The sequence below is a fragment of the Streptomyces sp. NPDC028711 genome (assembly GCF_055565415.1).
Window position 1 is genome coordinate 224964 of the sequence record NZ_JBVHUJ010000007.1, and the last position, 57671, is coordinate 282634.

Sequence of the window (57671 nt, forward strand, 5' to 3'; positions counted from 1 at the left end):
CGACTTCCCCGTCCTCGTCCTCGACGAGCCGGCCGAACACCTGGACCTGGCCACCGCCGACGCGCTCACCGACGACCTGCTCCGCGCCACCGAGGGCCGTACGACCCTCCTCATCACCCACCGTCTGCACGGTCTCGACGCCGTCGACGAGGTGCTCGTCCTGGACGAGGGCCGGACCGTGCAGCGCGGCCCGTACGCGGAACTGGCCGAGGCGGACGGGCCGCTGCGCCGGATGCTGGAGCGGGAACGGGAGACCGATCTGCTCGCCACCGCCGCGGCGGCCGGGACCGGGCGGCCGACTTTTCTCGCCAAATAGGACTTACTAGGCTCAAGCCCATGACCGACGCCTCGGACCCCCTGGAAGCCGCCGCCCAGGCCGCCCGCAGCCTCCAGGGGCTGTCCACCGAGCTCACCGCCCGCGTGCCGCAGCTTCTGGAGGCCATGCGCTCGGTCGGCACCGGGCTCGAACTCCACTCCACCCTCGACCGCATCTGCGAGACCGCCGCCGAACTCGCCGACGCCCGCTACGCCGCCATCGGCGTCGTCGACGAGGAGGGCGAAGGACTGTCGGACTTCGTCACCTTCGGCGTCGACGAGGACCTGGCCCGCCGGATCGGGCACCGCCCCGACGGCCACGCCGGACTGCTCGGCGCGCTGATCCGGGAGCCCGGGACGATCCGGCTCGCCGATCTGTCCACCGATCCCCGCTCGGCGGGGTTCCCCGCCGGACATCCTCCGATGGCGAGCTTCCTCGGCGTCCCCATCCGGGTCCAGGGCGAAGTCTTCGGCAATCTGTACCTCGCGGAGAAGCGCGGCGGCGGCGAGTTCAACGACTACGACGCGCACATGGTCCGGGTCCTCGCCACCGAGGCCGGCATCGCCATCGGCAACGCCCGGCTGTACGAGGCCGCCCGGCAGCGCGAGCGGTGGATCGACGGCTCCGTCGCCGTCACCACCGCCCTGCTCTCCGGCGGTGACGCGGACGACGCCCTCACGGTCGTCGCCGAGCAGGCCCGCCGGCTCGCCGAAGCGGACGCGGGGATCGTGCTGCTGCCCGCCGAGGACGGCGGCCTGGAGATCGTCGCCGTCTCCTCGCCGAGGCACACCACGTCCCTTGGCGAGGTGATCCCGCCGGAGAACGCCGTGGTGCGGCGGCTCCTGGACGGCGAGGCGGTCTTCGTGGCGGACGCGTCGAGGGACCCGCGCATGAGCAGCCGGCTGACCTCCCCGTACGGGCCGAGCATGATGCTGCCGCTGCAGAGCGGCGGCCGGGTGCTCGGCGCGCTCGCCACGCCCCGGGTGCGGGGGGCCCGCCCGTTCACGGAGGCGGAGCGGACGCTCGCCACCCAGTTCGCCTCGCAGGCGGCGCTCGCCCTGATGATGGCCGAGGCGCAGCGGGACCGGGAGCGCCTCGCCGTGTACGAGGACCGTGACCGGATCGCCCGTGACCTGCACGATCTGGTGATCCAGCGGCTCTTCGCCACCGGCATGATGCTGGAGAGCGCCCAGCGCAGGTCGATCGTGCCGGCCGTGCGCGACGGCGTCGGCAAGGCGGTCGACGAGCTCGACGTGACCATCCAGGAGATCCGTACGGCGATCTTCGCGCTCCAGCAGGGACCCGCCGAGGCGCCCTCGGGGCTGCGCACCCGTGTCCTGCGGGAGATCAACATGGCCGCCGTGCCGCTCGGCTTCAAGCCCGCGCACCGCTTCGTCGGCGCGATCGACTCGACGGTCGGCGACCTCACCGGCAAGAACCTCATCGCCGCGCTGCGCGAGGCGCTCTCCAACGCGTTCCGGCACGCGGAGGCGAGCCGGATCGAGGTCGTGGTCGACGCCGGTGTCACCCTGCCCGACGGCTCGGCGGGGGTACGGCTCTCGGTAGCGGACGACGGCGTCGGCATCCCGGCGGGCGGGCGCCGCAGCGGCCTGCGCAACCTGGCGCGACGGGCGGAGTCACTGGGCGGCGCGAGCTGGTGCGGACCGGGCGTCGGGGAGGGCGGGGGCGGGACCACGGTGGTCTGGGAGGCCCCGCTCTAGGGAGGCCCCGCTCTTGGGAGGCCCCGCTCTTGGGAGGCCCCGCTCTTGGGAGGCCCCGCTCTTGGGAGGCCCCGCTCTTGGCGCTGTGCGGAGGCGTCGCTCCTGGGCTGCCTCTAGCGGGGGTGCTCCCCTGCGTCTCGTACCTCGGTGAGCAGTTGTTCGATGACGGCGGCCACGCCGTCCTCGTTGTTGCCCGCCGTACGGCCGGAGGCGGCGGCGGTCACGTCGGGGTGGGCGTTGCCCATCGCGTACGAGCGGCCCGCCCAGCTCAGCATCTCGATGTCGTTGGGCATGTCGCCGAAGGCGACCACCTCGTCGGCCGTGATCCCGCGCTCGGCGCAGCACAGGGCGAGCGTCGAGGCCTTGGAGACGCCGAGCGCACTGATCTCGATGAGGGCGGTCGGGCTCGACCGGGTGAACGAGGCGCGCTCCCCCGCGGCCGCCCTCGCCGTCGCCAGGAACACGTCCGGGTCGAGCTCCGGGTGCTGGGCCAGCAGCTTGAGTACGGGGGCCGCGGCGCCGGGCGTCTCCTCGAAGAGCAGCTTCTCGGCGGTGGCGACCGTCGCGCCCGGGTCCAGGTAGAACGGCGGGTACTGCGGCTCGTAGTGGATGCCGGTGGTGAGCTCGACCGCGAAGGAGGTCCCGGGGGCGGCGGCGCGCAGCGCCCGGACGACGTCGAGGGCGATGGCCCGCTCCAGCGGATGGACCTCCAGGAAGGTGCCTCCCGCGTGGAGGTCGACGACGGCGGCGCCGTTGGCACAGATCGCGAGGCCGTGGCCGTGGACGTGGTCGCTGACGACGTCCATCCAGCGGGCCGGGCGGCCGGTGACGAAGAAGACCTCGATCCCGGCCTGCTCGGCCGCGGCGAGGGCGGCCACCGTGCGCTCGGAGACGGACTTGTCGTCGCGCAGCAGCGTGCCGTCGAGGTCGGTGGCGATCAGCCGGGGCACCGGGGCGGAAGTGCGCGGGGCACGGGGAGAGGTCACCGCACCATTCTTCCGCACCGAGCGCACGTGCGTGCGGGGAGCCGCACATATGAGTGCTTCGGTGCGGGCCGACGTGGCCGTAAACGTCCGTTCGTTTTCGGGGCGAGGGGGGAAGGTCCCTGAGAGCTGATGAGTCTCAGGGGGGCGGGGCATGGGCTCGGGCCGGCGTTGTGATGAGTGCGATTCCTGCGGCGCGCCGTACGCGGCGTGGGTCACGAGCCTCGGCATGGCCCTCTGCCCGGGGTGCGAGGGGACGGGAGCGGTGCGTCCCACCCGGGACCCGGTGCTGGTGGGCGACGTCCTCGCCGGGCTTGTCGACGCGGTGGCACTGGCGGTTCGGGGCGACGTTCTCGCCGGTCCGGTCGACGCGGCGACGCTCGCGGTCCGCCCCGGCCTGCTCGTACCGGACGCGCACCGGGCAGATCTCGTACCGGAGCCGCGCCGTCCAGGGCGCCTCGTGCCGGAGGTCGTGGCTCCCGGTCACGGGCTCCAGGGGTCAGCCCCAGATCATGTCGTCCGGTGCGGGGCCGCTGACGACGGCGGTGTCCGTGATGGCGCCGGAGGCGGCGAACGCCGGGGTCATGAGAGTGAGGGCCGTGAGGAGAACCGCAGCCCAGCGGGCGGAACGAAAGCGCAGCACCGGATGAATCCCTTCCGAAGTACGTGAGTTGTTCCTTCTGTGCGACAAAGCTTCGCCAAGCGGAAACACCTTCGGAAGAGAGATCCGGTGGACGGAACGGGCCCTGGACCGAAGAGGTCAGCGGGCCGCCTCTCAGTGTTCGGACCACAGCCCGTCGAGGCCGTACGGGGCAAGCAGCGGCGCCTCGGAACGACCGACCCGCCACCCCGGCAGCGGACCCGTCTCGGCCACCGCGCGTCCGCACAGTCTCGCCGCCGTCTCCTCCGCTTCGAAGAGACGGTCAGCGAGCAGGTAGACGCCCACGGTCACCCCGTGTTCCGGGTGGGGGTGGATGACCACATGTTCCACGCCGTCGCCGGGGTGCGCCAGGGCGCGCAGGAGATCCCCGAGGTTCTGAGGGATGCACAAGCCCGCCTTCCTGTTAAGGAGTTCGGTGTGAACGAGATACACGTGTCGCAGTTTCCCAAAAGGGCGAACACGGGAGAAGAGCACCAGAAGTCCCATTCCGGCAATGGCCGGTACCGTCCACGTCACCTTCTGTAGAAAACGAGCCACGCGTGTGATGATGTGGCTGCCTTTACTGCGAGAGCTCCGGGGGGAGACGCACCGTGCTCAAGTCGCTTGGTCTCGATTCCATTGCCGAGGCCGTATACCGGGGCCTTCTCGCACGACCGCGCGACGGTGTGGCGGAACTCGCCGAGCGACTGGGACTCGCACCCGAGCAGGTCCGCGGTGCTCTGGACACCCTCAGCGAACTGGCCCTCCTTCGCCCCTCCTACGACCGGGAGGGCGAGCTGTGGCCCGTATCGCCCGAGGTCGGCCTGCAGATGCTGATGGCACGGCAGCAGGCCGAACTCGCGGCGCACCAGAAACAGCTGGAGGACTCGCGGGCGGCCGCGGCCCGGCTGATCGCGGAGTACGCGGAGGCGCAGCCGGCCGACACCCGCTCGAACAGTGAGCGGCTGACCGGGATCGACCAGATCCGCGACCGGCTCGCGGCCCTCACCCGGGACACGCGGGAGGAGGTCATGACCTTCGCCCCGGACGGTCCCCAGCTGCCGGAGCACATCGAGGCCGCGAAGCCGCTCAACCGCGAGCTGCTCGAACGCGGTGTCCGGATGCGGACGGTCTACCTCAACAGCGCGAGCAACAGCCCGCACACCCTCCAGTACGTGAGCTGGCTGTCCAAGCTGGGCGGCGAGGTGCGGACCGTGCCGACGCTGCCGACCCGGATGATCGTCGTCGACCGCAAGGCCGCCGTCATCCCCGTGAACAGCGACAACAGCGCGGAGGGTGCCGTGGTGCTCACCGGGCACGGCACGCTGACCGCGCTCTGCGCGCTCTTCGACAGCGTGTGGAGCGGCGCGCGGCCGCTGAACGAGGAGAGCAGGGCCGACGACCAGGGGCTCACCGACCAGCAGTCCATGGTCGTCGTCCTGCTGGCCGAGGGCCACACCGACGAGACCATCGCCAAGCGCCTCGGGGTGTCGCCGCGTACCGCCCGGCGGCTGGCCTCCGAGCTGATGACCCGGCTCGGGGCGCGGAGCCGGTTCGAGGCGGGCGTGCGAGCCGTACAGAACGGCTGGCTCTCGGACAACCGCTGAGCCGTCTCGTACGCGCCTCCGCGTCCGGCCGCCCCACCTCTGGAAGACCGGCCGCCTCTGGAAGACCGGCCACCCCTTCGTAGGGCGGTCGTTTCGGCGTGCCTCCGCACCCCGTGACCCGCCCCCCGCCTTGGTGGAGCCGTACCGCGCCGTCCGATGTCCCCTTCTGTCCAGGGCCCCAACGGGCCAGCGGAGTCGTCTTCCCGCCGTGCCTCCGGTCCGGGAGATTGGCGCCGTACAGCCGGAGCGGACCGGGACCAGCGAAGACGGGGAGTCGACATGACGCGTGCCGGGATCTTCGTCCGGAACCAGCTCGCGCTCCTCGGCATCCGCCATCTGCTCGACGCGGAGGACGACATCCACGTCGCCTTCGCGACGGGCACCCCCTTCGCGGTGGCCGCCGGCACCGTCGACTGCCTGGTCCTCGACCGGGGCCTGCTCGACGAGCTGCCGGAGCCTCCGCACGGGACGGCCGGAGTGCCCGCGGCCCGGACGGTCCTGCTGACAGCCGAGAGGACGGTCGGCGGGATCGCTGTCGGACCGGCCGCGGATGCGCTTCCTGAACGGGTCGGCGAGACCCATCCGTTCGACGACGCGCCGCTGCTCCTCGTGGACGCCATCCGGCGCGTGGCCGGGCCGGGGCGGGCTCCTGCCAATGCCGGCCCCGCCGCGCGGCAGGGTGTCGCCACGCTCTCCCCGCGGGAGCGCGAGGTGCTCAGGCATCTCGTCGAGGGCTGCACCCACGACCAGGCGGCCCGGCGGATCGGCATCAGTCAGCACACGGTCGACACGTACGTGAAGCGCATCCGCTCCAAGCTCGGCGCGCACAACAAGGCACAGCTGGTCCGTGCCGCCCTGACCGCCCCGCGCGGCCCGTCCGCGCCCCTCGAATCCAGACAACGACAGCAGGTGGAGACATGACGTCCGAAGGCATCGGCACCCAGCTCGTGGTCCGCAATCACGAACTGCAGTACTCGCTCTGGCCCGCCGACCGCGAGCCGCCGGCCGGCTGGGAGCCGGACGGTTTCCGCGGCGACCGGCAGCAGTGCCTCGACCACATCGAGCAGGTGTGGACGGACATGAGGCCGCTCAGCGCCCGGTCCCCGGAGTCCGCGGCGGCCCCGCGCTGAAGGCGGCGGCCGAGGGACGGCTCCGGGAGTACGCGGTGAAGGCCGGTGCCCCGCCGCCGATCACCGCGACAGCGGCCGCGCAGCCCCCGCCCGCCTCCAGGTCGGCCAGGACGAAGTCCTCGGCCGGCCTGGCCGCAGGGCCGCCGACGAACAGCACCCGCGGCTCCTCGTCCGGCGCCGACACCCCGATCTCGGAAAGCGGCACCCGCAGCCCCAGACCCGTCGCCTTGAGCACCGCCTCCTTCCGGGTCCACATCCGGTGGAAGCCGCTCGCGGTGGCGTGGGCGGGGGTGCGGGGCTCCAGCGGCCCGATGACATGGGGGAGCAGTTCGGCGGGGGAGACCGAGGTGCTGATCTCCTCCACGTCGATCCCGACGGCACCGGCCCGGGTGACGGCGACGCCCACCCGGTCGCCCGAGTGGGACACCGACACCTGGAGCCCGCTGCCCGGCAGTTCGGGTTTGCCGTGGTTCCTCGAGCAGTCGGGGCAGCGGGCGACGACCTCGATGTGACGGGGCGACAGGCCGAGGTAGCCGGCCGCGGCGGTGCGGAGCAGGGCCCGTCCCGCGATGAACCGCCGGCGGTCCTCCGTCCTGCGCAGCTGGGGGATCCGCTCCCGTTCGACCCCGTCGAGCAGGGCGAGGCAGTCGTCGGTGACCGTGGCCGGATCGGTCCACCAGATGTGGCAGTCGGCGGGACCGAGCACCGGTACGGCCGGGGGCGCGTCAAGCAGCACGTGCGCTCCCCGTGACCGAGGGCAGGGCTTGCGTGACGCGCTCCACCATGGATCCGAACGAGGCGTCGACGGCCAGGTCGCTGCTTCTCACCTCGACGCCGAAGACGTCGGCGGCCCGTGCGGTGACCTGGACCGCGAGCAGGGAGCGGCCGCCGACGGCGAAGAAGTCCGTGCCGTCCTCGACGTGGTCCACGGCGAGGGCGCCGCACCAGATCTCCGCCAGCCTGCCACGTACGGCGTCGAGCCCGAGGTCATCCTGCACCGCATTGCCTTCCACTGCCGGACGGGGGAGTGACCGCATGTACCGGTCGGCCTCCCATGTTCGCGGCCGTGCGGTGCGAACACACGCCCCCGAAAGCCGTGACACCTATTTAGGGGACATTGCTTCTGTCCACCCCTTGGACGGAATTGCGCGCCCCCGCCATTGACCGGATCCGTCCAGGGCCCCGGTATTGTCCGCCGACTTGACGCCCGTCTACCGTCGCCGTCGTGATCGAAAGTCAGGGCCTCTCCTCACAAGGAATTCTCATGGCGAATACCTCCTTCAAAACCGCTCCCCTTTCCGATCACCACGGTCTGGTGATCGAGAGCGCGGATCTCCCCCTCGCCGAACTTCCGCACGACGAGATCGCCGAGCTCTTCAAGGAGCACGGCACGCTGATGTTCCGTGGTTTCGGGGCCACCGCCGACGATTTCCGCGCACTCGTGCAGAAGTTCTCCTCGAAGCTCTTCTTCCACCAGAACCCCAACCGCGAGACGATTTCCGACGACGGCGCCGTGCTCCTTGTCGACGCGCACCGGAATCCCATTCCGGCGCACTCCGAGATGAGCTACTGCCCGCTCCACCCGGGCCTCCAGTGGTTCTACTGCGTGCGGCCGGCCGACGAGGACGGTGAGACGACCGTCTACGACGGAGTCGAGGCGTACAAGCGGCTCGCCCCGGAGACCCGCGAGCTGTTCGACCGGCTCCGGCTGACCTGGCGCCTTCCCTTCCCGACCGCCCCCGAGCACCAGGAGCGGGTGTTCGGCACGGCCGACCGCGCCGAGCTCGAGGCACTGTTCGCCACGTTCGACGACTTCGCGTACGACTTCGACGAGGCCGGGAACCTCAACTGGAAGTGGACCGTTTCCGCGGTCCCGCAGGCGCCCTACGTGGACGCGCCCACGCTCTGCAACAGCTACCTGGGCTCCGGGGCGCTCGTGTCCTTCGAGGACGGGTCGACCATCCCGCAGCACGTCCGCTGGGACGCGCTCGACGCCACCGAGCAGGTGCGGGTCGACCTCCAGTGGGAGGCCGGGGACATCGTCATGATCGACAACAAGCGCGTGATGCACGGCCGGCGCGGCTTCGAGGACCCGGACCGCAAGGTCGCGGCGATGCTCTCGACGCCGAACTTCTGAGGACCGGCCGCACCCCCCTGCGCCGCACCCCCTGCGCCGCCCCCCCCTGCGCCGCGCCCCCCGGCCCCGCGCCTGAAGCGCCCCCGAAAAACCCGTCACCCCCCGCACTCCCCCACCCGTCGACCGCCGCTCTCACAGTTTGGACGCGACTCCATGACCCACGCCGTCGGTCTGCCCACGCTCTCCGCCCCGACCGCTCCGCTGTCGTCCTTCTACGAAAACGCCCTGCACTCCATGGAGCTCGGGGACCCGGCCCTGTACGGGCTGCTCGACGACGAGCTCCGCCGGCAGAGCGAGACCCTCGCCCTGGTCGCCTCGTGCAGCCCGGTGACGCCCGCGGCGCTGCTCGCCGAGGGCAGCTTCTTCGCGAACGTCACGGCCGAGGGCTACCCGGGCCGCAGGTTCCACGCCGGCTGTGTGAACGTCGACAAGGTCGAGGAGCTCGCGGTCGAGCGCGCCAAGCAGGCCTTCGGCGCCCGTTACGCCAACGTCCAGCCCCACTCGGCGAGCACCGCCAACCAGGTCGTCATGAACTCCCTGCTGAAGCCGGGCGACCCGATCCTGGGGCTCGACCTGGACGCGGGCGGCCACCTCAGCCACGGCGCCTCGGTCAACATCTCGGGCCGGATCTTCGACGCGCACAGCTACGGCCTCGGGGCCGACGGACTGATCGACTACGCGGAGGTCCGGGCCCAGGCCCTGCGGCACCGCCCGCGGCTGATCGTCGCGGGCACCACGGCCTATCCGCGCACGCTCGACTGGGCCGCGTTCCGCGCCATCGCCGACGAGGTGGGGGCGTATCTGCTCGCCGACATCACCCACATCGCCGGTCTGGTGGTGGCCGGCCTGCACCCGTCGCCGCTGGCCCACGCCCATGTGGTGACCACCTGCACGCACAAGCAGCTCTACGGTCCGCGCGGCGGTCTGATCCTGCTCGGCGACTCGGCCGACCTGGTCCTCCCCACCGGGCGCACGCTCCGGCAGACGCTGCAGAGCGGCCTCTTCCCGCTGATCCAGGGCGCGCCCGTGGTGAACAGCATCGCCGCCAAGGCGTACGCGCTCGGGGCGGCGACCACCCCGGAGTTCACGGCCAGGATCCACCGGGTGCGTGACCTCGCGGCGGGGCTCGCCGAGCAGCTCGCGGGCCGCGGGGTGCGGCTCATCTCGGGCGGCACCGACAACCACATCGTGGTGGCCGACGTCCTTGCGTCGTACGGCGTCACCGGTGTCAACGCCGAGAAGGCCCTCGAACAGTGCGGTGTCCTCGTCAACAAGAACCGGATCGTCGGCGACGCGCACTCCGCGATGGTGACGTCGGGCGTGCGTTTCGGCAGCAACAGCATGGCGGCCCGCGGTTTCGACGCGGGTGACGTCGCGGAGGTCGCGGGCCTCGTCCACGAGGTGCTGACCGCCACGGAGAACACGTCGAACACCACGTACGCGCTCGATCCCGCGCTGCGGGCACGCGTCCAGGAGCGGATCCGCGCGATCTGCCACCGCCGGCCGGTCGCCGGCTACTGACCGCGGTTCCCCGGCGGGCCGGCATCCCCACGCCGCCGGCCCGCCCCGCCGTATTCCCTCAGGCACCCCCGTCCGGGCCCCAGAACTCCAGCCGATGCGAGAACGGTCTATGTACGCAAACAATTCTGTCGTCGATGTCATCCGCCGCAATGTCTCCGAGCGCGGCGCCGGTCTCAGCTACGCCTTCCTCGCCGACGCCGGCGGCGTCGACACCGAACTCAGCATGATCGAGATCGACAGGCGTGCGCGGGCGATAGCCGTCTCGCTCCTCGAGCGGGCGAAACCGGGCGCGCGGGTCATGCTGCTGTATCCACCCGGTGAGCTCTTCGTCGTGGGATTCGTGGCCACGCTGTACGCCGGCATGGTCGCCGTCCCCGTCTACCCGCCGGACCCGATGCGGATCGCCCGTACGCTGCCCCGGCTGCGCGCGGTGGTGGAGAGCTCCCGTGCCGAGATCGTCCTCTCGGACAGCCTCGTCCAGGCCTTCACCCGTGAACTGTTCGAGCAGCAGGCGCCCGAGGTGGCCCGGCTGCCCTGGGTGGTGACCGAGGACGCGATGCTGGAGGGCGCCGACGACTGGCGCCGCCCGGACCTGACGCCCGGCTCGGTCGCCCTGCTCCAGTACACCTCCGGCTCGACCGGCACCCCCCGCGGTGTCGTGGTGACCCACGGGAACCTGCTGTCGAACGGCGCCGCGATCGCCGACGGCTTCGGCCTCGGCGAGGGCGACGTCGTCGCCTCGTGGCTGCCCTTCTACCACGACATGGGTCTGCTGGGCGGTGTGCTGCAGCCGATGCTGTCCGGCCTGTCCAACGTCCTGATGTCGCCCCTCGAGTTCATGCGCCGGCCCATGCGCTGGCTGGAGGCCATCGCCACGCGCGGCGCGACCGTCAGCGGCGGCCCGAACTTCGCCTTCGACCTCTGTGTCAACAAGAGCACCCCCGCCGAGCGGGAGGCCCTCGACCTGTCGTCCTGGCGGGTCGCCTTCTGCGGCGCCGAGCCGGTGCGCCACCGCACCCTGGAGCGTTTCGCCGAGGCGTTCGCCCCCAGCGGTTTCGACAGGTCCGCGCTGCTGCCCTGCTACGGCCTCGCCGAGGCGACCCTGTTCGTGGCGGGCAGCGGCCGCGGCAACGGCGCCCACACCACCCGTCTCGACCGCGCGGCCCTGGAGCAGGGACGTGCCGAAACGCGTGCGGACGGCGACCTCCTGGTCTCCTCGGGCCTGGTGGCGGCCGGACATGAACTGGCCGTCGTCGACCCGGAGTCCGGCGAGCGCGCCGCCCCCGGCACGGTGGGCGAGCTGTGGGTGCGCGGCACGTCCGTCGCCTCCGGCTACTGGGAGGACGAGGCCGCGACCGAGGCGTCCTTCGGCGCCCTGCTCGGCGACGACCCGAAGCCGTATCTGCGCACCGGCGACCTCGGGTTCGTCCTGGACGGCCAGATCCATGTCACCGGCCGCCTCAAGGAGATGATGGTCGTACGCGGCCGCAACCTCTACGCCCACGACCTGGAGGAGACGGCCGTCGCGGCGTCCTCGTGGGCCCGCCCCGGCTGTGGCGCGGCGTTCTCGGTGGAGACCGGGGACGGCGAGGAGTGCGTGGTCCTGCACGAGGTCGCCGTCGGCACGCCCGACGAGGAACTCCCCCGGATCGCCGACGCGATGGCCGCGGCCGTTCAGCACGAGCACGGCATCGTCCTGTTCGACGTGGTCCTGCTCGGCGCCCGCAGCCTGGCGAAGACGTCCAGCGGCAAGATCCAGCGCCTGGCCGGCCGGACGGCGTACACCGCGGGTCAGGTCGAGGGCGAGCTGTACCGCCGCTCCGCGTCCGCCCCGGCCCGCGGCGAGCGGCGGCAGCTCACGCTCCCCTCGCGCCCCGACCTGCTCGCCCTCTCCCACGAGGAGCGCGTCGACGCGATCGAGCGCGCCCTGAGCCTGTTCGGCCGGGGAGAGGGCGACGCGCCCGCCACCATGGTCGCCGAGCTCGACCTCGACTCCCTCGCCGCCGTCGACCTCGCCTTCCGGATCGAGGAGCGGCTCGGTGTCGTCACCGACCCGGGCCTGCTGCTCCAGCCGACGAGCCTGCGCGAGGTGGCCACGGCCGTCGAGGAGGCGGTACGCACCGCCCCCGAGGCGCCCGTACGGCAGGAGTCCGGGCCGCGCGGCGGCGCCGTACCGCTCTCCGCCGGTCAGCGGTCGCTGCTGTTCATGCGGGACCTGGAAGGCCCGGACTGCCGGCAGAACGTCTCGGTCGCGGTCCGGCTGCACGAGCCCGTCGACACCGGGGCGCTGTCCGCGGCCGTCCGTCACCTCGGCGCCCGCCACCCCGTCCTGACCTCCCGCTTCGACGTCGACGGCGGCCGGCGCGCGCAGCTGATCGACCCGGGTGTCCCGTTCGAGCTCGACGTCGTCGACCTGACGGGCGAGGCGGAGCCGGTGCTCCGGGACCGGGTCGACGCCTGCGCCCTCGCGCCCTTCGACATCGAGGGCGGGGACGTCGCCCGCGCGAAGCTGTTCACCGGCTGCGGCGCCCCGGTCCTGGTCCTGGCGCAGCACCACGCCATCACGGACTTCTGGTCGGTGGTGACCCTTCTCGACGAGCTGACCACGGTCTACGGCGATCTGCTGCGCGGGCGCGCGCCGGACCTTCCGGCGGCCGTCGGCTACGAGGAGTTCGTCCGCTGGCAGCAGGACTACGAGCGCTCTCCGCAGTGGCAGGCCGACGAGCGGTACTGGCTCGACCTGCTGTCCGGCGACGTCCAGGCGCCGACGCTTCCGGTACGGGAGCGTCCGCAGCCGGAGAAGGGCATCGCGAGCCACCGGGTGACGGTGGACGCCGAGCTGCTCGCCGACCTGGAGCGGCTCGCGGGTGACAGCGGCACGACGGTGTTCTCGGTCCTGATGGCGGCCTTCGAGGTCCTCGTCGCGGCGCACAGCGGCGCCCGTGACTTCGTCGTCGGCGCCACCACGGCAGGCCGTCCGCAGGCACGTTTCCGCAACACCCTGGGCTACTTCGCCAACACCCTTCCCGTACGCGCCGAGCCCGCCGCCCACGCGAGCGTCACGGAGCTGATCCGCAGCACCGGGCAGCAGCTGCGGCAGTCGCTCGGCCACCAGCACTTCCCGGTCAGCCGGCTCGTCGAACTGCTCCGCGCCCAGGGCAACACCTCGGCCGCGATCAACACGGCCGTCGTCTTCGAGCGGCCGCACAACGCGATCGCCGACGACGTCACCTCGGTGCTCTTCGGCGCCGGCCGCGACAGCGCGGTCCTCGGCGACCTGACGATCGAGCCGTTCCCGGCGGGCGAGCTCGCCACCCAGTTCGACATCACCCTGCACGCCGTTCCGGCCGACGGCGGTCTCCTCGCCCACATGCTGGTCCGGGCGGACCGCTTCGACGAGGCCCTCGCCGGACAGCTGGGACAGCAGTTCCTCGAACTGCTCCGGCAGATCGTCGTCCACCGTGACGCCCCGGTCTCCGCGCTGCGGCTCGTCGGCGCGACCGAGTCCCTCGCCCGCGCCGACGTCCCCGCCCGCACCCTGCCCGGCGTCACCTCCGCGCACGAGCTGTTCGAGGCGACCGCCGACCGCACCCCCGGCGCGGTCGCCCTCACGGCCGGCGCCCTTGAGCTGACGTACGCCCAGGTGGAGAGCGCGGCGAACCGGCTCGCGCACCGTCTCCGGCAGGACGGCCTCGGCACCGAGGACACCGTGGGACTCTGCCTGGAGCGCTCCCCCGAGCTGATCGTCGCGATGCTCGCGGTGATGAAGTCCGGGGCCGCGTTCGTCCCCCTTGACCCGACGCTGCCGCAGCCCCGTCTCGCCGACATGGTCGGCGACGCGCGCTGCGCCCGGATCCTCTGCCACGCCGCCACCGCGGAGCTCGCGGGCTCCCTCGGCACCGCGACCCGCGTCGACGAGGAGTCCGGCGCCGGCCTTCCCGATGACCGGCCCGCGCTCGCCGTATCCGGCGACAACCTGGCGTACGTCATCTTCACCTCGGGCTCGACCGGCCGCCCCAAGGGCGTGCAGATCGAGCACCGGTCGCTCCTGAGCTATCTGCTGTCCTTCCTCGACGCCTTCGACGTCGAGGAGGGCGACCGGGTGCTGCAGTTCGCGCCGCTCACCTTCGACCCCTGCCTGGAGGAGATCTTCTCCGCCTGGACCCGGGGCGCGGCGCTCGTGCTGCGCGACGAGTCGGTGCTGGGCTCGCCGGAGCGGTTCTGGGCCTGGTGCGAGGAGCAGCGGCTCACCCTCGTCGACATCCCCACGGCCTTCTTCCACGTCCTCGTCACCGCCCTGGAGACGGGTGTGCGGGTGCCGCCGGCGCTCCGCTCGATCCTCATCGGCGGTGAGGCCGCGCACCCCGACAAGCTCGCGCAGTGGTTCGCGGCCGACCGCGGCCACGTCGAGCTGTACAACCGCTGGGGCACGACCGAGACCACGGTGTGCTCGACCGTCGCCCACCTCGGCCCCGAGTCGGGCCAGGTCTCCCGCGCCCGTGACGTGTCCATCGGCGCCGACATGACGGACGCGGTGATCCACGTCCTCGACGCCGGACTGCGGCCCGTCGCCGACGGCGTCGTCGGGGAGGCGTACATCGGCGGCGCCGGTGTCGGACGCGGCTACGCGTCGGCGCCCCGCAAGACCGCCGAGCGGTTCGTCCCCGACCCGTTCGCGACCGTGCCGGGCCGGCGTCTGTACGCCACCGGGGACCTGGTGCGCCGGTCCGCCGACGGCGAGCTGCGCTACGTCGGCCGCGCCGACCAGCAGGTGAAGGTACGCGGCTACCGCATCGAGCTCGGCGAGGTCGACGTGGCCCTTCGGCGCCACCCCGAGGTCGCCGAGGCGGCCGTGGTCGCCTCCCGGGGCACGGGCGAGACGGAGCTGATCGCCGCCGTCACCGGCGAAGGCGTCGGCGTCGAGGGACTGCGCGACTGGCTCCACCGTGAGCTGCCCAGCTACATGGTCCCGAGCCGGCTGCTCGTCCTCGACCGGATCCCGCTCACCTCGAACGGCAAGGTGGACGCGCACGCGCTGCGCGAGCTCGCCCTCGACGCGTCCCGCTCGGCCGGGGCGGCCGGCATGACGCCCCTGGAGAGCAGGCTCGCGGCGATCTGGTGCGAGGTCCTCGAAGTCGCCGGGGTCGGTCCCGACGAGGACTTCTTCGCGCTCGGCGGGCACTCGCTGCGCGCGGCGGACCTCAACACCCGGGTGCGCAGGGAGTTCGGCGTCCAGCCGCCGCTGCGGATGTTCTTCGAGTCGGTGACCGTACGCGCCCAGGCGGCGCGGATCGCCGAACTCGTCGGCACGGAACCGGCGGACGCCGAGGCCGCGCGGATCGCCGAGCTCGTCGCCGCCGAACCGGCCGCCGCCGAGGCGGCCACCGTGCCGACCGAGGCCGGGCCGGCCCTGTCGCTCGGTCAGCGCCGCCTGTGGTTCCTGGAGAAGTTCGCCCCGGGCTCCCGCGCCTACGTCGTGCCGGGTGTCCTGCGGCTGTACGGGGAGCTCGACCAGGCCGTCCTGCGCGGCGCGCTCGACGCGATCGTCGAGCGGCACCCCGCGCTGCGCACCGGCTTCACGGACGAGGGCGGCAGGCCCGTGCCCTTCGTGCACACCGGCCTCACCTGCCCCTTCGAGGTCATCGACCGGAGCTCGGTCACCCCCGCGCGGCGCGAGGCGGAACTGGCCGGACTCGCGGCCGCTCACGCCCGGCAGCTCTTCGCGCTCGAACGGCCGCCGCTGATGCGCGCCGCCCTTGTCGCGTTCGGGCCCGACGAGCACGCCCTGCTCCTCGCCTTCCACCACATCGTCTCCGACGGCCGCTCCATGGAGATCATCGCCGGTGAGCTGGCCGGGCTGTACGCGCACGGCGCGGGCTCCGGTGACGGCTCCCGTGACGGCTCCGGTGACGGCTCCGGTGTCGGCGAACCGCCCGCCGTCGTCCACGAGTACGCCCGCTGGGCGTCCGACGAGAGCGCCCGCCTGGAGTCGGCGGAGGGCCGGCGCGGCCTGGAGTTCTGGACCGGGCACCTCGGTGGCGCTCCGCTCGCCCTCGACCTGCCCCTCGACCGGCCCCGGCCGGCGGTGCAGACCTTCGACGGCGAGCGCGTGCCGCTGACGCTGAGCCAGGCCGACTCCGACCTGCTGCGCGCGCTCGCCCGTGACCAGCGGGCCACGGTCTTCATGACGCTCGCCGCGTGCGTGTCCTCGGCGCTCTCCCGGCTGACCGGCCAGGACCGGGTGGTCCTCGGCGTGCCCGACGCCAACCGCACCGGGGACGGCGCGTACGACGACGTCGTCGGCTTCTTCGTGAACACCGTCCCGCTCTGCTTCGAGGCGCCGGCCGGTGCCACGGGCCGCGACCTCGTCGACCGTGTCCGGGCCACCGCCCTTGAGGCGATGCCGTACCACTGGGTCCCGTTCTCCGCGATCGTGGAGGCGAGCGGCCAGGACCGCGATCCGAGCCGCAGCCCGCTCTTCCAGGCGATCCTCGACGTCCGCAGCGGCGCGCTGCCCTCGCCGGCCCTACCCGGTCTGCGGGTCGAGACGGCGCCGCTGTACACCGGTACCGCCAAGACCGACCTGACCTTCGAGATCACCGACGACGGCGGCCCGCTGACGGGCTGGCTGGAGTTCAACGCGGACCTGTTCCGGCCGGAGACCGCGCGGCTCGTCGCCCGGCTGTTCGGCGAGACGGCCCGCGCGCTGGCCCGGCGGCCCGACGAGCGCGTCGAGACCCCCTCGGCGTCGTCGGCCCTGGACCGCTGGCCGGCCGAGGCGGAGGACGGGCAGCGTCCCGACACCTTCTGGGCGCAGTTCGAGCGGGTGGCCGAGAACCGCCCGGACGCCCTCGCCCTGGAGGGCGCCGACAGCGCGCTGACCTACGGCGAGCTGCGCACCCGGGTGGACCGGGTCGCCCGGGTGATCGCCCGGACGTTCGCCGTACGTCCCGGGGACGTCGTCGCCGTGGCGGTCGAGCCGTCCGTCGAGGCGGTCGTCGCCGTCCTCGCGGCGCAGCGCTGCGGAGCGGCGTACCTGCCGGTCGACCCCGCCTACCCGGCGGAGCGCAAGGAGTTCATGCTGGCCGACTCGGGGGCGCGCGGCCTGGTGACCCGCGACCTCGTGGAGGAGGCACTGCGCGAGACGCCCGCCGAAACGCCGGCCGAAACGCCTGCCGAGACCTTCGTACTCCCGCAGCCGCACCCCGACGCCCCCGCGTACCTCCTCTACACCTCCGGCTCCACCGGCCGCCCCAAGGGCGTGCTCGTCTCCCACCGCTCGCTCGCCAACCTCACGGCCACGCAGGCGCGGGTCTTCGGGATCGACGCCGGCTCGCGCATGCTCCAGTTCGCGAGCCTGAGCTTCGACGCCTCCGTCTGGGAGATCTTCTCCACGCTCGCCGCGGGCGGCACCCTGGTCGTCGCGAGCCGTGACCACGCCCTGGTCGGCGACGCCCTCGCCGACGTCCTCGCCGAGCGCGCGATCACCGTGTGCCTGCTGCCTCCGTCGGTCATCGCGTCCCTGCCCGTACGGGAACTGCCGCTGCTGACGACCCTGGTGTCGGGCGGTGAGGCCTGCCGCGCCGAGCTCGTCGAGCAGTGGCAGCCGGGCCGCCGCTTCGTCAACGCGTACGGCCCCACCGAGTGCACCGTCGTCATCACGGCCGCCGCCTGCGAGCCGGGACGCCCCGCCTCGCTCGGCGCGGTGCTGCCGGGCGGGACGGCGTACGTCCTGGACGCCGAGCTGCGGCCGGTGGTCGCCGGTGCGGTCGGCGAGCTGTACGTCGGCGGCGCGGGCCTGGCCGTCGGCTACCACGGCCGGCCGGGGCTGACCGCCGCCCACTTCCTGCCCGACCCGTTCTCCGCCGTCCCCGGCGCCCGGATGTACCGCACGGGCGACCTCGTCCGGCTGCGCGCCGACGGGACCCTGGACTACCGCGGCCGTCGCGACAGCCAGATCAAGCTGCGCGGCTACCGGATCGAGCCGGCCGAGATCGAGTCGGTGCTGCTGGCCCTCGACGGTGTGACCCAGGCCGTGGTGCGGGGCGTCGACGGGGTCCTCGTGGCCCATGTCGAGTCCGGTGACCCGGAGCTGACCCCGAGGACGCTCGCGAGGCTGTGCGCGGACGGGCTGCCGCCGCACATGGTCCCGGCCGCGTTCGTGGTCCGAGGCGAGCTGCCGCGGCTGCCCGGCGGCAAGATCGACCCGAACCGCCTCGGCCGGCCGCGCCGCGCCGACTTCGCGCACACCGACTTCGCCGAACCGGAGACGGAGACCGAGCGGACCGTCGCCCGGGTCTGGGCGCAGGTCCTCGGCGTCGACGTGGTCGGCGCGGGCGACGACTTCTTCACCGTCGGCGGCCACTCCCTGCTCGCGACCGTGATCACCTCGCAGGTGAGCGAGGAGCTGGGCCGCGAGGTCCCGCTGCGGGCCCTGTTCGAGGCGCCGGTCCTCCGCGACTACGCCGCGCTGTGCGAGGCGGCGGCCGCCCGGGACACCTCCGGCGGGATCGCGTCCCACGCCACCGGCGGCGCCGACGCGCCGCTGTCGGTGATGCAGGAGCGGCTGTGGCTCCTGGAGGAGATCGAGAACGGCTCCGGCCGCAGCACCTCCACGGGCCGCTACCACCTGGCCGGCGCGATCCGGCTCACCGGCGAGCTCGACGAGGCCGCCCTCCAGCGGGCCGTCACCCGTCTCGTGGACCGGCACACCACGCTGCGCACGGCGGTCGCCCACCACGAGGGCGCGCTGACGCAGACCGTCCGGGAGCACGCCGACGTCATCCTGTCGAGCACCGTGCTGACCGGCGTGACCGCCGAGGAGCGGGTCTCCGAGGCGCTCGCCCTGGTGGCGCGCGAGGCGGCGGAGCCGATGGACCTGGCGACCGGCCCGCTGCTTCGGGTCCGGCTGCTCCGGCTCGGCGACGACGACGCGGTCCTCGTCCTGACGCTGCACCACATCGTCGGCGACGGCTGGTCGATGGAGATCCTCAAGCGGGACCTCACCCACTTCTACGCCGAGGAGACCGGCCACGAGCCGGCCGCCCCGCTGCCCCCGCTGAAGGTCACCTACGAGCAGTTCTCCCGCTGGCAGCGCCATCAGCTCGACTCCGGCGGCCTCGACGCCTCCGTGGCGTACTGGTGCGAGCAGCTCGACGCGCTGCCCGCGCTCACCCTGCCGGTCTCGCGCGGCGCCTCCGAGCCCGCGGCCTCCCGGGGCCACCGGGTGCGGGCGACCGTCACGCCGGAGCTGCGCGAGGCGATGGAGCGGCTCGCCGCCGAGTCCGGGGCGACGCTGTTCATGGTGCTCGCGGCGACCCTCCAGCTCACCCTCGGGCGCCTCGCGGGCCAGCGGGACTTCGCGATCGGCGTGCCCATCGCGGGCCGCAGGCACCGCGAGGTGGAGGACCTCATCGGCTTCTTCATCAACTCGCTCGTGCTGCGGGCCGACCTGTCGGGCGACCCGACCTTCGCCGAGCTCCTCGACCGGGTCAGGACGACCACGCTCGACGCGTACGAGCACCAGGACGTGCCGTTCGAGACCCTGGTCGGAAAGCTCGCCCCCGAGCGGGACCTGAGCACCACACCGCTGTTCCAGGTGTATCTGAACCTGCTGAACATCCCGCCGCACCAGGCCGAGCTCCCGGGGCTCACGGTCGACACCTTCGCCGTCCCCGACCTGGGCGCCAAGTTCGACCTGACCTTCTACGTCGACCCCGCGCGGGACGGTCTCTCGCTGGACCTGATGTACGCCGCCGACCGCTTCGACGAGGCGACGGTGGACGAGCTGCTCGCCCAGTGGATCAGGGTCATCGAGCAGACGGTCGCGGACAGCGGAAGCCCGATCGACTCGCTGCGGCTCGACACGCCGCTGGCCCGCCGGGTGCTCCCCGACCCGGCCGCGCCGCTCGACACGACCTGGTACGGGTCGGTGGTCGAGCAGTTCGAGCGGTGGGCCGCCCGTGAGCCGGGGCGGATCGCGATCAGCGAGCCGGGCCAGGAGCTCACCTACGGCGACCTGGCCTGGGCGACGGCCGCCATGTCGGGGCTCCTGAACCAGCAGGGCGTCGCCAAGGGCGATGTGGTCGCCATCTACGGCGAGCGCAGTGCCTCCCTCGTCTGGGCGATCCTGTCCGTGCTGCGGGCCGGCGCCTCGTTCGCCATCCTCGACCCGAGCTATCCGGCGGACCGCATCGCCGACTGTCTCGCGGTGGCCCGCCCGAGCGCCTTCCTCCAGCTGGAGGGCGCGGGGGCCGTGCCGCTCGCGGTGGACACCGCGCTCCAGGAGGCGTCGCTCCGCTGCCGCTTCGAGCTGCCGTCGAGGCTCGCGGACGCCCGGCACCTGGTGCCGCGGGGCGCGGAGCCGGCCGCCGCGGTCGAGGTGGGTCCTGGGGACTGCGCGTACATCGCGTTCACCTCGGGTTCCACCGGGAAGCCGAAGGGCATCCGGGGCGGGCACGGGTCCCTGACCCACTTCGTGCCGTGGATGGTGGAGACGTTCGGGCTGCGCGAGACCGACCGCTACAGCCTGCTCTCCGGCATCAGCCACGACCCGCTGCACCGCGAGGTGTTCACGCCGCTGGTCACGGGCGCCATGATCTGTGTGCCCGACCGCCTCGACGTGGAGACCCCGGGCCGGCTCGCGCAGTGGTTCCGCACCGCGCAGGTGTCGGTCAGCCACATGACGCCCCCGATGGCGCGGCTCTTCGACCAGCTGTCGGTGGCTCCGGGAACGCTGCCGCTCCTGGAGCGGGTGTTCTTCCTCGGAGACACGCTGACCAGCCGTGACGTACGGGCCATCACCCGGATGGCGGGCTCGGCGACCTGCGTCAACCTGTACGGCTCGACCGAGACGCAGCGCGCGGTCGGCTACCACGTGGTGCCCGCGGCCGACGGTGTCGCCGACACCGACCCGGGGGTCACGTACCCCCTCGGGCGCGGCATGAAGGACGTCCAGCTCCTCGTCCTCGACGAGGCGGGCCGGCAGGCCGGTGTCGGCGAGCCGGGGGAGATCGTCATCCGCTCCCCGCACATCTCGCTGGGCTACGCCCACGACGAGAAGCTCACCGCCGCCAAGTTCGTGCGCAACCCGTTCGGCGACTCCGACGGCGACCGCATGTACCGCACCGGTGACCTCGGCCGCCATCTGCCCGACGGCTCCGTCACCCCGCTCGGCCGCGCCGACAACCAGGTCAAGATCCGTGGCTACCGCGTCGAGACCGATGAGGTGCAGCACGTGATCTGCGCCGCGCCGGACGTCCAGGACGCCCTGGTCATGGCACGTACGGACGCGAGCGGCGAGAACGCGCTCGTCGCGTACGTGGTGTCGCGGCCCGGCACCAGGGCCGCGGGCAACGAGGTGAAGGCCTTCGTCCGCGGGCAGCTCCCCGACTACATGGTCCCGGCGTTCGTCGTCGCCCTCGACGCCTTCCCGCTGACCCCGAACCGCAAGATCGACCGCGCGGCACTGCCGGAGCCCTCCTCGGCGAGCGGCTCCCACGAGGACGGACCGCGTACGCCTCTGACGCCCACCGAGGAACTGGTGGCCGGCCTGTGGCAGGACGTGCTCGGCGCGCCCAGGGTGGGCCCCGAGGACAACTTCTTCAACCTCGGCGGGCACTCCCTCATGGCCACCCAGGTCGTGTCGCGGATCCGCCGGGTGTTCGGCTGCGAGATCGCGCTGCGCACGCTCTTCGAGAAGCAGACCGTACGGGACCTCGCCGCGCACATCGACGGCGTCGCCGGCGGCGTGAGCACCACCGCGCCCGTCGTCGCCCTGCCCCGCACCGGCCCGCTGCCCGCCTCCTACGGCCAGGAACGCCTCTGGTTCCTCGACCAGCTGGAGGGCGACACCGGCGCGTACAACAGCCCCACGGTCGTCCGCATGCGCGGCCCGCTCGACACCGACGCCCTCGCCGCCACCCTGGACGAGCTGGTCGCCCGGCACGAGGTGCTGCGCACCCGGCTCGTCATGGACGGCGGCCGGGTGAGCCAGATCGTCGAGCCGGCCGGTGAGGTCACCATGCCGCTCACGCTCGTCGACCTGAGCGACGAGCCGGCGGAGACGGCCGAGCGGCGCTGGCCCGAGCTCGTCGACGAGGCCGCGCGACACCGCTTCGACCTGGCCGAGGCGCCGCTGGAGCAGGCCACCCTGATCCGGCTCTCCGCCGAGGACCACGTCTTCGTCCTCACCGTGCACCACGTCGTCGCCGACGGCTGGGGCCTGCAGATCGTGGTCCGCGACTTCGCGGCCCTCTACCAGGCCCGCCGCCAGGGCACGGCCTCCCCGCTGCCGGACCTCGAGGTGCAGTACGCCGACTGGTCGAGCTGGCAGCGCGACCGCGTCGAGGGCGGCGACCACCGGGCGCAGCTCGACTTCTGGTGCGAGACGCTGGCGAAGCCGGCGCCGGTCCTGGAGTTCCCGGCGCAGCGGCCGAGGCCCGCGGCGATGACCAACCGGGGCCTGACGGTCCGCCGGGTGCTCGACGCCGAACTGGTCGGCGGGGTACGGCAGGTGGGCCGCGAGCACAACGCGACCCTGTTCATGACGCTGCTCGCGGCGTTCAACTGCCAGCTGCACCGCTACAGCGGCGCCGCCGACATCGCCGTCGCCACCCCGGTCGGCACCCGCTCGGTCGAGATCGAGGACGTCGTCGGGTTCTTCGTGAACACGATCGTCTTCCGCAACACCCTCTCCTCCGAGGAGACGTTCACCGAGCTCCTCGAACGCGTCCGGGCCACCACCCTGGCCGCCTACGCCAACCAGGACGTCCCCTTCGACCGCGTGGTGGACGCCCTCCAGCCGAGCCGGGACCTGAGCACCAGCCCGCTGTTCCAGGTCATGTTCACCCTGCACAACGCGCCCTACTCGGAGATCGACCTCGGCGACCTCAGGCTTGAGCGGCTCCACGCCCCGAACGGCACCGCCAAGTTCGACCTCAGCCTCGACCTGGCCGAGGAGAAGGACGGCCTGCACGCCACCCTGGAGCTCAACGCCGACCTCTTCGACGAGGAGACCGGGCAGACGCTCCTCGACCACTTCGAGGCCCTGCTCGGCAGCATCGCCGCCGGCCCGGCGCGGACCGTGGCCGAACTCGAACTCCGCCCCGAGGCGGAGGCCGCGGCCCAGGACGCCCTCAGCGCGGGACCGCCGGCCTTCACGCCGATGACCACGACCGAGGCCCTCGAACACTGGGCGCGGCACACCCCGGACGCCCCCGCCGTCGTCGAGGGCGGCGCCGTCTGGACGTACCGCGAACTGCGCGACCGGGTCGCGGCACTCGCCGAACGGCTCACGTCGGCGGCCTCAGGACCCGAACCGGCCGTGGTGGTGTGCGCGGACCGCTCGGCCCTCCATATCGCCGCCGCCCTCGCCTGCGACGCGGCCGGCGCCACCTACGTGCCGGTCAGCCCCGCCGTACCGGACCGGCGGATCGCCTCCGTCCTCGACCGGCTCGGCGAGGTCGTCGCGGTCACCGACGACGAACGGTCGGCCCGTGTCGCCGCCCTGCTCGGCGAGGCCGGGGGAACCCACCTCGTCCTCGACGACTCCGTCTCGGACCGTCCGCTCGACCCGCGCGGACCGCACCCCGCCCGGCGCGCCTACGTCATCTTCACCTCCGGTACGACCGGTGAGCCCAAGGGCGTGGAGATCGAACAGGCAGGACTGCTCAACCACCTGGAGCTGATGGCCCACGACCTGGAGCTCTCCTCGGGCGACGTCGTCGCCCAGACCGCCTCCCAGTCGTTCGACATCTCGGTCTGGCAGATGCTCGTCGCCGTCATGCGCGGCGCCACCACCGTCGTCAGCGACGACGCCACCAGCCGGGACGCCGAGGCGCTGATCGCCCTCGTCCGGGAGCGCGGGATCAGCGTGCTCCAGCTGGTGCCCGGCATGATCAGGGCGCTGCTCGACCACGCGGGGGACGGTGATCTGGCGAGCCTGCGCTTCCTGATCGCCACCGGCGAGGCCCTGCCGCCGGACCTCGCGGCGGACTGGCTGCGCCGCTTCCCCGGGATCCCGATGGTCAACGCCTACGGCCCCGCCGAGTGCTCGGACGACACCCACCTCGCGGTGCTCACGACCCCGCCGCCGACCGACCGGGCGGTGCCGCTCGGCCGTCCCGTCGCCGGTGTGACCTCCCACGTCCTCGACGCGGGAGGGCGGCGGGTGCCGTTCGGCGTGCCGGGCGAGCTCGCCATCGGCGGCCCGGTCGTCGGCCGCGGCTACCTCGGTGACCCGAGGGCCACCGCGGAACGCTTCGTGCCCGACCCGTACGCCACGGACCCCGGCGCCCGGCTCTACCGCACCGGCGACCGGGTGCGGCTGCACGGAGACGGCCGTCTCGAGTTCCTCGGACGGCTCGACGACCAGCTGAAGATCCGCGGCTTCCGCATCGAGGCGGGCGAGGTCGAGACGGCGCTGTGCGAGCTCCCGGCCGTACGGGAGGCGGCGGTCGTCCTGCGCGACTGCGACGGCGAACCGACCCTGGTGGCCTGCGTGGCCGGCACCGAACGCGACCCGGCCGTCCTGGCCGCCGCGCTCGGCACCCGCCTGCCGCGCTACATGGTCCCCACCGGCTACGTCTTCGCCGACCGGCTGCCGCGCACCCCCAACGGCAAGGTCGACAGGACCGCGCTCCAGCGGGACGACCTGACCGTCGAGCGGGTCCGCCGGCGCTTCGAGGAGCTGTCGGGGCCGACCGAACGCCTCGTGGCCTCCGTGTTCGAGGAGCTGCTCGGCACCCCGGCCGTCGGCGCGCTCGACGACTTCTTCACCCTGGGCGGCCACTCGCTGCTCGCCACCCGTCTGGTGGCCGAACTGGCCGCGCGGACGGACATCGAACTGCCGCTGCGCGCGGTCTTCGAGCGGCCCACCGTGCGCGGTGTCGCACAGGCCCTGGGGGAACTCCAGCTGGCCGGGCTGAGCGAGGCCGAGCTCCTCGAACTCGAGGTGCTGCTCGACGGAGTCACCGACGACCAGGCGCGCGAGCTGCTCGCGGCCGGCGAGGAGAGGGACGCATGATCAGGGAAGCCGCCACCGAGCGGGAGACCTTCGAGGGTCTGTCCGCGGCCAAGCGGGATCTGATGGCCTCGCTGCTGCTCGCCCGCGGCAGGCAGCGGGCCTCGGCGCGCACCATCCGCCGCCGCGACCCCGCCGTGCCCGCCGTGCTCTCCCGAGGCCAGGAGCAGCTGTGGGTCGCCGAGTCCCTCGCGGACGGCCGGCCGCTGTACAACGTCCCCTACGGGGTACGGCTGCGCGGCGCGCTCGACGTCACCGCGCTGCGGGCCGCGCTCGACGGGCTCGCCGCCCGCCACTCCGTCCTGCGCACCGTCTACCGGCAGCGGCCGGACGGCGGTCTCGAACAGGTGGTCCTGCCGGCCGGTCCCGTGGCCCTGCCGGTCGAGGAGACCGCGGGCGAGGAGGCCGCGATGGCCGCCGCACAGCGCGAGGCGGCCCGGCCGATCGACCTGACGGACGGCCCCGTGATGCACGGACGGCTGTTCCGGATCGCCGCCGACGACCACCTCCTCGCGCTCGTCGTGCACCACATCGCGACCGACGCCTGGTCGGTGGGTGTCCTCCTGGAGGACCTCGCCGAGCTGTACGACGCGGCCCGCGAGGGCCGCTCGCCCCGGCTGCCCACGCTCGGCGTCGACTACGCCGACGCGGCGGCCCACGAGCGGGCCCAGGAGCCCGAGGACTTCGGATGGCTGGTCGCGCAGTGGCGTGAGCAGCTGGCCTGGGCCCAGCCGCTGGGCCTCGCGCCGAACGGCGACCGCGGGACGGCCCGTACCGGGCGGCGCATCCGCTGCCAGTGGGACGGGCAGTTCGGCCGCGAGCTCCAGCGGACCGCGGAGGCGCACCGTACGACCGTGTTCAACGTGATGCTGACCGCGTTCGCGGTGCTGCTCAACCGGTACACGGGCACCTCCCGGTTCGCCATCGGCACGGTCATGGCCAACCGGAACCGGCAGACCGAGCGCCTCGTCGGCTACTTCGCGAACACCGTCCCCGTGGTCGCCGACCTGTCCGCCGGCGGCGGCAGCCTCGGTGACGTGCTCGCCGGGATCACCCGCGAGTCGCTGTGGGCGCGGGACCACCAGATCCCCTTCGACGTGCTCGTCGACAAGGTCGCGCCGCGGCGCACCCTGGCCGAGAGCCCGCTGTTCGAGGCCATGTTCGTCTTCAACAACGGTCCCGGCCACGAGATGCGGCTGCGCGACCTGTCCCTGACCCCCACCCATCTGCACTCCGGCACCGCCAAGTTCCCCCTCGACCTGTCCTGCGCGGTGACGGACGACGAGGTCATGGTGTCGCTCGAGTTCGACGAGTCGGTGCTGGACACCGCCGCCGCCGAACGCCTCCTCGGCCACTACCGCCGACTGCTCACCGGCCTGTGCGAGACCCCGGAGGTCCATGTCGACAACGCGGAGCTGCTCACCCCGGCCGAGCGGGAGCTGGTCGTCGACGAGTGGAACCGTACGGGCGAGGAGTACCCCGCCCACGCCACCGCGCACGGCCTGTTCGAGCAGTGGGCCGACCTGGAGCCGGACGCCCCGGCCGTCACCTGCGGCGACGAGGCCGTCAGCTACGCCGAACTCGACGCCCGCGCCAACCGGCTCGCCCAGCTGCTGCTCGACCGGGGCTGCGGCCGCCACCAGCGCGTCGGCGTCTGCCTGGAGCGTGGCATCGACCTGGTCGTCGCCCAGCTCGCCATCGCCAAGACGGGCGCGGGCTACGTCCCGCTCGACCCCGGCTACCCGGCCGAGCGACTCCAGTGGATGCTGGCCGACTCCGGCGCCCGCCTGGTCGTCACCCGCGACGAGCGGCTCGCGGGCGACGGCGTCACGGCCGTCGACCCCGCCTCCGCCGGGTCCTTCCCCGCGACCCGGCCCGAGCGCGACGTCCGCCCGGACGACCTGCTGTACCTGATCTACACCTCGGGCTCGACCGGCCTGCCCAAGGGCGTGCTGCTCGACCACCGGGGCCGCGTCAACAACTTCACCGACTTCAACCGGCGCTTCCTCGTCGGCCCCGGCGACAAGGTCTTCGGCGTCTCGGCGCTCGCCTTCGACATGAGCGCGTACGACGTCTTCGGCACGCTCATGGCCGGTGCGACCGTGGTGTTCCCCGCACCCGAGGACGAGCGCTCCCCGCACCGCTGGATCGAGACGATCGAGCGCGAGTCCGTCACCGTCTGGCACTCGGTACCGGCGCTGTTCGGGCTCCTCGTCGAGGAGTGCGAGATACGCGGCGGGGACCGGCTGCCGATCCGGCTCGTGCTGCTCGGCGGCGACTGGATCCCGCTCGCGCTCCCGCAGCGGGGCGCCGCGCAGCTGATCCCCTCGGCGCAGCTGGTCAGCATGGGCGGCGCCACCGAGGTCTCCATGGACTCGACGATCCACCTGATCGGCGAGGTCCTGCCGGAGCAGCGCAGCATCCCGTACGGCGCTCCGATGGCCAACCAGACCTCGTACGTCCTCGACGCGGCGCTCTCCCCGCTGCCCGTGGGCGTGGCCGGCGAGCTGTACCTCGGCGGCGTCGGGGTCGGTTGGGGCTACCACAACCGGGCCCGGCTGACCGGCGAGCGCTTCCTGCCCGACCCGTTCAGCCCGGTGCCCGGGGCCCGGATGTACCGCACGGGCGACCGTGCCCGCTGGATGCCGGACGGCGACCTGGAACTCCTCGGGCGCATCGACTTCCAGATCAAGATCAACGGCTACCGGGTGGAGACCGGCGAGATCGAGGCCGCCCTCAGGGAGGTCATCGGCGGCGGCTCCTGCCTGGTCGCGGCGCACGGCCCGCGCGACGGCGCGAAGACCCTGGTGGCCTATCTGGTGGCGCCCCCGGGCGGGGAGGTCCCCGGCGACGCCGAGCTCAAGCGGCGGCTGTCGGCGCGGCTGCCCCAGCACATGGTGCCCGCCTCCTTCGTCCGTATGGAGTCCTTCCCGCTGACCCACAACGGCAAGGTCAACCGCCGCGAACTGCCGGCGCCCGCGGCCGCCGTCCTCACCGGGCGCGCCGCGAGCACCGCCACCGAGCGCGCCCTGGTGACGCTGTGGCGGGAGGCCCTCGGCCGCGAGGACGTCCCCGTCGACCTCGGCTTCTTCACCCTCGGCGGCAACTCCATCGCCGTCATCCGCATGGTGAGCGCCGCCCGCCGCGCGGGCATCGAGATGACACCGCGCATGGTGTTCGCCCACCAGACGATCGAGGCCCTCGCGAAGGCCGTCGACGACGGCGAGGGCTCTCCGTCCACAGCGACCGGCGACGCCCTCGCCCCGGGGGCGGGCCGGACCCGGTCGGGCGAGCCCTCGGTGACGCCGGGACAGCACCACATGCTCGACGTCCTGGAGAGCGCCTGGGTGCCGGGCCTGTACCAGATGCAGTCCACGACGGAGCTGCCCTTCCCGATCGACCCCGACCGCTTCCGGGACGCCTGGCAGCACCTCACCGACCGCCACCCCTCCCTCCGCACCGGCTTCCGGCGCGACGGCGAAGGCGCCTGGACCCCGGTCGTCGCCGACCGGCTCGCCCCGGTCGTCGAGGTCCTCGACTGGAGCGACCACGCGCCGGACGCGGTCGCCGACGAGCTGATCGCCCTGCTCGAAGCCGAACGCGCGGCGCCCTTCGACGTGTCCGAGCCGCCGCTGTGGCGGGTGTGGCTGGTGCGCGGCCCGTCCACCTGGTGGCTCGGCCAGATCCAGAGCTACCTCCTGGCCGACGGCTGGTCGAACCTGGTGCTCCTCGACGAGCTCCTCGCGCTCTACCTCGCCGCCCTCGAAGGCCGTGACGCCGGGCTCCCGCCGGTCCCCGCGCTCGACGCCGCCGGGGACACCGACCCCGAGGCCGACCGTGCCTTCTGGCGGGACCGGCTCGCCGGGGCGCTCCCGTCCCGCCTCGCCGCCGAGCCGGGCCGGCTCGGTCCCTCCCGCTTCAGCCGGGTGGCCGGCCGGGTGGATCCGGCCGTCGCCGAGGCCCTGCGCGCACGGGCCGCCGGCGACGGGCACACCTTCTCGACGCTGGCCTGCGCGGGCTGGGCCCTGCTCGCCGCCGCGCGCCTCGATCGCTCCGACGTCACGGTCGGCGTGGTCTCGGCGGGCCGTGACCGCGCGGTCGACGGCCTGGAACGCGCGGTCGGCCTGTTCATCGCCGCCCTGCCGGTCCGGGTCGAGGTCGCGAGGGACGAGACCCTGACCGCGCTGTTCGACCGCTTCCAGCTGGCCCGCGTCGAGGGCGCCGAGCACACCTCGGTCCCCACCGGCACCCTCCAGCGGATGGGCGCGGGCGAAGGACCGCTGTTCGACTCGGTCGTCGTCGTCGCCAACTACCCGGTGTCCTCGGCGCTCCGCGCCCAGCAGTCCGCGAGCGTGCGGCAGGGCGCCGAGAGCGACGGCACCCGCAACCAGACCGAGTACGCGCTCCGCCTGGACGTCACCGACGACGCCGAACCCCGCATCGCCCTCTCGTACTACGGCGACCGCGTCACCGACGCCGAAGCACGGCTGCTGCTCGACGACTACCTCGCGCTGCTCGCCGCCGTGGCCCGTACGCCTGCCGCCACCGTCGGCCAGGTACTCCCGACCTCCCCCCTCCCGATTGGAGACCCCCGATGACGGTCCTGGCAGATCTGACGACGTCCACCGAGGCGTTCGAGACCGCGTCCCCGCAGGTGTTCGAGGCCGCCTCCCCCCGCGTGGGCGAGACCCAGGTGTTCGAGGCCCGGGAGTCCGCCGTCCGGTCCTACTGCCGCGCGTTCCCCGTGCTCCTCGCCTCGGCCCGCGGCACCACCCTGATCGCCGAGGACGGCACGGAGTACGTCGACTTCTTCTCCGGCGCGGGCGCCCTCAACTACGGCCACAACCACGAGCACATCAAGCGCAAGGTCGTCGCCCACCTGGAGGGCGACGGACTGCTCCACGCGCTCGACTTCCACACGGCGGCCAAGCGCGAGTTCCTCGACCGCTTCGCCCGCGAGATCCTGGAGCCGCGCGGCCTCGACCACCGGGTCCAGTTCTGCGGCAGCACCGGCACCGACGCCGTCGAGGCGGCGCTCAAGCTGGCCCGCAAGCACACCGGCAGGACCCAGGTCATCGCGTTCTCCGGCGCCTACCACGGCGTCAGCCGCGGCAGCCTCGCCGCGACCGCCGACCTGTCGCTGCGCAAGGTGGCCGGGACGCACCTCGGCGACGTCACCCACCTGCCGTTCCCGGTCGGCCCGCGCGGCTCGTTCCCGACGATGGACCTCCTGGAGCAGTACCTCGGCGACGACCTGTCCGGGGTCGACGTCCCGGCGGCCGTGATCCTCGAGGTCGTCCAGATGGAGGGCGGCGTCTACCGCATCCCCGACGCGGACCTGCGGCGGCTCCGCGCCCTCTGCGACCGGTACGGCATCGTGCTGATCGTCGACGAGATCCAGGCCGGCTGCGGCCGTACCGGCGGCTTCTTCTCCTTCGAGCAGGCCGGGATCGTCCCCGACCTCATCACCGTCTCGAAGTCGATCGGCGGCCTCGGCCTGCCGATGTCGATCCTGCTGATCCGCGAGGGCCTCGACTCCTGGCAGGCCGGTGACCACCCGGGCACCTTCCGCGGCAACCAGCTGGCGTTCGTCGCCGCCTGCGGCGCCCTCGACCTGTGGCGCGACCAGGCCTTCCTCGACCAGGCCCGCGACGGCGCCGAACTGCTGCGCTCCTTCTGGGAGAGCCACCCGCTGCCCGGCGTCGAGGTCCGCTGCGAGGGCCACGCGATCGGCATCGACCTCACCCACGCGGGCGGCCGGCAGGCCGCGGACGCCGTCGTCGCCTGGTGCTTCGAGCGCGGCCTGATCGTCGAGTCGACCGGCCGCGACAAGGCCGTCCTCAAGCTGCTGCCCGCTCTGACCATGGAGCCCGAGGTCCTCCGCTACGGCTGCGAGCTGATCCACGAGGCCCTGCGCACGGCGCTGTCCCGCTGATCCGGGCCCCCGCGCCTCCCTCCATCCCCCCACCCCGTCCCACAGGACCAGGAACAGGAACAGGACCCGCCATGACCATCGAATCGACCGAGAAGGACGAGACCGTCGCCGGGACGATCTTCCCCGAGGCCACGGTGAAGACCGACGCGATCGACCGGATCCACGCGCCCTCCCGCGAGGAGTTCACGCGTGAGTACGTCTACAAGCGCAAGCCCGCCGTCATCACCGGCCTGATGGACTCCTGGCCGGCCATGGAGCGCTGGAACCTCGACTACTTCCGCGAGCACTTCGGCGACCTGGACATCCACGCCAACCTCCAGCGGCTCGACAACGAGCTGATCCTCGGCAACGTCGGCGGCTTCCGCGGGATGAAGCTGGCGGCCCTGCTCGACGAGATCGAGAAGAACACCGACCCCGGCCGCGCCTTCTACCTGCGGGCCTACCCGGTGCACCGGATGGTCGAGCACTTCCCGGGCCTCGAGGAGGACTACGACCTCCCCGACCTGGCGCCGAACTGGGCCGACATCCGGTTCAAGGCGGACTGGCGGACCGGCACGGTCAACCCGGCCAGGCTGCTCGGGCTCTACCTCGCCAAGACCTTCCTCAACCGCGGTGGCGGCAAGGGCGCCCCGCGCGCGACCGTCTCCTCCCGTGTCGCGGCCGTGATGTTCGTCGGCAGCAAGGGCACCGTCACCCCCTTCCACAGCGACGGCATGCAGACCGCGGCGTACCTGAGCCAGGTCGTCGGCCGGAAGCGCTGCTACTTCGTCTCCCCCGACCAGCACGCGAAGCTGTACCCGCGCCCGTTCCGCCGCCAGTTCGGCATGGCGCAGGTCGACTACCGCCGGCCCGACCTGACGCGCCACCCGCGCTTCAAGGACGTGGTCGTGGAGGAGACCGTCCTCAACCCGGGCGAGACGCTGTACGTCCCCAGCGGCTACTGGCACGCCATCGAGGCCATGGACACCTCGATCTCGTACAGCCACCAGATCGTCGGCGAGGACAACGCGCTCGGCTGGCTGACCTGCATCCCCGAGCGCTACCTGGCCCAGCTGTACTTCAAGTCCCAGGGCGGTCTGCGCAATGTGACCGGCGCCAAGGACTGGGACGACTGGGCCTGACGGTGAGCACACCTGCGAGCACGGCGGCCTCGGCGAGCCCGGCCGCCCCCGGCAGTACGGCCGCCCCCGGCGGCGAGAGCAGCGCCGCCCCCGTGGGCCCGGCCGCCCCCGGCGGCCGGAACCTGCTGCGGGACCGCGACTTCCTGCTGTTCGCGGGCGGCCAGGGCACCTCCGCGCTCGGCGACGCGCTGAGCAAGACCGCCCTGCCGCTGCTGGTCCTGGCCCTCACGGGATCGGGTCTGCACATGGGCCTGATCGCCATGCTGACGGCGCTGCCCATGATGCTCATCGGCGTCCCCGCGGGCGCGTGGGCCGACCGTTTCGACCGGCGGCGGATGATGCTCTGGTCGGACGTCGGGCGGGCGGTCCTCGTCGCCGCGGTACCGCTGGCCGCGGTGCTCGGCCTGCCGGTGCTGCCGGTGCTCTACGCGGTCGCCGTGCCGATCGGTGTGCTGTACGCCGTCTTCGAGGCGGCCTGCCTGTCCTGTGTGCCCTCGCTCGTCGGCAGGGAGCGGCTCGGCGAGGCCAACTCGCTGCTCTCGATCGGCAACGCGCTCGGCTACATCGTCGGGCCGGCCCTCGCCGGCCTGCTGGTCACCGGCATCGGCGGGACCGGCACCCTGGCGGTCGACGCGCTCACCTTCGCGGTGTCGGCGGCCACCCTGATGCTGATCCGCCGCCCGCTGCAGAGCGCGCGGGAGCACGAGCCCGCGCCGATGCGCCGGCAGGTCCTGGAGGGCTTCCGGTTCATCGCGGGGCACCGGCTGCTGCGGGCGGCGCTGCTCTACTGGGCGGCGGTCACGTTCTTCACCTCGCCGATCATCATCTGCGCGACGTACTTCATCCGCGAGGACCTCGGCTGGTCGCCCGGCGTGCTCGGGTCGATCATCGCGGTGTACGCCGTCGGGGCGATCGGCGGCGCCGTGCTCGCCTCACGGATCAAGGAGGCCTCGGTCGCCGTCCTGTGCGGCGGCACGGTCCTCGGGAGCGTCGCGCTGCTCGTCCTGAGCGGCACCAGGTCGCTGCCCCTCGCCCTGGGGGTCGTCCTGCTCGCGGGCGCCGGCGAGTCGCTCTCCGCGATCCTCTACAGCACGCTGCGCGCGCGGCTCACCCCGGACGAGCTCCTCGGCCGGGTGACCACGACCGCGCAGGTCGCCGCGTTCAGCCTGAGACCCCTGTCCGTCCTGGTGGCCGGCATCGCCCTCGAAGCGACGTCCGGCGCCGCGACCCTGGCCGTGATCGCGCTCGCCTGCATCGCGATCAGCGCCGTCTTCGCCGTCCGCGTCCGCGGGCTCTCGACGGCACCGGAGCCCGATCCCGCTTTCCCCCCGACCACCCTCACACCCGAAGAGGTAGCGCGATGACCGTGACCACCACCGCAGAGACCCCGTACATCGTCGTGGTCAACGACGAGGAGCAGTACTCGATCTGGCGCACCGACCGCGAGCTGCCGGACGGCTGGACGGCCGACGGGCCGTCCGGCAGCAAGGACGAGTGCCTCGACCACATCGAGACGGTGTGGACCGACATGCGTCCGCGCTGCGTCCGGGGCTGACCGGCCGTCATGACCCTGCTCAGACGGCTCAGCGCCGGTGAAGGAACCAGCCGGATCGTCTGCCTCCCGTACGCGGGCGGCAACGGGACGGTCTACGAGGGCTGGACCGCGTGGCTCCCCTCCGACGTGGAGCTGTGGGCGCCCGACCTGCCCGCACGCGAACAGCGGATGCTCGAAGCGCCCGTGGAGGACATGGAGGTGCTCGTCGCCGCCCTGGCCGACGAACTCGCCTCGGACGCGCGGCCGACCAGCCTGTTCGGGCACAGCTTCGGCTCGCTCGTCGCGTTCGAACTGGCCCGCCGGCTCCAGCGGCGCTCGCTCCCCGTGCGCTGTCTGGTGGCGTCCGGGATGTCGGCTCCGCAGACGCTGCCGGTCAGGCCCGTGCCGACGGACGCCGAGATCCTCGCCAACCTCCGTTCGCACGGGGTGGCACCGGCGGAGTTCTTCAAGCAGCCGGACCTGCTGGAGCTCGTCATGCCCGGCCTCCGCGCCGACTACCGGATGGCCTACGGCTATCAGTACCGGGACGGCGAGCGGCTGTCGGCCCGGGTGTTCGCCCTGGGCGGCACCGACGACCCCGGCGTGCCCGCCGAAGGCCTCGCGGCCTGGGCGGATCAGCAGTCCGAGGGCGACTGTCCGACCCGGATGTGGCAGGGAGGCCACATGTATCTGCTGAGTCACGCCGAAGAAGTCGCCGCGTACGTGATCAGCTGCCATGAGCAGCGAACGCAGCAGCGCATTCAGCAGCCGATCGAAGGATGACCATGGAAACGCGCACGATCACCGTCCCCGGCGGTTCCCTCCGTACCGTCAGCGAGGGCACACCGGCCGGCCCGGCCGCCGTCCTCGTCCACTCCGGCATCGCCCACTCCCGGATGTGGACCCCGCTGATGGGCGCCCTCGCCGACGAGATGCACGGCATCGCCTACGACTGCCGCTGTTTCGGCGAGTCCACGACGACGCTCGACGGCGAGTTCTCCGACATCGACGACCTCGCGAGCGTCCTCGACGCCTACGGGCTCGAGTCCACGTTCCTCGTGGGCGAGTCCCGGGGGGCGCGGCTCGCGATCGACTTCGCCCTGGCCCGTCCGGAGCGGGTCAGCGGCCTCTTCCTGCTCGCCCCCGACATCTCCGGTTTCGACAGCCCGGTCGCGGACGACGAACGCCCGCTGCTCGACGCCGTCGAGGCGGCCGAGGAGGCCTGGGACGACGCCGAGGAGGCCGACACCGCGCAGGCGGTCGAGGAGCTGATCGCCCACGAGGTACGGCTGTTCGTCGACGGCCCCGGCCGCGAGGCCGCGCCGGAGCGGGCCGCCGTACGGGAGGCGGTCGCCGACATGCTGCGGCTCAACTACCGGCAGCAGAAGGACACTCCGGACTTCGTGAAGGCCGAGCCCGCAGCCGGACGCCTGGAGAAGCTCGACATCCCGGTGCGGGTGCTGGTCGGCGACCGGGACACCTACGGCATGCGGGCCATGGCCGAGGAGATCGAGCGCGTCTGCCCGCAGGCCCGGCTCGTCCGGGTCCCGGACGCCGCGCACGCGCTCACGCTCGAACACCAGGACACCGTCGTACGCGAACTGCGCGCGTGGCTGCGGGAGACGCGGCAGACGCCGCAGTCGGCGGAATAACCATGGAAAGGGTCATGCGGTGAGCATGCTGAAGTCCCGGCCGCGCGCGGTCGACGCGCCTCCGTCCGCACCGCCGCCGGCGGGCGCCCCGCCGTCCCGGACCGGCGCGGCGCGGTTCGCCGGCACCTGGGCGGTCGTGGGTCTGCTCCTGGTCGTGGCGTTCGCGCTGGCGCACTGGGCGACCCGCCCCGCGCCCGACCAGGAGGCCGGCCGCGCCGCACTGGCCACCACCCAGCGCCTCGAGGACCTCGGCCCACACGTCGCCGCGAGCCCGCAGCTCGCCGAGGCGCTGGACATCGTCTCCCACGACCTGGAGGCGATCCCGGGCCTCGAAGTGGAGCGGCAGCGGGCCTCCGGCTCGTACCGCTTCCACGACCGGGCCATCGACTACGACGTCGAGAACGTGATCGCCCGCCAGCCCGGCGACTCCGCCGACGCCCTCCTGGTGAACGTCCACGTCGACTCGGCGATGGAGGGGCCGGGCGCCGCCGACGACGGCATCAGCGTCGGCGCGGTGCTCCAGGCCGCACGGCAGCTGGCGGGACAGGACCGCCACCGCACGGTGATCTACCTGTTCAACGGCGGCGAGGAGGTCGGCCTCACCGGTTCGGACGCGTTCACCCGGCACCCGTGGGCGGCGGACGTCCGCTGGTTCCTGAACCTGGAGGCCGTCGGCTCGGGCGGACTGCCCATCCTCTTCCAGGCGGGCGAGGACGACGGCCGGCTGATCGAGCTCGCCGGCAACACCGAACGGCCCTACGGCTCCGTCCTCGGCCAGTGGCTGTTCCAGGCGGGTCTCATCAACTCCGACACCGACGCCCGGGTGTGGCGCGCCCAGGGCTGGTCGGGCCTCGACTACGCCCTCTTCGAGGACGGCTACCGCTACCACACGCCGAACGACCGGGTCGCCGGGATCGGCGAGGGCTCGGCGCAGGCGATCACCGACCTGACGGTCCGGTTCGTCTCCGACGTGACGGGGTCCGCGGAGCTTGGCGAGCGGAAGCCCGCCCCCTACTACTTCGACGTGCTGTCGCGCTGGTGGGTGACGCTGGACCCGCTGCTCACGAAGATCGGCACGCTCGTCCTCCTCCTCGCCCTGGCCGCGCTGACCCGGCGGGCCTGCCGGGTCTGGGACGTCCGGCGCGGCCGGGTCGCCGCCACGGCGGGCGCCGCACTCCTCGGGCTCCCGGCGGCCGTGCTCACGGGTCTCGTCCTCGGGGTCGCCCAGTCCCTCGCCGGCCCGCACTCCTGGTTCGCGCACCCGTGGCTGGTCCACGCGGTGACGCTGCCGCTCGTCGTCCTCGGCGCGCTTGCCCCCCAGCTGCTCCTGGAGCGCGGGCGCCGCCGCCGCGCCCCTGACGCAGCCACCGGGCGGCCGGCGGCGGCCCGTACCGCCCTCCTCGGCAACGCCTGGGCGGTCGCCCTGCTCGGGTCGGTCACCGCCTGGCTCGGCGTCGGACCCGGCTATCTGCTGTGGATCGCGTCCGCCCTGCTCGTCGTGTCGGTCGGCGGCTTCCTGCTGCTGCCGGGCCGCTGGCGCGCGGTGCCGCTGCTCGTGAGCGCGTTCGTGTCGTTCGTCCTCATCGCCCAGTTCACCCGGAACCTGTTCGAGCTCGCGGTCCCGATGATGGGCCGGCTGCCGACCGCCGTCCCCCTGGACGCGGTCCTCGCCGTGGCGGGCGTCCTGGTCGCCCTTCCGCTGGCGCTGATCCTCGCGCCGTTCGCGGTGTACGCGGGCAGGCCGCCGCGCCGGTCCTGGCTCGTCCTCGCGGCGTACACCGCCTGCGGTCTCCTCGTCGTCGGCCTCGTCTCGCCGTACGACAGCGCGCACCCCAAGCTGGTGGAGCTCTTCCAGGAGCAGGCCGGTGGCCGGACCGACGGCGGGAGCTCACGGATCGTGCTCGAGGGCCGTGACCACCTCACGCCCCAGAAGCTGGGCGTCGTCGACCAGGTGGCGCGCGACACCGGCCTCCGGGCCGACGACGGGGCGCTCACCGCGCGGAAGGTGTCCGTGCCGGAGGGGACCGTCTCCTTCGACACGGCCGGTACGACCGCGCCCGTCCGGGTCAGCATCGGCGCGCACCGCGCGGAGCTGATCAGGATCACGGTGACGGGCCCCGGCCTCTCTGTCGGCGGCCGGTCCTTCGCGGGCGGCGAGGCGGTCATCGACGTCGTCGGCCGCTTCGGCGGCCACACGGTGACCGTGGAACGCTCGGGTCCCGTCGAGATCCAGGTCGACCAGGTGTTCCTGGAGACCGGGGAGGACGCGAAGCGGGCCCTGGCGGCGCTGCCGGACTGGACCGTCGGCCACGCGCAGACGGTCGTCCAGAGCCACTGGGCGGACGGCGGCCGCTGAGCGGGAGTACCTGAGCGGAGAAGGGTCACGGCCGAGGCGCCGACGGAGGGGGTACGACCCCACCGTCGGCGCCTCGGCTCTTCGGCGTCTCCGCGTCTCGGCGCGTCGGCGCGTCGGCGTCTCCGCGTCTAGCGGGCGCCGTCCGTCCATTCCGCCGGAAGCCGGTACGTCAGGTCGGCCTCGACGGTCGCCACATCCATCTGGGCCTTCTGCAGCGAGCCGGAGAAGTCCCAGTTCATCGACTGCCAGCGGGTGAACTGGTCGAGCACCCACACGCCGGACTGGCGGCTGCCGTTGCCGGACTTGCCGTTCCCGCCGAACGGGAGGTGGGCCTCCGCGCCCGAGGTGGAGTTGTTGACGCTGACCATGCCGGCGCCCACGCCCTGCCGGAAGCGGAACGCGGTGGCGGGGTCGCTGGTCCAGACGGCGGCGGACAGCCCGTACCCCGGGGTGTTGGCCAGCTCGATCGCCTCGTCGAGCGTCCGGTACGTGGTCACCCCGACGATCGGGCCGAAGGTCTCCTCAAGGAAGATCCGGTCCGTGCGGCGGACCCCGTCGACGAGGACCGGGTGGTAGTACAGGCCGTCCGAGGGGTCACCGACGAAGCCTTCCCGGGGCGACTCGGCCGTGATCCTGCCGACCGCCGTCGAGCCGAGGACCGTGTGGTGGTCGTCGATCCAGCTCAGCGCGGTCTCGTAGGTGCGCGCGAACTTCTCGTCGAGCAGCGGGCCGTAGACGACGCCCTGGGACGGCTCGCCCACCGGCGCGGTCCGCACCGCCTCGGTGAAGCGGCGGACGAACTCGGCGTGCACTTCCTCGTGCGCGATGACGGTGCCGAGGGAGGTGCAGCGCTGGCCCGCGGTGCCGTAGCCGGAGAAGAGGGCGGCCTGTACGGCCAGGTCGAGGTCCGCGTCGGGCGCGATGACCATCGGGTTCTTGCCGCCGAGCTCCAGGCACGGCGTCTGCAGGTGCCGGCCGCACAGCTCGCCGATCCGGCGGCCGACCGCCGTCGAGCCGGTGAAGCCGACCTTGTCCACCAGACCGCGGGACAGAGCGGCGTCGAGCCCGGCGAACGTGGTCTCGCCGTCGGCGTAGACCAGGTTGAGGACACCGGCAGGGACGCCCGCGCGCCAGGCGAGTTCGGCCAGGGCGCGCGCGGTCGCGGCGGCGTACTCGGCGGGCTTCCACACCACCGCGTTGCCGCAGAGCAGGGCCGGGGCCAGGTACCAGGACGGCACCGCGACCGGGAAGTTGCCCGCCGTCACGATGACGGCGACGCCGACGGGCGTCCGGAAGGTGAACAGCTGCTTGTCGGGCATCTCGGACGGCACCGTGTGGCCGTACAGGCGCCGGCCCTCGCCGAGGAAGAACTCGCAGGTGTCGATGATCTCCTGGACCTCGCCGAGCGCCTCGGCGTATGTCTTGCCGACCTCGCGGGTGACAAGGCGGGCGAGGCCCTCCTTGTTCTCCTGCACGAGGCGCCCGAAGGCTCCCACGACCTGGCCGCGTACGGGGGCCGGGACCCGCGCCCACGCGCGCTGCGCCTCGCGGGCCACCGCGCAGGCGTCCTGGAAGGTCTCCGCGTCGGCCAGCCGGACCTCGGCGACGACGTCGCTCAGGAGCGCCGGGTTCCGCGAGGTGTGGGTGACGCCGTCCCCGGCGGTCTCCTTGCCGTCGATCACCGAGTACAGCGCAGTCGGAGCCGCCACTGGGACTTCCTCTCACCATGTCGAATGCGGCCGCGAGTATAGCTCCGGCCGGGGAGAGGTCAGTCCGGGAAGCGCAGGAACTCCGGGGGGACGGCGTCGGCCAGCCAGACCCCGTTGGCGCTGACGCGGAAGACGTGTCCGGCCCGGTGCATGGCGCCGGCGTCGACGCTGAGCACGACCGGCCGGCCGCGCCGCGCGCCGACCCGGGTCGCGGTCTCCCGGTCGGGGGAGAGGTGCACGTGGTGGCGGGCCATGGGGCGCAGCCCCTCCGCCCGGATCGCGGGGAGCCGGGCGGCGACCGTACCGTGGTAGAGGTACGCGGGCGGTTCGGCGGCCGGCAGGCCGAGGTCCACGCCGACGGTGTGGCCCTGGCTGGCGCGGATGCGGCCGCCCTCGACGGCGAAGCGCTTCTTGTCGTTGGTCGCGACGACGTGGTCGAGCTCCTCGCGGGTGATCGGGAAGCCGTGCCGGGCGGCGGCGGCGAGCAGCGTGTCGATCTCGGTCCAGCCGTGGGCGTCGAGGACGAGGCCGATGCGCTCGGGCTGGTGGCGCAGATGCTTGGAGAGGTACTTCGAGACTTTCACCGTGCGGCGCTCGTCCGGCGGTTGGTGTCGGGTCATCCGGTCAGGATGCCGGAGCCGGGACCGTCCGACCATCGAATTCGGGCGGGCAGGTTTGGTCCACAGCCAACCCGACTTATCCACAGGCAGCTTGGCGATTCTGTGGATAACACACCTTGCTCTACGGCTGAATTGAGCAACTTAATCATTTATGGGATGACTTGCGGTAAGAGCATCCAAGGTCCTTTTGTGCACCTCTCGCTCGGTGGCGGCGGCGACGAAGGACGCGACGCCCTCCGGGCCCACCAGGCCCTGAACCGCCCGTACCGTCGCGGCCGGAAGGGTCACCGCGCGCGGCTCGTCGTCCCGCGGCGGCGGCGCGTCCGGCGACAAATGGAGCTGGAGATGGCGGGTGGCCAACAACTGCATGGCCCGTGCCAGTTCGGCGTCCACGGTCTGCTGGGCGAGCGGCCGCAGCCGCCGCACCATCGTCGCCGCCTCCGCCGCGTCCGCGTCCGTCGGCGGCCGGTGCTCCAGATAGCGGGCGAAGACGTACTCCGTCGTGAACTCCAGGAAACGCGAGGCGATGTGCTCGACCTGCCCGCGAAGTTCCTTCAGATGCCCGGTGATCGCAGCCAGCGGAACCCCCGCCGCGTACAACTCGGCGGCCACGGCCAGCTCCTGGGGACTGGGGACGAGGTACTCCTCCGTCTCCCGGTCCGGGATCCGCTCCAGTACGCCGAGCTCGACGGCCTCCCGGACGGCCGCCTCGTCCGGTGTGCCGCCGAAGCGGGCGTCCAGTTCCGCGCGCGAGATGCGGGCCGCCTCCTCGTCCGTCCACGGCCCGTGGACCTCCGCGACGAGACCGAGCACCCCGCCGAGCCCCCGGCCGGTGTCCCAGGCCTCCAGGAGCTCCTTGATCGAGGCCAGGGTGTAGCCCCGGTCGAGGAGGTCGGCGATCTGCCGGAGCCGCGCGAGGTGCGCGTCCCCGTACACGTTCGACCTGCCCCGCCGCTCCGGGCGGGGCAGCAGACCGCGGTCCTGGTAGGCGCGGATCGTCCGGACCGTGGCCCCGCTGTGATGGGCGAGGTCCTCGATCCGGTACTCCGGCTGTGCTGACTGCTCGGACAAACCCGCTCCCGCCGACCGCTCGCTCCACCCCGCCAGCGCGGGGCCCCTCCTGGTAGGGATCGTACGACCGCCACCGGCCCGGCCCCACCGACCTACGACGGCGGCTGCCAGCGCGCGAGGGCCCGGAGCGCTCCCGGGCTCAGCCGGGACAGGAAGTGGGCGCCCTTCGCCTCCGGGGTCACGGGCACGACGGCCCGGTCGTGCAGGACCGCCCCCAGGATCGCGTCGGCGACCTTCTCCGGCGGGTAGTTCCGCAGGCCGTACAGTCTCGACGCCTTCTTCTGACGCCGCCTCTCCTCCGCCTCGTCCGTGACCCCGGCGAACCGCGCGGTCGCCGTGATGTTGGTGTTGACGATGCCGGGGCAGATCGCGGAGACCCCGATGCCCTGGCCGGCCAGCTCGGCGCGCAGGCACTCGCTGAGCATCAGCACCGCCGCCTTCGACGTGCTGTAGGCGGGCAGCGCCCGGGAGGGCTGGAAAGCCGCCGCGGACGCCGTGTTCACGATGTGGCCGCCCTGGCCGCGCGCGGTCATCTGCGCGCCGAAGACGCGGCACCCGTGGATCACCCCCCACAGGTTGACGTCGAGGACCCGCTTCCACTCCTCGCTCGTGGTGTCGAAGAAGGAGCCGGTGAGCCCGATGCCCGCGTTGTTGACGAGGACGTCGACGGTCCCGTACTCGCTCGCCACCTTCGCCGCCAGCTTCTCCATCGCCTGCTCGTCGGCGACGTCGACGGTCTCGCCCCAGGCCTCGGGGGCGCCGATCAGCCGGGCCATCCCGGCCGTGCGGACGGCTCCCTCGGTGTCCCGGTCCACGGCCACGACCCGGGCGCCGGCCTCCGCGAAGGCGAAGGCGGTGGCCCGTCCGATGCCGCTGGCCGCCCCGGTGACGAGGACCAGCTGGCCGCCGAACCGCTCCGCGTACTCCGGCTTCACCCCGCGCCGCGCCGCCGTCGCCCTGACGGGCCGACGGGAACCGGGCGCCCGGGACGCCTGCTCCTCGTTGGCCCGGACGAACGCGCCGATCCACGCGGACAGCTGGTCCGGCCGGGTGCGCGGCACCCAGTGCTTCGCGGGCAGCGTGCGCCGGGTCAGGTCCGGCACCCAGCTGCCCAGGTCGTCGTAGAGCCGTTCGGAGAGGAAGGCGTCACCGGTCGGCGTGATCAGCTGCACGGGCGCGTGGGCGTACGCGTCGGGGCGCGGCCGGGAGAGCCGGGCGCGGACGTTGTCCCGGTAGAGCCAGGCGCCGTGCGCCGCGTCGCCCGGCAGCGAGGGCGTCGGGTAGTCACCGGCCGGCACCTTCTCCATCCGCTCCAGGATCCGCGGCCAGCGCTTGCCGAGGGGGCCGCGCCAGGCGAGCTCAGGAAGGACGGGCGTGTGCAGCATGTACACGTACCAGGACTTGGCGCCCTGGCCGAGGAGCTGGCCGACCCGGCGCGGGGTGGGCCGGGTCATCCGCTGCTTGATCCAGTGCCCGAAGTGGTCGAGGGACGGCCCCGACATCGAGGTGAAGGACGCGATCCTGCCCTCGGTGCGCCGGACGGTCACGAACTCCCAGGACTGCACCGAGCCCCAGTCGTGGCCGACGAGGTGGACGGGCCGGTCCGGGCTGACGGCGTCGGCGACCGCGAGGAAGTCGTCCGTCAGCTTCTCCAGGGTGAAGCCGCCGCGCAGCGGGGCCGGCGCCGTCGAGCGACCGTGGCCCCGGACGTCGTACAGCACCACGTGGAACTCCTCGGCGAGCCGGGTCGCGACCTCCGACCACACCTCCTTGGAGTCCGGGTAGCCGTGCACGAGGAGGACCGTCGGCCGGTCCGGCTCGCCGAGCTCGGCCACGCACAGCTCGATCCCGCCGGTCCTGACCCGGCGCTCCCGCGCGCCCTTGAGCCCCGCCGGCCCCGTCGTCGTGTCGTCGCGCCCTGCCATCAGACCGCCCCCTCGTTCCAGCGCCGCACGTGCGGCAGATCGTCGTCCAGCCAGAACGCGCTCTGCTCGGGGTCCCGGGAGTCGGTGACGACCAGGATCTCCTCGAACTTCGCGCCCGTCCCCCGGAATCCGAGGTGCGGCTCGACCGCCCACAGGCCGGGCTGCGGCGGGTGGTCGGAGAACGTGTACGGCGACCAGAGCGGCGACCAGCCGTCCCGGTGGCCGCGGAGGGCGTCGCTCGCGAGGCCCTTGAGGGCCTGGGTGCCGAAGCCGAAGAGCGTCGGGGACCAGCGGCGCTCCTTCACCCGGTCGATCTTGTGGGCGATGACGCCGAAGGGATAGGCCCGGTGCCGGTTCGCGTACCCCTGGCGGACCATGAGTCGGTCCACGTCCTCGTAGATCTCGCGGAGCGTGCGGCGCTCGCGCACCTCGCGCAGGATCAGCTCGCGGTGGTCCTTGAGGTCGGCGAGCAGCTTGTCGTGCAGGGGGTCGAGCCCCAGACAGCCGCTGTACCCGATGTCGGCCGTGAACCCCTTGTGGACCGGGGCCATGTCGAGGATGAACGGCATCCCCGGCTCCAGGCGCCGGTTCGTCGGGAAGAACTGCAGCGGGACCTTGAAGTCCACGAAGGCCGTGCGGTCGCCGAACCAGGCGAACGGCCGGTGGAACCAGTCCCGCACCCCCCGCTCGTACAGCCACTCCCGCTGCATCCGCGCCGCCTCGCGCTCGGTCACACCGGGCTTGAGCTGCGCCGCGACGGCCTCCGCGCAGGCGTAGGAGAGCCGCTGTACTTCCCTGAACCCCCGCAGCTCCGCGGAGAGTTCCCCTGTCACTGCCGAGGCCATGCCACCCGCCGTCCTGTGTGAGCGTCTGATCGCACTACGCGTCCGTAACCTGCCATCGATGAATGTGACAATGCCCGGCGGCTACGTCAAGGGGTCGAGCGTGAGCCTGTGGAAAAGTCCGGTCCGCCGCCGCGCGGCCCGGCCTGTGGAAAAAGACTTTGGTCGCGACGCCCCTACGGGCTTGTACTCCTGTAGTCGGACAAGGATCGAGCCGTTGGGCTGACGACCGCTGTGGTCCACGCCACTACCGTCGAAGCGTGACTGTGATCGCGACCGAAAGCCTCAGCAAGCGGTTCCCCCGGGTGACCGCTCTTGACCGGCTCTCCCTGGACATCGGACCCGGTGTGACCGGACTCGTGGGTGCCAACGGAGCCGGCAAGTCCACCATGATCAAGATCCTGCTCGGGCTCGCCCCCGCCACGGAGGGCCGCGCCGAGGTCCTCGGCCTGGACGTCAGCACGTCCGGCGCCGAGATCCGCGAGCGCGTGGGATACATGCCCGAGCACGACTGCCTCCCGCCCGACGTCTCGGCCACCGAGTTCGTCGTCCACATGGCGCGGATGTCCGGGCTGCCCCCGACCGCCGCCCGCGAGCGGACCGCCGACACCCTGCGTCACGTCGGTCTCTACGAGGAGCGGTACCGCCCGATGGGCGGCTACTCGACCGGCATGAAGCAGCGGGTGAAGCTCGCCCAGGCGCTGGTCCACGACCCGAAGCTGGTCCTCCTCGACGAGCCGACCAACGGCCTCGACCCGGTCGGCCGCGACGAGATGCTGGGACTGATCCGCCGGGTCTGGACCGACTTCGGCATCTCCGTCCTCGTCACCTCGCACCTCCTCGGCGAGCTGGAGCGCACCTGCGACCACGTCGTCGTCATCGACGGCGGGAAGCTGCTCCGCTCCAGCTCCACCAGCGACTTCACCCGGACCACCACGACGCTCGCGGTCGAGGTCACGGACTCCGACGCACACCCCGACGGCACCACGGCACTCCGCGAGGCCCTCGTCGCGGCGGGCGTCACGATCCACGCGGGCGTGGAGGAGGGCCTTCCGGGCGCCGGCCACATCCTGCTCCTGGAGGCGCCGGGCGAGGAGACGTACGACCTCGTGCGGGACACCGTCGCCGGACTCGGCCTCGGTCTCGTCCGCATGGAGCAGCGCCGCCACCACATCGCCGAGGTCTTCAGGCCCGAGGCGTCCCCGCAGCACGAGGAGGTGCCGGCCCGATGAGCACCCAGATCCCCCAGCCCTCCCAGGCCGCTCCGGACACGACGCAGATCCACAACATCGGCTACCGGTCGTACGACGGCCCGCGCCTCGGCCGGGCGTACGCGCGCAGGTCGCTGTTCTCGCAGTCGCTGCGCGGCGCGTACGGCCTCGGCCGCAGCGCCAAGTCCAAGGTGCTGCCGATGCTGCTCTTCGGGGTGATGTGCGTGCCGGCGCTGATCTTCGTCGCGATCGCGGTCTTCACCAAGCAGTCCAAGCTGACGATCGAGTACACGCAGTACGCGATCTTCCTCCAGGTCGTCATCGGCATCTACCTGGCCTCGCAGGCCCCGCAGTCGGTCTCCCGCGACCTCCGGTTCAGGACCGTGCCGCTGTACTTCTCCCGCCCGATCGAGCGTGCGGACTACGTCCTCGCGAAGTACGGCGCGATGGCCTCGGCGCTCTTCATCCTCACGGCCGTCCCGCTGCTGATCATGTGGATCGGCTCGATGCTCGCCAAGATGGACTTCGCCGAGCAGGCGAAGCTGTTCGGCCAGGGGCTCGTCTCCGTGGCGCTGCTTTCGCTGCTCTTCGGCGGCATCGGCCTCGTCATGGCGGCCCTCACCCCGCGCCGCGGCTTCGGCGTCGCCGCCGTGATCGGCGTCCTGACCATCTCGTACGGCGCGGTCTCGACGCTCATGGGCATCGCCTACGCCACGGAGAACACGGGCGCCATCCAGTGGCTCGGCCTGTTCTCGCCGATCACCCTCATCGACGGCGTGCAGACCGCCTTCCTGGGCGCACCGGCCATGTTCCCCGAGCTCGGAGGCCCGGGCGCCGGGGTCGGCACGGTCTATCTGCTGGTCGTCCTCGCGCTGATCGCCGGCTCGTACGGCATCCTGATGCGCCGCTACCGAAAGGTCGGGCTGTGACCACGCTCCACATCGACCACGTCTCCCGCTGGTTCGGAAACGTCGTGGCCGTGAACGACGTCACGATGACGGTGGGCCCGGGTGTCACCGGCCTCCTCGGACCGAACGGCGCCGGGAAGTCCACCCTCATCAACATGATGGGCGGCTTCCTCGACCCCTCCACCGGCAGCGTCACCCTCGACGGGAAGACGATCTGGGGGAACGAGTCGGTCTACCGCGAGATCGGCGTCGTGCCCGAGCGGGAGGCGATGTACGACTTCCTCACGGGCCGCGAGTTCGTCCTGGCCAACGCCGAGTTGCAGGGCCTCGGCGCCGCGGAGGCCCAGCGGGCCCTGGCCACGGTCGAGATGGAGTACGCCCAGGACCGCAAGATCTCGACGTACAGCAAGGGCATGCGGCAGCGCGTGAAGATGGCCTCGGCCCTCGTCCACGAGCCGTCCGTGCTCCTGCTCGACGAGCCGTTCAACGGCATGGACCCGCGCCAGCGCATGCAGCTCATGGACCTGCTGCGGCGGATGGGCGCGGACGGCCGCACGGTGCTCTTCTCCTCGCACATCCTGGAGGAGGTCGAGCAGCTCGCCTCCCACATCGAGGTGATCGTGGCCGGACGCCACGCGGCCTCCGGTGACTTCCGCAAGATCCGCCGGCTGATGACGGACCGGCCGCACCGCTACCTCGTCCGTTCCAGCGACGACCGGGCTCTGGCGGCGGCGCTGATCGCCGACCCGTCCACGGCCGGCATCGAGGTCGACCACGGTGAGGGCGGTCTGCGCGTGCAGGCGGTGGACTTCGGGCGGTTCACGGAGCTGCTGCCCAGGGTCGCGCGCGAGCGCGGGATCCGTCTCCTGACGGTCTCGCCCTCGGACGAGTCCCTCGAATCCGTCTTCTCGTATCTCGTCGCGGCCTGAAAGGAGCCTGACCGATGTACAACCCCACAGTCGCCCGGCTCACGTACCGGGCCCTCCTCGGCCGCCGCAGGGCCCTGATCCTCTTCCTGCTGCCCGGCATGCTGCTGCTGATCTCGGCGGCGGTGCGCGCCTTCAACGGCGCGGACGACCAGGTCGCCGCCGATGTCCTCGGCGGCTTCGCGCTCGCCACGATGGTGCCGCTGATCGGCGTGATCGCCGGGACGGGAGCGATCGGGCCGGAGATCGACGACGGCTCGATCGTCTATCTGCTCTCCAAGCCGGTGAAGCGGTCCTCGATCATCTTCACCAAGCTGATCGTGGCGATCGCGGTCACCATGGTCTTCTCCGCGGTGCCGACGTTCATCGCCGGATTCATCCTCAACGGCAACGGGCAGCAGGTGGCCGTGGCCTACACGGTGGCGGCCCTGGTGGCCTCCATCGCGTACAGCGCGCTGTTCCTGCTGCTCGGCACGATCAGCCGGCACGCGGTGGTCATCGGCCTGGTCTACGCCCTGGTGTGGGAGACCCTCTTCGGCTCCCTGATCGCCGGCGCGAAGACCCTGAGCGTGCAGCAGTGGGCGCTGGCCCTCGCGCAGAAGGTCACCGGCGAGGGCCTGATCACCTCCGACGTCGCGCTCCCGACGGCGGTGGCGCTCCTCGCGGGCGTCACGGTCGCGGCGACCTGGTTCGCCGGCTACAAGCTCAGCAGACTGACCCTGGCGGGCGAGGAGTAGCACCGGAAGAACACCGATGCGGTACGACTCCGCGGGTCGTCCCCCCACCCCGGGAGCCCCACCGGGGAGCCGTACCGCATCCCCTTCCCCCCGGACCGCCCGATCCCGATCCGCCTCGGCCCCAGACAGACACCGGACTACTGTGGGCCCGTACGCGGACCGAACACCCTCACCACCCTCGGGAGTCAGTCATGTCAGACCGCTTCGACGTCGTCGTACTCGGAGCTGGCCCCGGCGGCTACGTCGCCGCCATCCGCGCCGCCCAGCTGGGCAAGCGGGTCGCGGTCGTCGAGGAGAAGTACTGGGGCGGTGTCTGCCTGAACGTCGGCTGCATCCCCACCAAGGCGCTGCTGCGCAACGCCGAACTCGCCCACATCTTCAACCACGAGGCGAAGACCTTCGGCATCAAGGTCGACGGCACCGTCACCTTCGACTACGGCGACGCCTACCGCCGCAGCCGCTCGGTCGCGGACGGCCGCGTCAAGGGCGTCCACTTCCTGATGAAGAAGAACGGCATCACGGAGTTCAGCGGCCGGGGCACCTTCCTCGACGCCAACACCCTCCAGGTGGCCAAGTCCGACGGCACCTCGGAGACGATCGCCTTCGACAACTGCATCATCGCCACCGGCGCCACCCCGCGACTGCTCCCCGGTACCGCCCGCAGCGAGCGCGTCGTGTCGTACGAGGAGCAGATCCTCGCCGAGGACGCCCCGAAGTCGATCGTCATCGCGGGCGCCGGCGCCATCGGCATCGAGTTCGCGTACGTCCTCAACAACTACGGCACCAAGGTCACGATCGTCGAGTTCCTCGACCGGATCGCCCCGCTGGAGGACGAGGAGGTCTCCAAGGAGCTGGCGAAGCAGTACCGCAAGCTCGGCATCGACGTCCTCACCTCCACCCGCGTCGAGACCATCGACGAGTCGGGCCCGCAGGTCCGCGTCACCGTCACCGGCAAGGACGGCGCGAGCAAGGTCCTGGAGGCCGACAAGGTCCTCCAGGCCATCGGCTTCGCGCCGAACGTCACCGGTTACGGCCTGGAGGCCACCGGCGTCGCCCTGACCGAGCGCGGTGCCATCGACGTCGACGGCCGCTGCCGCACCTCGGTGCCGCACATCTACGCCATCGGTGACGTCACGGCGAAGCTGATGCTCGCGCACACCGCCGAGGCCATGGGTGTCATCGCCGCCGAGACCATCGGGGACGCCGAGACCATGGAGCTCGACTACCCGATGATCCCGCGCGCCACCTACTGCCAGCCGCAGATCGCCAGCTTCGGCTGGACCGAGGCGCAGGCCCGCGAGAAGGGCTTCGACGTCAAGGTCGCCAAGTTCCCCTTCGTGGCGAACGGCAAGGCGCACGGTCTCGGCGACGCCACCGGCTTCGTCAAGATCATCGCGGACGGGACGCACGGCGAGATCATCGGCGCCCACCTGATCGGCCCCGACGTCACCGAGCTGCTGCCCGAGCTGACCCTGGCCCAGCAGTGGGACCTCACCGTCCACGAGGTCGCCCGGAACGTCCACGCGCACCCGACGCTCGGCGAGGCCGTGAAGGAAGCGATCCACGGCATCGCCGGACACATGATCAATTTCTGAGGTCTCCCCCGGCTTCGGGTGATAGGCACTGAGAGGTGCCGAGCGAAGCCTCAGGAAACAGCGGAAACAGCGGAACCCTGCCGGGTGGCGAACCGTCCCGACCGATCAGGTCGTGGGTGCGTTCGTCACCCGGTACGCATCTCTGGCTGGCGGTCATCGCCGTCACCAGCCTCGTCATCGCGCTGGCCCCCGACGGCATCGACGCCTCTCTCCTCCACCGCAGCAGCAGCAATCTCCACCAGCTGGCGCACCACCCGCTGATGGCCCTGCTCGGCAGCGCGTTCTGGATCGAGGACCCGGCCGACCTCCTGCTGTACGCGGCGCTCTTCGAGCTGATCCACGCGCCCGTCGAACGCTGGATCGGCACCGCGAGATGGCTCCTCACCGTCGCCACGGCCCACATCACCGCGACCCTCGTCAGCCAGCGGGTCGTCCTGATCGCCATCCGCCACCACGACCTGCCGAGCGGCATGGCGCACGTCGTCGACATCGGGGTCAGCTACGGCCTCGCCGCCTCGGCGGGCATCCTCACCTACCGGCTGGCCCGGCCGTGGCGCTGGTTCTACCTCGCCGGGGTCGTCGCCTTCTTCGTCGTACCGCTGCTCTGCGACCGCACGTACACCGACCTCGGCCACGCGATCTCCCTGGCCATCGGCCTCGCCTGCTATCCGCTGACCCGCGGAAAACCAGTCGCACCCGAACGGAGGCCCGAAGCACACTAGTTGTGCGGGGGAAACGGGGGATCCCCCGGAAGCGGCCGCTTCGAGCGCGCGGACCCAGGTCCGCGCGAGGCCGTGCGCGCGAAGGCCCGCTCCCTCAGGGGAGCGGGCCTTCGTACGTGCGTCCTGGCTCGGACGGCCGGCAGGCGCCGTGCTCAGACGGCGAGCAGGCGCTCCAGGACGAGCGCGATGCCGTCCTCCTCGTTGGAGGCCGTCACCTCGTCCGCCACCGCCCGCAGCTCCTCGTGCGCGTTGCCCATGGCCACGCCGTGAGCCGCCCAGCCGAACATCGGGATGTCGTTCGGCATGTCGCCGAAGGCGATCGTCTCCGCCGCCTTCACGCCCAGCCGGCGCGCCGCGAGCGAGAGACCGGTCGCCTTGCTGAGGCCGAGCGGGAGGATCTCCACGATGCCGGGCCCGGCCATGACGACGTCCACGAGCCCGCCGACCGTCTCACGCGCGGCCCGGGTCAGCTCGTCGTCCGTCAGCACCGGGTGCTGGATGTACAGCTTGGTCAGCGGCGCCGACCACAGCTCCGCCGGGTCGTCGTACGGGACGTACGGCAGCGGTCCTTCATGCGCACGGTAGCCGGGGCCCATCAGGACCTCGCCCTCCAGACCGTCGCGGCTCGCGGCGAGGGCCAGCGGGCCCACCTCCGCCTCGATCTTGGAGAGTGCGAGCCCCGCGAGCTGCCGGTCCAGGGTCAGCGAGGTCAGCAGCCGGTGCTCACCCGCGTGGTAGACCTGCGCGCCCTGCCCGCAGACCGCGATCCCCTCGTAGCCGAGGTCGTCCAGGATGTGCCGGGTCCAGGGCACCGCCCGGCCGGTGACGACGATGTGCGCGGCGCCCGCCGCCGTGACGGCGGCGAGCGCGGCCCGCGTACGGTCCGAGACGGACTCGTCGGAACGCAGCAGCGTCCCGTCGAGGTCCGTCGCGACCAGGCGGTAGGGGAAGGAGGTCACTTGGCGATCGGCTCCAGGACCTCACGGCCGCCGAGGTAGGGCCGCAGCATCTCGGGAACCCGCACCGAGCCGTCGGCCAGCTGGTGGTTCTCCAGGATCGCCACGATCGTGCGCGGTACGGCGCAGAGCGTGCCGTTCAGAGTGGCCAGCGGCTGCACCGTCTTCTTGCCGCCCTGCTCGTCGCGCATGCGGACGGAGAGGCGGCGGGCCTGGAAGCTGTCGCAGTTCGAGGCCGAGGTCAGCTCGCGGTACTTGCCCTGCGTCGGGATCCACGCCTCGCAGTCGAACTTGCGGGAGGCGGAGGAGCCGAGGTCACCGGTGGCGACGTCGATGACCTGGAACGGCAGCTCGAGCGAGGTCAGCCACTGCTTCTCCCAGTCGAGGAGCCGCCTGTGCTCGTTCTCCGCGTCCTCGGGCGCGACGTACGAGAACATCTCGACCTTGTCGAACTGGTGGACGCGGAAGATGCCGCGGGTGTCCTTGCCGTACGTGCCGGCCTCGCGGCGGAAGCAGGGCGAGAAGCCCGCGTACCGCAGCGGCAGCTTGTCGGCGTCGATGATCTCGTCCATGTGGTACGCCGCGAGGGGTACCTCGGACGTGCCGACGAGGTAGTAGTCGTCCTTCTCCAGGTGGTACACGTTCTCCGCGGCCTGGCCGAGGAAGCCGGTGCCCTCCATGGCGCGCGGACGGACGAGCGCCGGGGTCAGCATGGGGATGAAGCCGGCCTCGGTGGCCTGGGCGATCGCCGCGTTGACCAGGGCCAGCTCCAGGAGGGCGCCGACACCGGTCAGGTAGTAGAAGCGCGAGCCGGAGACCTTGGCGCCCCGCTCCACGTCGATGGCGCCGAGCGCCTCGCCGAGCTCCAGGTGGTCCTTGGGCTCGAAGCCCTCGGCCGCGAAGTCGCGGATGGTGCCGTGCGTCTCCAGGACGACGAAGTCCTCCTCGCCGCCCACGGGCACGTCCGTGTGGACGATGTTCCCGAGCTGGAGCAGGAGCCGCTTGGCCGTCTCGTCGGCGTCGTTCTGCTCGGCCTCGGCGGCCTTGACGTCGGTCTTGAGCTGCTCGGCCTTCTGGAGGAGCTCGGCGCGCTCCTCGGGCGTGGCCCTGGGGATCAGCTTTCCGAGCGCCTTCTGCTCGGATCGGAGCTCGTCGAAGCGGACGCCGGACGACCTGCGCCGCTCATCGGCGGAGAGCAGGGCGTCGACGAGCGCGACGTCCTCTCCACGGGCGCGCTGGGAGGCGCGAACACGGTCGGGGTCCTCACGGAGCAGGCGAAGGTCAATCACCCCACCAGGCTACCGGTGCCCGTTCGCCCGCCCCCACCGGATAACGTCACGCGTGTTGATTTGCCCGGATTGGGAGTTGTTCGGGATCTCTGGAATGCGCGGGAACGGGCCCCCGGATTCAGTTATCCACAGGCTGTGCGGAAGATCTGTGGACTACGGAGCAGATCGCTGGGATTTCCGCTCCGGCGCCTGGGAATTCCGTGATCAAACACCATGGGGGCGCTCATTTGGGTGGGAATTGCTCGCTCCAAAGGGTGGGTCGAGCGGGGAGTGCTGACGGAGTGGTGGTCAGCCGCTGTGGACAGGTGGCGTCCGGGCGGGAGTGGCTAGGCCGATTTGTCGACCTTGTCGGGGCGGGCTGTCGACTTGTCCCCAGGTTATGAAGGGTCCCTGTGGATAACCGCTGTGGGTAACTGAAAAATATGCAGGTAGGACTAGTGGTTCGCACCTGTGGACGAACGCTCCCGTCGCCGGGAGCGTTCCGTCACCATCGGGTCAGGCCCGACCGTCCTGGGCCCTCGCCAGCCAGTCGGAGGCCGCCATGAACTCCCCGTCCGAAGTGCCGCGCCGCAGCGCCCGCACGTCCTCGACCGCGACACCCGCCCTCGGGTACGAGCCGAGGAAGCGCACCTTGGGGCAGATCCGCTTGAGCCCCATCAGCGCCTCGCCCACCCGCCGGTCCGAGATATGGCCCTCGGCGTCCACGGCGAAGCAGTAGTTGCCGATCCCCGCCCCCGTCGGCCGGGACTGGATCAGCATCAGGTTCACCCCGCGCACCGCGAATTCCTGGAGCAGTTCGAGGAGGGCACCCGGATGATCGTCACCCAGCCACAGCACCACCGAGGTCTTGTCCGCGCCCGTCGGGGCCGCCGGCCGGGCCGGCCGTCCCACCAGCACGAACCGGGTCTCGGCGTTCTCCGCGTCGTGGATCTCGGTGACCAGCGCCTCAAGGCCGTACGTCGCCGCCGCGAACTCACCGGCGAAGGCGGCGTCGAAGCGCCCCTCCTGCACCAGCCGGGCCCCGTCCGCGTTGGACGCGGCCGACTCCCACAGCGCCTCGGGCAGGTTCGCCCGCATCCAGTTCCGGACCTGCGGCTGCGCCACCGGATGGCCCGTCACCGTCTTGATCTCCGACAGCTTGGTCCCGGGCCGCACGAGCAGCGCGAAGGCGATCGGCAGGAGCACCTCGCGGTAGATCATCAACGGCTCGCCGGAGGCCAGCTCGTCCAGGGTCGCCGTCACCCCGCCCTCGACCGAGTTCTCGATCGGTACGAGCGCGGCGGCGGCCTCCCCGTTCCGTACGGCGTCGAGCGCGGCCGGGACCGAGACCATGGGGACGAGTTCCCTCGTCGCGGCCTCGGGCAGCGTACGCAGCGCGGCCTCCGTGAAGGTGCCCTCGGGGCCGAGATACGTGTACCGGGTGGCGGACATACCGTCACCCTAATGGGCCCCGGAGGCGTGGACCGCCCGCTCGGCGCGTCAGGACTCCAGGAGCCGCTGCCCCACGTACTCGCCCTCGGCGGGGCCGCCCGGGACGGCGAAGAGGCCGCTCGCCTCATGGCGGATGAACGCGGACAGCGCGTCCCCCCGGTCGAGCTTGCGCTGCACGGGCACGAAGCCCCTCAGCGGGTCCGCCTGCCAGCAGACGAAGAGGAGACCGGCGTCCGGCGTCCCGTCGGGAGCGATGCCGTCGTGGAAGGAGAACGGCCGGCGCAGCATCGCCGCACCGCCGTTCTGTTCGGGGGCGGAGATCCGCGCGTGGGCGTTGTCCGGGATGACCGTCTTCCCGTCAGGACCGAACGTGTCCAGGTCGAGCTCGGTGGTCTCGGTCCCGCCGGTGAGCGGGGCACCGTCGGACTTCCGGCGGCCTATCACCTTCTCCTGCCGGTCGAGCGGCAGCTTCTCCCAGTCGTCGAGCAGCATCCGGATCCGACGCACGACCGCGTACGAGCCGTCGGCCATCCACTCCTGGGCGCCGGTGGCCCCGGCCGGGACGAAGATCCGCCGGTCGAAGTCGGGGTCGGTCACCTTCGGGTTGCCGGTGCCGTCGACCTGACCCATGAGGTTGCGGGCGGTCATCGGCTTCGCGGTGGCACCGGCCGAGCGGTTGAAGCCGTTCATCTGCCAGCGCACCCGGGCCGCGTCCCCCGCGTCCTTCTGGACCGCGCGCAGCGCGTGGAAGGCGACGAGCGCGTCGTCGGCACCGATCTGCACCCACAGGTCACCCTCCGAGCGCCGGGCGTCGAGAGCGTCGGAGGAGAAGGCGGGCAGCGGGTCGAGCTGACCGGGGCGGCGCGCGGTGAGCCCCGTGCGGTCGAAGAACGTCCGGCCGAAACCGAAGGTCACCGTGAGGGAGGAAGGGCCCGCGTCGAGCGCGATCCCGGTGTCCCCGGCCGGGGCCTTGCCCGCCATCAGCGCCTTCGCCGTCGCCGACCAGCGGCGCAGCAGAGCGACGGCCTCCTTGCGGCCGGCGCCCGGCGCGAGGTCGAAGGCGACCAGATGACCCCGGGACTGGAGGGGAGTGGTGATGCCGGCCTGATGTTTCCCGTGAAACATCACCTCGGTCGAGCCGACCGTGGTGAGCGCGGGAGTGCCGTCGGCACCGGTTCCGGCGGTGGTGTCATCGCCCGACACGGCCGCCGTGACTCCGACACCGCCGGCCGCGCCGATGACGAGCCCGGCCGCGCCCGCCGCGCCGACCGTGCCGAGCAGGCGCCGCCGGGAGATCTCAAGGTTGTCGTTCTCGGTCACGCGTCAGCCGATCTTCACGTTCTTGTCGATGGTGGTCTGGTCGATCTCGGAGGTACGGACGGTCACCTGGATCCGCCACTCTCCTGGCATCGGGATCTGGACGCCGCTCGCGGTCCAGTGTCCGGTCTGGATCCGGTCGGGGGCGACGGGCAGCGGGCCGACGTCCCTCGCCTTCAGGGTGAAGGCGACCTTGATCTCGGGGACGTCCAGCGGTTTGCCGTTGGGGCGCTCCACGAAGAGATGGAGCGCGTTGGCGCCGGTGCGGCCGGGGTCGAGGCTCAGCCGGACGACCCCCTTGCCGTCCACGCCGCCGGTGTCGAAGGGCAGCCGGATGTCGACGGGCCGGTCGGGCACGGCGGCGGGGCCGGAGGCGGCGGTGCCCCGCGCGGCCTCCTCCTCGGTGCGGCCGGGTTCGGTCGAGGTGAGGACGGTGGTCACGGCGAGGAGCACGACGGCCACCGCGGCCTCGGTCAGCACCGAGCGCCGCAGACCGGCCCGCTCGGGATCGGCGTCCCGCTCCCGCTTGCGTCGCGCGGTGGCGACGGCGGCCCGCTGCCGGGCGAGCTGAGCGGCCCGCCGGGCGTCGACGGCCCCGGACTCCGAGGCCTCACCGGCTTCCTCAGCCGCCTCGGGCTCCCCCTCCTCCGTCTCTTCGGCCGCTGCGATCTCGTCGGTCTCGTCGCTCGCTTCGGCCGGCGCCGGGTCGGCGAGGCGCTGGATCCAGCGGCGGGAGACCCAGGCGATGCCGAGGAGGACGCACATCAGGCCGATCTTCACGAGGAGCAGCTGCCCGTAACGGGTCCCCGTCAGCGCCGACCAGGAGCCGACCTGCCGCCAGGACTGGTAGAGCCCGGTGGCCGCGAGGACGGCCACGGAACCGAAGGCCACCCTGGAGAAGCGCTCGACCGCCGCGCGTTCGACGGACGGCGCCCGGTAGAGGGCGACGAGCAGCACCGTGAGACCGCCGAGCCAGGCGGCGACGGCGAGCAGGTGCAGGATGTCGACGGGCATGGCGATACCGGGCTGAAGACCGGTCGAGGCGTGCTCCGCCAGCGCCCAGGTGCCGGCGATTCCGGCGGCGACGACGCTGCCGCCGATGGCGAGCCCGAAGGTGAGGTCCTTCTTCTCCTTCGGGTCGGTACGCCGGGCGTAGGCGCCGAAGAGGACGGCCACGAAGAGCGCGGCCGCGCCGAGCAGCAGCAGCCGGGAGGTGAGCGCGGCCCCGGTCTTCGTCTCCAGGACGGCTTTCAGGCCCGCCAGGTCGAAGGCGTCGGAGAGTTCGCCGGAGCCGGTGTACGGGTTGCGAAGCAGCAGCATGACGAGGGTGGCGCCGGTGAGGGTCAGCCAGCCCCGGACGACCGTCTTCTGGACGGGCCGGACGCTCGCGCCGCGCGGCCAGCAGGCCAGGACGAAGGCGCCGCCGCCGACGAGGACGGCGAAGCCCGCGTACGAGAGGTAGCGCGCGATGCCGTAGAGGGTGCCGACGGGCCCGCCGCCCGCCGTCCGGTCGGGGAGGACGACCGAGGTCGTGGAGGGGGCGCCGATGGAGAAGGTGAAGGCGCCGGAGATGGGGTGGCTGTCGGCCGAGACGGTCTGCCAGGCCACGGTGTAGGTGCCGTCGGGCAGCCCGGCGCGGAGCTCCACCCCGTACCGGACGAGGGAACCGCTGCACAGGTCGCGCATCTCGCCGGTGTCGGCCCGTCGGCCCGCCGGGTCGAGGACCCGGATGGAGTCGGCGCTCATGGAGACCTGTTCGGAGAAGGTGAGGTTGACCTCCTTGGGAGCGGTGGCGACCACCGCCCCGTCCTTCGGGTCGCTTCCGGTCAGCGCCGCGTGCGCGGACGCGGGGGCGGCACCGGCGAGCAGCGTGCCGAGCAGCGCGGCCGCGAGGATCAGCAGCCGGGCCAGGGCGGAACCGAGGCGCGGGGCGGTGGTTGTCATCTCTGGGTCACTCCGTCAGTTCTGTCTGCACTCCGTCAACGCGGTCGATGTGCTCAGTGCTGCCGCGGGTTGTGGCCGGCGGCCTCGACGGGAAGGTCGACCGTGAGGGGGTCGGACTTCTCGAAGTGGAGCTCGATGCTGACCTTCTCGCCCTGCTTCGGCTGCTTCTTCAGCTCCATGAACATGATGTGGTTGCCACCGCGTTCCAGGGAGAGCGTGCCGTTGGCGGGGATGTCGAAGGACTTCACCTCCTGCATCTTCTGGTTCTTCGTCTCGTGGATGGTGATGTCGTCCGAGACGGGGCTGGTGACGGAGGTGAGCCGGTCCGCCGTGCCGCTGCCGTTGGTGATGGTGAGGAAGCCGGCGGCCATGTCCTGTACCGGCTGGGGCATGAACGCGCCGCTGACCTTCAGTTCGGGCTTGTCGCCGCCGGACGAGGACGAGCACCCGGTCAGCGCGAGAGCGGCGGCGAGCGCCACGGCGGCGGACAGGGCGGTGGTGCGGCGGTTCACGGGTTCTCCCCCTTGATGAGCTTCGGCAGGTCCTTGGCGTAGTCCTCGATGGTCGCGTCCTCGCCGTACAGGACGTAGCCCTGGTCGGTCGTGGGCGAGAAGGCGATCACCTGGGCTCCGTGCATGGAGACGACCGAGCCGTTCTTGTCCTTCTTCGGCGGGTCGATGCCGATGCCGATCTGCCGGGCCCCCGCCTGGATGGCGGAGAAGTCGCCGGTGAGACCGGTGAAGGAGGGGTCGCCGGCGGCGGGCAGCCACTTGGCGAGCTCTGCGGGGGTGTC

Annotated in this window: 39 protein-coding genes (2 of these 39 cut by a window edge); 22 read left to right on the plus strand and 17 right to left on the minus strand. The window is 72.4% G+C overall.

The window, feature by feature from the left end; translation table 11 throughout:
- Together cydD and ACZ4VK_RS22955 are read left to right on the plus strand one after the other, a co-directional pair.
- Positions 1–316, plus strand: partial view of a thiol reductant ABC exporter subunit CydD gene (gene cydD / locus ACZ4VK_RS22950; RefSeq protein ID WP_468354853.1) — the 3' portion only. The gene continues 3287 nt to the left of window position 1, outside the view; 316 of the gene's 3603 nt are visible here — the last part of the coding sequence; its start codon lies off the left edge, out of view; its stop codon occupies positions 314–316.
- A 20-nt stretch (positions 317–336) separates the two neighbouring features.
- Complete coding sequence (locus tag ACZ4VK_RS22955; protein ID WP_468354856.1) at positions 337–2037, plus strand: sensor histidine kinase; 1701 nt, start codon at positions 337–339, stop codon at positions 2035–2037.
- Positions 2038–2150: 113 nt separating this feature from the next.
- Here ACZ4VK_RS22955 and ACZ4VK_RS22960 read toward each other — a convergent pair whose 3' ends face one another.
- From ACZ4VK_RS22960 to ACZ4VK_RS22970, 3 genes are all read right to left on the minus strand, one after another.
- The gene (locus ACZ4VK_RS22960) at positions 2151–3023 is read right to left on the minus strand and encodes a Cof-type HAD-IIB family hydrolase (protein WP_468354859.1); all 873 of its coding nucleotides are present in this window, start codon (positions 3021–3023) and stop codon (positions 2151–2153) included.
- A 496-nt stretch (positions 3024–3519) separates the two neighbouring features.
- Entirely contained in the window at positions 3520–3663 is a 144-nt protein-coding gene (locus ACZ4VK_RS22965; RefSeq protein WP_468354862.1) for a hypothetical protein, read from the minus strand.
- 132 nt (positions 3664–3795) lie between these two features.
- Positions 3796–4071, minus strand: coding sequence for a hypothetical protein (locus ACZ4VK_RS22970; protein ID WP_468354865.1), 276 nt, complete (start codon positions 4069–4071; stop codon positions 3796–3798).
- A gap of 200 nt (positions 4072–4271) precedes the next feature.
- On the opposite strand from ACZ4VK_RS22970, the gene ACZ4VK_RS22975 reads away from it, so the two are divergent.
- From ACZ4VK_RS22975 to ACZ4VK_RS22985, 3 genes are all read left to right on the plus strand, one after another.
- Entirely contained in the window at positions 4272–5267 is a 996-nt protein-coding gene (locus tag ACZ4VK_RS22975; protein WP_468354868.1) for a helix-turn-helix transcriptional regulator, read from the plus strand.
- Positions 5268–5546: 279 nt separating this feature from the next.
- Positions 5547–6188, plus strand: coding sequence for a helix-turn-helix transcriptional regulator (locus tag ACZ4VK_RS22980; protein ID WP_468354871.1), 642 nt, complete (start codon positions 5547–5549; stop codon positions 6186–6188).
- On the plus strand, positions 6185–6397 hold the full coding sequence (locus ACZ4VK_RS22985) for an MbtH family protein (RefSeq protein WP_389680126.1): 213 nt from the start codon (positions 6185–6187) through the stop codon (positions 6395–6397). Before ACZ4VK_RS22980 ends, ACZ4VK_RS22985 begins: the two co-directional genes overlap by 4 nt.
- Here ACZ4VK_RS22985 and ACZ4VK_RS22990 read toward each other — a convergent pair.
- Together ACZ4VK_RS22990 and ACZ4VK_RS22995 are read right to left on the minus strand one after the other, a co-directional pair.
- The gene (locus tag ACZ4VK_RS22990) at positions 6357–7133 is read right to left on the minus strand and encodes a 4'-phosphopantetheinyl transferase family protein (protein ID WP_468354875.1); all 777 of its coding nucleotides are present in this window, start codon (positions 7131–7133) and stop codon (positions 6357–6359) included. The genes ACZ4VK_RS22985 and ACZ4VK_RS22990 overlap by 41 nt on opposite strands.
- Positions 7123–7395 carry a phosphopantetheine-binding protein gene (locus ACZ4VK_RS22995; protein WP_468354878.1) on the minus strand — a complete coding sequence of 91 codons (273 nt, stop codon included), beginning with the start codon at positions 7393–7395 and terminating at the stop codon, positions 7123–7125. The genes ACZ4VK_RS22990 and ACZ4VK_RS22995 overlap by 11 nt, the downstream gene beginning before the upstream one ends.
- Positions 7396–7661: 266 nt before the next feature.
- Here ACZ4VK_RS22995 and ACZ4VK_RS23000 point away from each other — a divergent pair, with 266 nt between their 5' ends.
- The 11 genes from ACZ4VK_RS23000 (at position 7662) to ACZ4VK_RS23050 (ending at position 37675) form a co-directional block, all read left to right on the plus strand.
- Positions 7662–8534 (plus strand): TauD/TfdA family dioxygenase, encoded by an 873-nt coding sequence (locus ACZ4VK_RS23000; RefSeq protein WP_468354881.1) that lies wholly within the window; start codon positions 7662–7664, stop codon positions 8532–8534.
- A gap of 153 nt (positions 8535–8687) precedes the next feature.
- On the plus strand, positions 8688–10055 hold the full coding sequence (locus tag ACZ4VK_RS23005; RefSeq protein WP_468354884.1) for a serine hydroxymethyltransferase: 1368 nt from the start codon (positions 8688–8690) through the stop codon (positions 10053–10055).
- A 109-nt stretch (positions 10056–10164) separates the two neighbouring features.
- Complete coding sequence (locus ACZ4VK_RS23010) at positions 10165–25080, plus strand: amino acid adenylation domain-containing protein (RefSeq protein WP_468354887.1); 14916 nt, start codon at positions 10165–10167, stop codon at positions 25078–25080.
- Positions 25077–29675, plus strand: coding sequence for a non-ribosomal peptide synthetase (locus ACZ4VK_RS23015; protein WP_468354890.1), 4599 nt, complete (start codon positions 25077–25079; stop codon positions 29673–29675). The genes ACZ4VK_RS23010 and ACZ4VK_RS23015 overlap by 4 nt, the downstream gene beginning before the upstream one ends.
- Entirely contained in the window at positions 29672–31012 is a 1341-nt protein-coding gene (locus ACZ4VK_RS23020) for a diaminobutyrate--2-oxoglutarate transaminase (RefSeq protein WP_468354893.1), read from the plus strand. Before ACZ4VK_RS23015 ends, ACZ4VK_RS23020 begins: the two co-directional genes overlap by 4 nt.
- Positions 31013–31083: 71 nt before the next feature.
- Entirely contained in the window at positions 31084–32133 is a 1050-nt protein-coding gene (locus ACZ4VK_RS23025) for a cupin-like domain-containing protein (protein ID WP_468354896.1), read from the plus strand.
- A gap of 2 nt (positions 32134–32135) precedes the next feature.
- A complete protein-coding gene (locus tag ACZ4VK_RS23030; RefSeq protein ID WP_468354899.1) occupies positions 32136–33497 on the plus strand; it encodes an MFS transporter in 1362 nt (453 codons plus the stop codon).
- A complete protein-coding gene (locus ACZ4VK_RS23035) occupies positions 33494–33688 on the plus strand; it encodes an MbtH family protein (RefSeq protein WP_468354902.1) in 195 nt (64 codons plus the stop codon). The genes ACZ4VK_RS23030 and ACZ4VK_RS23035 overlap by 4 nt, the downstream gene beginning before the upstream one ends.
- Before the next feature lie 9 nt (positions 33689–33697).
- Positions 33698–34450 carry a thioesterase II family protein gene (locus ACZ4VK_RS23040; protein ID WP_468354905.1) on the plus strand — a complete coding sequence of 251 codons (753 nt, stop codon included), beginning with the start codon at positions 33698–33700 and terminating at the stop codon, positions 34448–34450.
- Between the two features lie 2 nt (positions 34451–34452).
- Positions 34453–35319 carry an alpha/beta fold hydrolase gene (locus tag ACZ4VK_RS23045; protein ID WP_468354908.1) on the plus strand — a complete coding sequence of 289 codons (867 nt, stop codon included), beginning with the start codon at positions 34453–34455 and terminating at the stop codon, positions 35317–35319.
- A gap of 25 nt (positions 35320–35344) precedes the next feature.
- A complete protein-coding gene (locus tag ACZ4VK_RS23050) occupies positions 35345–37675 on the plus strand; it encodes a M28 family peptidase (protein ID WP_468355335.1) in 2331 nt (776 codons plus the stop codon).
- Positions 37676–37803: 128 nt separating this feature from the next.
- On the opposite strand, the gene ACZ4VK_RS23055 is transcribed toward ACZ4VK_RS23050, so the two are convergent.
- The 5 genes from ACZ4VK_RS23055 to ACZ4VK_RS23075 form a co-directional block, all read right to left on the minus strand.
- The gene (locus ACZ4VK_RS23055; RefSeq protein ID WP_468354911.1) at positions 37804–39384 is read right to left on the minus strand and encodes an aldehyde dehydrogenase family protein; all 1581 of its coding nucleotides are present in this window, start codon (positions 39382–39384) and stop codon (positions 37804–37806) included.
- Positions 39385–39443: 59 nt separating this feature from the next.
- Entirely contained in the window at positions 39444–40004 is a 561-nt protein-coding gene (locus ACZ4VK_RS23060) for an RNA 2'-phosphotransferase (protein WP_468354914.1), read from the minus strand.
- 141 nt (positions 40005–40145) lie between these two features.
- Complete coding sequence (locus ACZ4VK_RS23065) at positions 40146–41075, minus strand: MerR family transcriptional regulator (RefSeq protein WP_468354917.1); 930 nt, start codon at positions 41073–41075, stop codon at positions 40146–40148.
- A gap of 92 nt (positions 41076–41167) precedes the next feature.
- The gene (locus ACZ4VK_RS23070) at positions 41168–43000 is read right to left on the minus strand and encodes an SDR family oxidoreductase (RefSeq protein WP_468354920.1); all 1833 of its coding nucleotides are present in this window, start codon (positions 42998–43000) and stop codon (positions 41168–41170) included.
- On the minus strand, positions 43000–43845 hold the full coding sequence (locus tag ACZ4VK_RS23075) for a M24 family metallopeptidase (RefSeq protein WP_468354923.1): 846 nt from the start codon (positions 43843–43845) through the stop codon (positions 43000–43002). The genes ACZ4VK_RS23070 and ACZ4VK_RS23075 overlap by 1 nt, the downstream gene beginning before the upstream one ends.
- Before the next feature lie 263 nt (positions 43846–44108).
- On the opposite strand from ACZ4VK_RS23075, the gene ACZ4VK_RS23080 reads away from it, so the two are divergent.
- The 6 genes from ACZ4VK_RS23080 (at position 44109) to ACZ4VK_RS23105 (ending at position 49941) form a co-directional block, all read left to right on the plus strand.
- The gene (locus tag ACZ4VK_RS23080) at positions 44109–45074 is read left to right on the plus strand and encodes an ABC transporter ATP-binding protein (protein WP_468355338.1); all 966 of its coding nucleotides are present in this window, start codon (positions 44109–44111) and stop codon (positions 45072–45074) included.
- Positions 45071–45982, plus strand: a complete 912-nt coding sequence (locus tag ACZ4VK_RS23085; RefSeq protein ID WP_468354926.1) for an ABC transporter permease — start codon at positions 45071–45073, stop codon at positions 45980–45982. Before ACZ4VK_RS23080 ends, ACZ4VK_RS23085 begins: the two co-directional genes overlap by 4 nt.
- Positions 45979–46890: an ABC transporter ATP-binding protein gene (locus tag ACZ4VK_RS23090; RefSeq protein WP_468354929.1), complete on the plus strand. Its 912-nt coding sequence runs from the start codon at positions 45979–45981 to the stop codon at positions 46888–46890. Before ACZ4VK_RS23085 ends, ACZ4VK_RS23090 begins: the two co-directional genes overlap by 4 nt.
- A gap of 14 nt (positions 46891–46904) precedes the next feature.
- Entirely contained in the window at positions 46905–47624 is a 720-nt protein-coding gene (locus ACZ4VK_RS23095) for an ABC transporter permease (protein ID WP_468354932.1), read from the plus strand.
- 191 nt (positions 47625–47815) lie between these two features.
- A complete protein-coding gene (gene lpdA / locus ACZ4VK_RS23100; RefSeq protein WP_468354935.1) occupies positions 47816–49219 on the plus strand; it encodes a dihydrolipoyl dehydrogenase in 1404 nt (467 codons plus the stop codon).
- A gap of 77 nt (positions 49220–49296) precedes the next feature.
- Entirely contained in the window at positions 49297–49941 is a 645-nt protein-coding gene (locus ACZ4VK_RS23105) for a rhomboid-like protein (protein ID WP_468355341.1), read from the plus strand.
- A 152-nt stretch (positions 49942–50093) separates the two neighbouring features.
- Here the strand turns inward: ACZ4VK_RS23105 and ACZ4VK_RS23110 are convergent, their stop codons facing one another.
- The 7 genes from ACZ4VK_RS23110 to ACZ4VK_RS23140 form a co-directional block, all read right to left on the minus strand.
- A complete protein-coding gene (locus tag ACZ4VK_RS23110) occupies positions 50094–50900 on the minus strand; it encodes an HAD family hydrolase (protein ID WP_468354938.1) in 807 nt (268 codons plus the stop codon).
- Positions 50897–52186, minus strand: coding sequence for a serine--tRNA ligase (gene serS / locus ACZ4VK_RS23115; RefSeq protein WP_468354941.1), 1290 nt, complete (start codon positions 52184–52186; stop codon positions 50897–50899). The genes ACZ4VK_RS23110 and serS overlap by 4 nt, the downstream gene beginning before the upstream one ends.
- 495 nt (positions 52187–52681) lie before the next feature.
- A complete protein-coding gene (gene pheA, locus ACZ4VK_RS23120; RefSeq protein ID WP_468354944.1) occupies positions 52682–53617 on the minus strand; it encodes a prephenate dehydratase in 936 nt (311 codons plus the stop codon).
- Between the two features lie 48 nt (positions 53618–53665).
- Positions 53666–54937 (minus strand): iron uptake transporter deferrochelatase/peroxidase subunit, encoded by a 1272-nt coding sequence (gene efeB, locus ACZ4VK_RS23125; RefSeq protein ID WP_468354947.1) that lies wholly within the window; start codon positions 54935–54937, stop codon positions 53666–53668.
- Between the two features lie 3 nt (positions 54938–54940).
- On the minus strand, positions 54941–56878 hold the full coding sequence (locus ACZ4VK_RS23130; RefSeq protein WP_468354950.1) for a copper resistance protein CopC: 1938 nt from the start codon (positions 56876–56878) through the stop codon (positions 54941–54943).
- A 53-nt stretch (positions 56879–56931) separates the two neighbouring features.
- Positions 56932–57390, minus strand: a complete 459-nt coding sequence (locus tag ACZ4VK_RS23135) for a copper chaperone PCu(A)C (RefSeq protein WP_468354954.1) — start codon at positions 57388–57390, stop codon at positions 56932–56934.
- Positions 57387–57671: the end of an SCO family protein gene (locus ACZ4VK_RS23140; protein WP_468354957.1), read on the minus strand. The gene runs 438 nt beyond the window's last position; the window shows 285 of its 723 coding nt (coding positions 439–723); its start codon lies beyond the right edge, outside the window; its stop codon occupies positions 57387–57389. The genes ACZ4VK_RS23135 and ACZ4VK_RS23140 overlap by 4 nt, the downstream gene beginning before the upstream one ends.

Bases quoted from the DNA above. Each gene is read 5' to 3' on its own strand.
- ACZ4VK_RS22955 (WP_468354856.1), top strand. From the start codon at position 337: ATGACCGACGCCTCGGACCCCCTGGAAGCCGCCGCCCAGGCCGCCCGC.
- ACZ4VK_RS23035 (WP_468354902.1), top strand. From the start codon at position 33,494: ATGACCGTGACCACCACCGCAGAGACCCCGTACATCGTCGTGGTCAAC.
- ACZ4VK_RS23060 (WP_468354914.1), bottom strand. From the start codon at position 40,004: ATGACCCGACACCAACCGCCGGACGAGCGCCGCACGGTGAAAGTCTCG.
- ACZ4VK_RS23005 (WP_468354884.1), top strand. From the start codon at position 8,688: ATGACCCACGCCGTCGGTCTGCCCACGCTCTCCGCCCCGACCGCTCCG.
- ACZ4VK_RS22985 (WP_389680126.1), top strand. From the start codon at position 6,185: ATGACGTCCGAAGGCATCGGCACCCAGCTCGTGGTCCGCAATCACGAA.
- ACZ4VK_RS23085 (WP_468354926.1), top strand. From the start codon at position 45,071: ATGAGCACCCAGATCCCCCAGCCCTCCCAGGCCGCTCCGGACACGACG.
- ACZ4VK_RS23025 (WP_468354896.1), top strand. From the start codon at position 31,084: ATGACCATCGAATCGACCGAGAAGGACGAGACCGTCGCCGGGACGATC.
- lpdA (WP_468354935.1), top strand. From the start codon at position 47,816: ATGTCAGACCGCTTCGACGTCGTCGTACTCGGAGCTGGCCCCGGCGGC.
- ACZ4VK_RS23070 (WP_468354920.1), bottom strand. From the start codon at position 43,000: ATGGCAGGGCGCGACGACACGACGACGGGGCCGGCGGGGCTCAAGGGC.
- ACZ4VK_RS23075 (WP_468354923.1), bottom strand. From the start codon at position 43,845: ATGGCCTCGGCAGTGACAGGGGAACTCTCCGCGGAGCTGCGGGGGTTC.
- ACZ4VK_RS23045 (WP_468354908.1), top strand. From the start codon at position 34,453: ATGGAAACGCGCACGATCACCGTCCCCGGCGGTTCCCTCCGTACCGTC.
- ACZ4VK_RS23010 (WP_468354887.1), top strand. From the start codon at position 10,165: ATGTACGCAAACAATTCTGTCGTCGATGTCATCCGCCGCAATGTCTCC.
- ACZ4VK_RS23015 (WP_468354890.1), top strand. From the start codon at position 25,077: ATGATCAGGGAAGCCGCCACCGAGCGGGAGACCTTCGAGGGTCTGTCC.
- ACZ4VK_RS23000 (WP_468354881.1), top strand. From the start codon at position 7,662: ATGGCGAATACCTCCTTCAAAACCGCTCCCCTTTCCGATCACCACGGT.
- ACZ4VK_RS23095 (WP_468354932.1), top strand. From the start codon at position 46,905: ATGTACAACCCCACAGTCGCCCGGCTCACGTACCGGGCCCTCCTCGGC.
- pheA (WP_468354944.1), bottom strand. From the start codon at position 53,617: ATGTCCGCCACCCGGTACACGTATCTCGGCCCCGAGGGCACCTTCACG.
- ACZ4VK_RS23130 (WP_468354950.1), bottom strand. From the start codon at position 56,878: ATGACAACCACCGCCCCGCGCCTCGGTTCCGCCCTGGCCCGGCTGCTG.
- ACZ4VK_RS23050 (WP_468355335.1), top strand. From the start codon at position 35,345: ATGCTGAAGTCCCGGCCGCGCGCGGTCGACGCGCCTCCGTCCGCACCG.
- ACZ4VK_RS23040 (WP_468354905.1), top strand. From the start codon at position 33,698: ATGACCCTGCTCAGACGGCTCAGCGCCGGTGAAGGAACCAGCCGGATC.
- ACZ4VK_RS22980 (WP_468354871.1), top strand. From the start codon at position 5,547: ATGACGCGTGCCGGGATCTTCGTCCGGAACCAGCTCGCGCTCCTCGGC.
- ACZ4VK_RS23020 (WP_468354893.1), top strand. From the start codon at position 29,672: ATGACGGTCCTGGCAGATCTGACGACGTCCACCGAGGCGTTCGAGACC.